At 48.7% G+C, this 57,671-nt stretch carries 45 protein-coding genes, 3 tRNA genes and 2 pseudogenes (2 of these 50 only partly in view); 37 read left to right on the top strand and 13 right to left on the bottom strand.

Features of this window, described 5'->3' with window-relative positions:
- The 12 genes and pseudogenes from JI735_RS00580 to JI735_RS00520 all read left to right on the top strand — a co-directional run.
- On the top strand, positions 1–361 hold the 3' portion of the coding sequence (locus tag JI735_RS00580) for an RluA family pseudouridine synthase (RefSeq protein ID WP_039837056.1). Its footprint begins 614 nt before the window's first position; only the last 361 of its 975 coding nucleotides appear in the window; the start codon falls outside the window, past its left edge; the stop codon is at positions 359–361.
- 196 nt (positions 362–557) lie between these two features.
- A complete protein-coding gene (locus JI735_RS00575) occupies positions 558–1,811 on the top strand; it encodes an LL-diaminopimelate aminotransferase (protein ID WP_025707720.1) in 1,254 nt (417 codons plus the stop codon).
- Between the two features lie 1,425 nt (positions 1,812–3,236).
- On the top strand, positions 3,237–3,818 hold the full coding sequence (gene pyrR, locus JI735_RS00565; RefSeq protein WP_039837068.1) for a bifunctional pyr operon transcriptional regulator/uracil phosphoribosyltransferase PyrR: 582 nt from the start codon (positions 3,237–3,239) through the stop codon (positions 3,816–3,818).
- A gap of 2 nt (positions 3,819–3,820) precedes the next feature.
- Positions 3,821–4,728 (top strand): annotated as a pseudogene (locus JI735_RS00560) (aspartate carbamoyltransferase catalytic subunit).
- A gap of 103 nt (positions 4,729–4,831) precedes the next feature.
- On the top strand, positions 4,832–6,112 hold the full coding sequence (locus JI735_RS00555; RefSeq protein WP_039837070.1) for a dihydroorotase: 1,281 nt from the start codon (positions 4,832–4,834) through the stop codon (positions 6,110–6,112).
- Positions 6,113–6,247: 135 nt separating this feature from the next.
- Positions 6,248–7,425, top strand: a pseudogene (carA, locus tag JI735_RS00550) (glutamine-hydrolyzing carbamoyl-phosphate synthase small subunit).
- 1 nt (position 7,426) lies between these two features.
- Positions 7,427–10,648, top strand: coding sequence for a carbamoyl-phosphate synthase large subunit (gene carB / locus JI735_RS00545; protein ID WP_202676929.1), 3,222 nt, complete (start codon positions 7,427–7,429; stop codon positions 10,646–10,648).
- Between the two features lie 182 nt (positions 10,649–10,830).
- Positions 10,831–11,610 carry an orotidine-5'-phosphate decarboxylase gene (gene pyrF, locus JI735_RS00540; RefSeq protein ID WP_202677600.1) on the top strand — a complete coding sequence of 260 codons (780 nt, stop codon included), beginning with the start codon at positions 10,831–10,833 and terminating at the stop codon, positions 11,608–11,610.
- Positions 11,607–12,254 (top strand): orotate phosphoribosyltransferase, encoded by a 648-nt coding sequence (gene pyrE, locus JI735_RS00535; protein ID WP_039837083.1) that lies wholly within the window; start codon positions 11,607–11,609, stop codon positions 12,252–12,254. Before pyrF ends, pyrE begins: the two co-directional genes overlap by 4 nt.
- Positions 12,255–12,444: 190 nt before the next feature.
- Entirely contained in the window at positions 12,445–12,609 is a 165-nt protein-coding gene (locus tag JI735_RS00530; RefSeq protein WP_019909365.1) for a hypothetical protein, read from the top strand.
- A gap of 83 nt (positions 12,610–12,692) precedes the next feature.
- Positions 12,693–12,769, top strand: a tRNA-Met gene (locus tag JI735_RS00525).
- Positions 12,770–12,816: 47 nt separating this feature from the next.
- Positions 12,817–12,890, top strand: a tRNA-Ile gene (locus JI735_RS00520).
- Between the two features lie 204 nt (positions 12,891–13,094).
- Here JI735_RS00520 and JI735_RS00515 read toward each other — a convergent pair.
- From JI735_RS00515 to JI735_RS00485, 6 genes are all read right to left on the bottom strand, one after another.
- Complete coding sequence (locus tag JI735_RS00515) at positions 13,095–13,484, bottom strand: hypothetical protein (RefSeq protein WP_039837084.1); 390 nt, start codon at positions 13,482–13,484, stop codon at positions 13,095–13,097.
- Between the two features lie 326 nt (positions 13,485–13,810).
- Positions 13,811–13,972 carry a hypothetical protein gene (locus tag JI735_RS00510; RefSeq protein ID WP_155990357.1) on the bottom strand — a complete coding sequence of 54 codons (162 nt, stop codon included), beginning with the start codon at positions 13,970–13,972 and terminating at the stop codon, positions 13,811–13,813.
- Between the two features lie 83 nt (positions 13,973–14,055).
- The gene (locus JI735_RS00505) at positions 14,056–14,598 is read right to left on the bottom strand and encodes an ImmA/IrrE family metallo-endopeptidase (protein WP_039837085.1); all 543 of its coding nucleotides are present in this window, start codon (positions 14,596–14,598) and stop codon (positions 14,056–14,058) included.
- Positions 14,599–14,711: 113 nt separating this feature from the next.
- Positions 14,712–14,888 (bottom strand): YjfB family protein, encoded by a 177-nt coding sequence (locus tag JI735_RS00500; protein ID WP_020427803.1) that lies wholly within the window; start codon positions 14,886–14,888, stop codon positions 14,712–14,714.
- A 422-nt stretch (positions 14,889–15,310) separates the two neighbouring features.
- The gene (locus JI735_RS00490; RefSeq protein ID WP_202676928.1) at positions 15,311–15,448 is read right to left on the bottom strand and encodes a hypothetical protein; all 138 of its coding nucleotides are present in this window, start codon (positions 15,446–15,448) and stop codon (positions 15,311–15,313) included.
- Positions 15,449–15,687: 239 nt separating this feature from the next.
- On the bottom strand, positions 15,688–16,128 hold the full coding sequence (locus JI735_RS00485) for a NucA/NucB deoxyribonuclease domain-containing protein (RefSeq protein WP_039837087.1): 441 nt from the start codon (positions 16,126–16,128) through the stop codon (positions 15,688–15,690).
- A gap of 264 nt (positions 16,129–16,392) precedes the next feature.
- Here JI735_RS00485 and JI735_RS00480 point away from each other — a divergent pair, with 264 nt between their 5' ends.
- Positions 16,393–17,868, top strand: a complete 1,476-nt coding sequence (locus JI735_RS00480; protein ID WP_039837095.1) for a glycosyl hydrolase — start codon at positions 16,393–16,395, stop codon at positions 17,866–17,868.
- Positions 17,869–17,885: 17 nt separating this feature from the next.
- Here the strand turns inward: JI735_RS00480 and JI735_RS00475 are convergent, their stop codons facing one another.
- The gene (locus JI735_RS00475) at positions 17,886–18,386 is read right to left on the bottom strand and encodes a PH domain-containing protein (protein ID WP_051052017.1); all 501 of its coding nucleotides are present in this window, start codon (positions 18,384–18,386) and stop codon (positions 17,886–17,888) included.
- A 204-nt stretch (positions 18,387–18,590) separates the two neighbouring features.
- Between JI735_RS00475 and JI735_RS00470 the strand changes: the two genes are divergently transcribed.
- Both JI735_RS00470 and JI735_RS00465 read left to right on the top strand, forming a co-directional pair.
- Positions 18,591–19,253: a hypothetical protein gene (locus JI735_RS00470; RefSeq protein ID WP_039837088.1), complete on the top strand. Its 663-nt coding sequence runs from the start codon at positions 18,591–18,593 to the stop codon at positions 19,251–19,253.
- A 218-nt stretch (positions 19,254–19,471) separates the two neighbouring features.
- Complete coding sequence (locus JI735_RS00465) at positions 19,472–19,807, top strand: YolD-like family protein (protein WP_039837089.1); 336 nt, start codon at positions 19,472–19,474, stop codon at positions 19,805–19,807.
- A 270-nt stretch (positions 19,808–20,077) separates the two neighbouring features.
- Here the strand turns inward: JI735_RS00465 and JI735_RS00460 are convergent, their stop codons facing one another.
- The gene (locus JI735_RS00460) at positions 20,078–20,239 is read right to left on the bottom strand and encodes a hypothetical protein (RefSeq protein ID WP_157771424.1); all 162 of its coding nucleotides are present in this window, start codon (positions 20,237–20,239) and stop codon (positions 20,078–20,080) included.
- 178 nt (positions 20,240–20,417) lie between these two features.
- Here JI735_RS00460 and JI735_RS00455 point away from each other — a divergent pair, with 178 nt between their 5' ends.
- From JI735_RS00455 to JI735_RS00445, 3 genes are all read left to right on the top strand, one after another.
- The gene (locus JI735_RS00455; RefSeq protein WP_039837090.1) at positions 20,418–21,104 is read left to right on the top strand and encodes a M15 family metallopeptidase; all 687 of its coding nucleotides are present in this window, start codon (positions 20,418–20,420) and stop codon (positions 21,102–21,104) included.
- A 71-nt stretch (positions 21,105–21,175) separates the two neighbouring features.
- Positions 21,176–21,553 (top strand): WGxxGxxG family protein, encoded by a 378-nt coding sequence (locus JI735_RS00450; protein WP_051052019.1) that lies wholly within the window; start codon positions 21,176–21,178, stop codon positions 21,551–21,553.
- A 146-nt stretch (positions 21,554–21,699) separates the two neighbouring features.
- Positions 21,700–21,785: transfer RNA gene (locus JI735_RS00445), tRNA-Leu, on the top strand.
- 168 nt (positions 21,786–21,953) lie between these two features.
- Here JI735_RS00445 and JI735_RS00440 read toward each other — a convergent pair.
- The 5 genes from JI735_RS00440 to JI735_RS00420 form a co-directional block, all read right to left on the bottom strand.
- Positions 21,954–23,165 carry a tyrosine-type recombinase/integrase gene (locus JI735_RS00440; protein WP_039837091.1) on the bottom strand — a complete coding sequence of 404 codons (1,212 nt, stop codon included), beginning with the start codon at positions 23,163–23,165 and terminating at the stop codon, positions 21,954–21,956.
- A 77-nt stretch (positions 23,166–23,242) separates the two neighbouring features.
- On the bottom strand, positions 23,243–23,512 hold the full coding sequence (locus JI735_RS00435; RefSeq protein ID WP_083886814.1) for a helix-turn-helix domain-containing protein: 270 nt from the start codon (positions 23,510–23,512) through the stop codon (positions 23,243–23,245).
- Between the two features lie 617 nt (positions 23,513–24,129).
- Positions 24,130–24,330: a helix-turn-helix domain-containing protein gene (locus tag JI735_RS00430; RefSeq protein WP_039837092.1), complete on the bottom strand. Its 201-nt coding sequence runs from the start codon at positions 24,328–24,330 to the stop codon at positions 24,130–24,132.
- 73 nt (positions 24,331–24,403) lie between these two features.
- Entirely contained in the window at positions 24,404–24,790 is a 387-nt protein-coding gene (locus JI735_RS00425; RefSeq protein ID WP_039837093.1) for a sigma factor-like helix-turn-helix DNA-binding protein, read from the bottom strand.
- A 227-nt stretch (positions 24,791–25,017) separates the two neighbouring features.
- Positions 25,018–28,437 (bottom strand): glycoside hydrolase family 9 protein, encoded by a 3,420-nt coding sequence (locus JI735_RS00420; RefSeq protein WP_202676927.1) that lies wholly within the window; start codon positions 28,435–28,437, stop codon positions 25,018–25,020.
- A 628-nt stretch (positions 28,438–29,065) separates the two neighbouring features.
- Here JI735_RS00420 and JI735_RS00415 point away from each other — a divergent pair.
- The 19 genes from JI735_RS00415 to JI735_RS00330 all read left to right on the top strand — a co-directional run.
- On the top strand, positions 29,066–30,712 hold the full coding sequence (locus JI735_RS00415; RefSeq protein WP_039837101.1) for a response regulator transcription factor: 1,647 nt from the start codon (positions 29,066–29,068) through the stop codon (positions 30,710–30,712).
- On the top strand, positions 30,690–32,432 hold the full coding sequence (locus tag JI735_RS00410; protein ID WP_039837102.1) for a sensor histidine kinase: 1,743 nt from the start codon (positions 30,690–30,692) through the stop codon (positions 32,430–32,432). Before JI735_RS00415 ends, JI735_RS00410 begins: the two co-directional genes overlap by 23 nt.
- Before the next feature lie 105 nt (positions 32,433–32,537).
- Positions 32,538–33,473 (top strand): ABC transporter permease, encoded by a 936-nt coding sequence (locus tag JI735_RS00405; RefSeq protein WP_202676926.1) that lies wholly within the window; start codon positions 32,538–32,540, stop codon positions 33,471–33,473.
- Positions 33,474–33,489: 16 nt separating this feature from the next.
- Entirely contained in the window at positions 33,490–34,401 is a 912-nt protein-coding gene (locus JI735_RS00400) for a carbohydrate ABC transporter permease (RefSeq protein ID WP_039837103.1), read from the top strand.
- A gap of 77 nt (positions 34,402–34,478) precedes the next feature.
- A complete protein-coding gene (locus JI735_RS00395) occupies positions 34,479–36,050 on the top strand; it encodes an ABC transporter substrate-binding protein (protein ID WP_039837104.1) in 1,572 nt (523 codons plus the stop codon).
- Between the two features lie 84 nt (positions 36,051–36,134).
- Positions 36,135–37,238 (top strand): glycoside hydrolase family 88 protein, encoded by a 1,104-nt coding sequence (locus tag JI735_RS00390; protein ID WP_039837106.1) that lies wholly within the window; start codon positions 36,135–36,137, stop codon positions 37,236–37,238.
- A gap of 35 nt (positions 37,239–37,273) precedes the next feature.
- A complete protein-coding gene (locus tag JI735_RS36760) occupies positions 37,274–37,579 on the top strand; it encodes a hypothetical protein (RefSeq protein WP_202676925.1) in 306 nt (101 codons plus the stop codon).
- Positions 37,525–39,435 carry a GH92 family glycosyl hydrolase gene (locus JI735_RS00380; protein WP_267919094.1) on the top strand — a complete coding sequence of 637 codons (1,911 nt, stop codon included), beginning with the start codon at positions 37,525–37,527 and terminating at the stop codon, positions 39,433–39,435. The genes JI735_RS36760 and JI735_RS00380 overlap by 55 nt, the downstream gene beginning before the upstream one ends.
- A 195-nt stretch (positions 39,436–39,630) precedes the next feature.
- Positions 39,631–40,557 carry an ABC transporter permease gene (locus JI735_RS00375; RefSeq protein WP_039837109.1) on the top strand — a complete coding sequence of 309 codons (927 nt, stop codon included), beginning with the start codon at positions 39,631–39,633 and terminating at the stop codon, positions 40,555–40,557.
- 15 nt (positions 40,558–40,572) lie between these two features.
- The gene (locus tag JI735_RS00370) at positions 40,573–41,463 is read left to right on the top strand and encodes a carbohydrate ABC transporter permease (protein WP_039837110.1); all 891 of its coding nucleotides are present in this window, start codon (positions 40,573–40,575) and stop codon (positions 41,461–41,463) included.
- Between the two features lie 123 nt (positions 41,464–41,586).
- Complete coding sequence (locus JI735_RS00365) at positions 41,587–43,122, top strand: ABC transporter substrate-binding protein (RefSeq protein WP_039837112.1); 1,536 nt, start codon at positions 41,587–41,589, stop codon at positions 43,120–43,122.
- 118 nt (positions 43,123–43,240) lie between these two features.
- A complete protein-coding gene (locus JI735_RS00360; RefSeq protein WP_167330830.1) occupies positions 43,241–44,983 on the top strand; it encodes a sensor histidine kinase in 1,743 nt (580 codons plus the stop codon).
- Complete coding sequence (locus tag JI735_RS35115) at positions 44,976–45,524, top strand: response regulator (protein ID WP_233476197.1); 549 nt, start codon at positions 44,976–44,978, stop codon at positions 45,522–45,524. The genes JI735_RS00360 and JI735_RS35115 overlap by 8 nt, the downstream gene beginning before the upstream one ends.
- On the top strand, positions 45,521–46,609 hold the full coding sequence (locus tag JI735_RS37150) for a helix-turn-helix domain-containing protein (protein ID WP_325175649.1): 1,089 nt from the start codon (positions 45,521–45,523) through the stop codon (positions 46,607–46,609). Before JI735_RS35115 ends, JI735_RS37150 begins: the two co-directional genes overlap by 4 nt.
- On the top strand, positions 46,599–47,720 hold the full coding sequence (locus JI735_RS00350; RefSeq protein ID WP_051052023.1) for a glycoside hydrolase family 88 protein: 1,122 nt from the start codon (positions 46,599–46,601) through the stop codon (positions 47,718–47,720). Before JI735_RS37150 ends, JI735_RS00350 begins: the two co-directional genes overlap by 11 nt.
- 134 nt (positions 47,721–47,854) lie before the next feature.
- Positions 47,855–50,101: a polysaccharide lyase 8 family protein gene (locus tag JI735_RS00345; RefSeq protein ID WP_039837115.1), complete on the top strand. Its 2,247-nt coding sequence runs from the start codon at positions 47,855–47,857 to the stop codon at positions 50,099–50,101.
- Between the two features lie 27 nt (positions 50,102–50,128).
- Positions 50,129–53,284 (top strand): alpha-mannosidase, encoded by a 3,156-nt coding sequence (locus JI735_RS00340; RefSeq protein WP_039837116.1) that lies wholly within the window; start codon positions 50,129–50,131, stop codon positions 53,282–53,284.
- 183 nt (positions 53,285–53,467) lie between these two features.
- Entirely contained in the window at positions 53,468–56,260 is a 2,793-nt protein-coding gene (locus tag JI735_RS00335; RefSeq protein WP_051052025.1) for a polysaccharide lyase family 8 super-sandwich domain-containing protein, read from the top strand.
- Between the two features lie 58 nt (positions 56,261–56,318).
- A protein-coding gene (locus tag JI735_RS00330) for a sensor histidine kinase (protein WP_202676922.1) crosses the window boundary here: on the top strand, positions 56,319–57,671 show its 5' portion. Its footprint extends 414 nt past the window's final position; the window shows 1,353 of its 1,767 coding nt (coding positions 1–1,353); the start codon lies at positions 56,319–56,321; its stop codon lies beyond the right edge, outside the window.

Below are 57,671 nucleotides of genomic sequence, written 5' to 3'. Positions count from 1 at the left end.
GGTAGATGCGCCTATTGGCCGTGATCCGCATGACCGCAAGCTCTATACCGTAACAGAGAAGAACAGCAAACGGTCTGTGACCCATTTTACCGTGCTGGAGCGGTTTGGGGATTGTACCCTGCTGGAGCTGCAGCTGGAGACCGGACGCACGCACCAGATTCGTGTGCATATGAAGTTTATCGGTCATCCGCTGGTCGGAGATCCCATCTACGGACGCAGCAAAGGGACGACTATGAACGGACAGGCCCTGCATGCCGCTGTTCTGGGGTTTGTGCATCCCTCCACCGGTGAATATATGGAGTACAGTGCGCCCATTCCGGCCGATATGGAAGAAGTGCTGTTTGCTCTGCGGAGCAGATAAGTACAAATCAAGTGATTATAAATCCATGGTTTTGAAGGCGGCTTTGCGGCATATTTAGAACATATACAAATTGAACTTGAGATATTAAGAATAAGAGGGAAAGTGGCATTCTCTGGAGTCACGCCCATCCTGAAATACAAAAATCATAAGTTCAGTTTATGTAGGAACAAAAAAAGCAGGAGATGAGGCAAAGATTATGAGTATTGAACAATATCAGGAGACCTTCATTCAGACTAATTTTGCGGACCGCATCGGCGGTGCGAATTATGGCAAAGATACAGCCATCTACAAATTTGAGAAAATCAAACGCGCCAAAGCGTCGGCGAAACAGGATTTTCCGAATATTGAGCTGATTGATATGGGTGTGGGCGAGCCTGATGAAATGGCGGACGAAGGGATCGTCGCCAAACTCGCGGTAGAAGCCGCCAAAGAAGAAAACCGCGGATATTCCGACAACGGAATCCCGGAGTTCAAAGCCGCCGCCGCCGCTTACCTGAAGGAAGTTTTCAGAGTGGACGGCATTGACCCTGTAACTGAGGTCGTGCACTCCATTGGTTCGAAGCCTGCGCTGGCGATGCTGCCATCCTGCTTCATTAACCCGGGGGACATTACGATTATGACAGTTCCGGGTTATCCGGTGCTGGGCACACACACGAAATATCTGGGTGGACAAGTGTTCACTGTGGAGCTGAAGAAAGAAAACAACTTCCTGCCTGACCTGAATTCCATTCCGGAAGAGGTTGCCCGCAAAGCGAAGCTGATCTATCTGAACTATCCGAACAACCCGACGGGCGCCAGCGCAACTCCTGAATTTTTCAGTGAAGTGGTAGCCTGGGCGAAAAAATATGATGTAGTTGTCATTCACGATGCGCCATACGCCGCCTTGACCTATGACGGTATGAAGCCGCTCAGCTTCCTGTCCGTACCGGGTGCGAAGGATGTCGGCGTTGAGCTGCACTCCTTGTCCAAGTCCTATAACATGACCGGCTGGAGAATCGGGTTCGTAGCCGGCAACCCGCTGGTAGTCAAGGCGTTCAGCGATGTGAAGGACAACAATGATTCCGGTCAATTTATCGCTATTCAAAAGGCAGCGGCTTATGGCCTGGAGCATCCTGAAATCACCGAAGCGATTGCCGCCAAGTATTCCCGCCGCCACAACATGCTGGTGGATGCGCTGAACAGCCTGGGCTTCTCTGCCGAGAAACCAAAAGGCTCATTTTTCCTTTATGTGGCTGCTCCAAAAGGCATTAAGGGCGGACGCCGTTTTGAATCCGGCGAAGACTTCTCGCAGTTCCTGATCCGCGAGAAGCTGATTTCCACCGTGCCATGGGATGATGCCGGCCCGTTCGTCCGTTTCTCTGTAACCTTCATCGCCAAGGGCGAGGAAGAAGAGAAACGCGTCATCTCGGAAATTCAGAGACGCCTTAGCGACGTTGAATTTGAATTTTAATTTTAATTAAGCTTAGCGATGTAGTTTTTAAGGCTGCTGCGGAGAAATCTGCGGCGGCTTTTTTTACAAGATAAGAATTTATATACTGAAGCGGACTGAGGAGCCCTTATTTTGCCGAAAATCTTGTTTTTTCAGTAGTTACGGACTGAGGAGCCGTTATATCGTTCGATGGAGCCTGGAAAAAAAGGGGAAAGGACAAATAGAGGCATCTCAGTCCGTTGTCCTGCGGAATGGACGAATCTTCCTTCAATAACGGCTTTCCTGTCCGCAACGGCTGCGGATAGATCGCGAAGGGAGCTCATCGTGTCCGCAGAAAGACCCACACCATAATCATACGGTCCCCAATGCATGTCTTAATGGACTTTTGGGCAAGGTTGTGTATGTGGTTTAACAACACTCTGGGCGAGCGTTGTGCATGTAGTATAACTATGAGCTCTAAGCAAGTCAAAGAACGCTAAGCCTTCCTATCATACAACGATCCGTCTTCAGTATGCCCCCGTTGATTTTGGAGCGGTGGGGAGATCCCTGCGGCGGTAAGCTCCGTGTTGTTATTCACCTGCCTGGGTGATTTTGTTCAAATATAATTTATATGCTTCACGCAATAAATTATCCTTCTCATTTCTCGGCGGTTGTGCGCTTATCGGGGGGACGGGAGGAAAAGATTAAATTCTCTATTTCCAGCTTCGAAGTGAATTTTTTGTAAAGATTACAACTTTTCTTCACTATGAGCGCCTCATCTGCTCAAATCCTGCATGTAGTGCAACATTCTCAATATTTTTGCGCTCAATCCGCTGGTAATCCTGCATTTCTTGCAACAACTTTTGCTTTTAGCTTACTTATGGGGGCTATATTATGCTTTCTGTACAACATTTCTACCCAGCCACCCTTCCTTCTTCAGCCGCTAATTACCCACCAGCTTCGTGATAAAGAAGCTGGCTTTTTTGCTTTAAGCTATTGAACTAAAAGCCTGATTTTATGGTGCGAAGTAACGGAGGGGAAGTTTGGAACTGTAGGAGCGGTAGCGTCCGCCTTTGTCTCCGGATGTTGTCCGCTACCAGCGACTATATTCAGAACATCTGGAGACAACAGCGGCCGGAAGTCCAAACATTCACCGGAGTTACGCCTTTCACCATAACAACAGTTTTTTTGTTCACTCCCCTATTTGACACCCGCCGCAACATCTGTCATAATCCTTGTAGTTGAATATGCGCCTTTAATTCAGTCCCGTGAGGCTGGCAAGGTAACGTGAATCGAGGTTCGCGTCATGAAGAGAGGAATCCGTATGTCTACGGAGGGTTCTTTTATGCGCGCGGGCACGCCATCTTTTTGAATCTGCGGATTTCACTCCTTGCCTGCTTCGGGCAAGGAGTTTTTTGTTATCCGGGGAACTTGAACAGGCGATCAAGCAGGAGGATGGCAGGGATGATGGTTACTGAAAAAAATGTGATTATGGACGAAACGGCAATCCGCCGGGCGCTGTCGCGCATTGCCCATGAGATTTTGGAGAAGAACAAAGGTATTGAGAATTGCCTGCTGGTGGGCATCCGCACACGGGGAGTGTATCTGGCGCAGCGGATTGCCGAACGCATTAAGGAGATTGAAGGCGTCGATATTCCATACGGCGAGCTGGACATCACGCACTACCGCGATGACCGTGAGGGGGGCGGCGATAACCGCGAAGCCATGGACCGTACGGTGGTGAACAGCAATCTGACCCTGCCGGCTGGCTGCAACGGCATCCAGGACAAGAAAGTGATTTTGTTCGATGATGTCCTGTACACCGGACGCACGATTCGCGCTGCCATGGACGCATTGATGGATTGCGGACGGCCCCGGATGATCCAGTTGGCTGTGCTTGCAGACCGTGGTCACCGTGAGCTTCCGATCCGGCCGGACTACATCGGCAAGAACGTACCTACCTCCAGACATGAGCAGATCGAAGTGGCGCTGACCGAGTTCGACGGCAAGGATGAGGTTTACATTATTTCCAACCGGGAGGAACGATGACAATGATGGCAGCAACCAAGGTGAAGGAACGCAGTCTGCTGGGGATTAAGGAATTGGACCGGACGGAAATCCTCCAGCTTTTGAACAGAACGGCCTACTGGGACAATCAAGCCGAGAAGCTGACACCGGTGCTGAGATCACATTTTGTAGCGAACATGTTTTTTGAGAACAGCACGCGGACCCGGTTTTCCTTCGAAATGGCTGAGAAACGCCTGGGTGTTCAGGTCCTGAACTTTACGGCTGCGGCTTCCAGTGTAGAAAAAGGCGAATCGATCTACGACACCGTGCGTACGCTGGAATCGATGGGGATCGACGCTGGAGTTGTGCGTTTGAAGCCTGCCGGGGTGCTGCAGCTGCTGGCGGAGAAGGTGTCCATCCCGCTGATCAATGCGGGGACGGCAATAACGAGCATCCGACACAGGCGCTGCTGGATCTATACACCATGAGCAAAAATTTTGGTGAACTTAAGGGCCTCAAAGTGTCGATTATCGGAGATATTATGCATAGCCGGGTGGCCCGCTCGAACCTCTGGGGACTGACGAAGATGGGCGCCAAGGTTCAGTTCTGCGCTCCCGATAATATGAAAGCTCCCGAGCTGGCCGAGTTCGCGCCTTATGTAACTATGGAGGAAGCGCTGAAAGCGGATGTGGTCATGATGCTGCGTGTGCAGCTGGAGCGCCATGCAACGGGTATCCTCCAATCCGCAGACGAGTACCGGAAGCAGTTCGGGCTCACGGAAGAACGTGCCGCGAAACTGGACAAGAATACCATTATCATGCACCCTGCACCGGTGAACCGGAATGTCGAAATTGATGATGCCGTGGTGGAAAGCGACAAATCGCGGATCTTCCCTCAGATGGCTAACGGCGTGCCTGTGCGCATGGCCGTAATTGAAAGAGCGATACACTAAAAAACCTGACACAATCTGTTTAATAATTATACACAAAGATGAATTTTTATTATATAATAACTACAGAGCTCGCGGCCGAACGCCTGCGGGTAAAAGGAGAATCATAACCGTGATCATCAAGAACGCCAGTGTACTGAATAGGGAAGGTGTGCTAGAGCGCAAACATATCGTGGTGCAGGATGGAATTATCTCCGCAATCAAGGACGGCAGCGAGGCTGTGGATGAAGCCGGAGAGATGATTGAAGCGGAAGGCAGACTGCTGATTCCGGGGCTGATCGATATGCATGTGCATCTGCGCGAGCCGGGTTTTGAGCATAAGGAAACCATCGAAACTGGAGCACGTTCAGCAGCAAAAGGCGGATTCACTACAATCGCCTGTATGCCGAATACCCGCCCTGTAACGGACAGTCCGGAAATTGTACAGTTCGTGAAGGATAAAGCCGCTGAAGCCGGACTGGTGAAGGTGCTGCCATACGCAGCCATTACGAAGAATGAGCTTGGACGTGAGCTGACTGATTTTGCCGCCTTGAAAGAGGCTGGAGCGATTGGCTTCACGGATGACGGCGTGGGTGTACAGAGCGCCCAGATGATGAAGGATGCGATGAAGATCGCGGCAGGGCTGGATATGCCGGTGATTGCCCACTGTGAAGACAACTCGCTGGTGGAAGGCTGCGCGGTAGCCGAAGGCACTTTTGCCGCCAAGCATGGATTGAAGGGGATACCGAATGAATCGGAGGCCATTCATGTCGGACGTGATATTCTGCTCGCTGAGGCAACCGGGGTACACTACCATGTCTGCCATGTCAGCACAGAACAATCTGTTCGGCTGATCCGCCAGGCGAAGGAGATCGGCATTAAGGTGACCGCAGAGGTATGCCCGCATCATCTGCTGCTCTCGGAAGAAGACATTCCGGGGCTGGACGCCAATTGGAAAATGAACCCGCCGCTGCGCTCGCGCCGCGATGTGGAGGCCTGCATCGCCGGGCTCCTGGACGGTACAATCGATATTATCGTTACCGATCATGCACCGCACAGCGAAGAAGAAAAAGCCAAAGGCATGCAGCTTGCGCCATTCGGCATCGTGGGCTTTGAGACAGCGTTCCCGCTGCTGTATACCGCTTTTGTCGCAACCGGCAAATGGGACCTGTCGCTGCTGGTACAGCGCATGACGGCTGATCCGGCCCGGGTATTCCGGCTGAATACAGGCAGCCTCACGGTTGGGCTGCCTGCGGACCTGACACTGATTGATCTTACGGAAGAAAAGGAAGTTGATCCCGCTTCGTTTGCCAGCAAAGGACGCAATACACCTTTTGGCGGATGGAAGCTTAAAGGCTGGCCGGTCAAAACATGGGTAAACGGCACAGCCGTATGGACTGAAGAATAACGGACGGACGGGTAGGACGAAGCTGCCGGCTGTATGGGGCAGGTTGACATACGGCGGCATTTTCGTGCGCCTGCTCCGGTTAATTGAGGCCAGACATAAGAACCAGACTACAGAAACCAGAAGGAGTGGAAGGAAATGCAGGCGAGATTGCTGCTTCAGGACGGAACGCTGTTCACCGGCACCGCATTTGGTGCGGAAGGCGAGAAGACGGGGGAGGTTGTTTTTAACACAGGGATTACGGGTTATCAGGAGGTGCTGTCGGACCCTTCCTACTGCGGCCAGATCGTGACCATGACTTACCCCTGATCGGAAACTACGGCATCACCCGCGATGATTTTGAATCTGTGCGCCCATTCGTGCACGGCTTTGTCGTGCGCCGCCATGAGGCGGTGCCGAGCAACTGGCGCGCGGAATACAGCGTAGACGATTTGCTGAAGGAATATGGCATTCCCGGAATCAGCGAAATTGATACCCGGATGCTCACCCGCATTATCCGCCATTACGGCACCATGAAGGCGATCCTTACCACCTCCAATAAGCGTGTGGAAGAGCTCATGGAAATGATGGGTGACACGACCATTGAAGAGCTGCGCAACCAGGTAGCCCGCACCTCTACTACGGCAGCCTATAACAGCCCTGGCAACAAGGAGCGGATTGTGCTTGTCGATTACGGCGCCAAAACCGGTATCCTGCGTGAACTGAACAACCGCGGCTGCGATGTGGTTGTTGTGCCGCATGATGTGACCGCAGATGAGATCCGCCGCCTGAATCCCGACGGCATTCAGCTCTCCAACGGCCCCGGGGACCCGAAGGATGTGCCTTACGCCGTGAAGACGATCTCCGAGCTGCTCGGCGAATATCCGATCTTCGGCATCTGCCTGGGGCATCAATTGTTCGCACTGGCTTGCGGTGCGGATACGGAGAAGCTTAAATTCGGCCACCGCGGCGGCAACCATCCGGTAAAAGAACTCGAAAGCGGACGCTGCTTCATCACCTCCCAGAACCATGGCTACACGGTTAACGAGGAGTCTGTGCGGAAGACCGACCTGGAAGTGACACATATCAACAACAATGATAAGACCGTTGAAGGACTGAAGCATACCCGTTACCCCGCATTTTCGGTGCAATACCATCCGGAAGCGGCGCCGGGACCGCATGACAGCAGCTATTTGTTCGACCGTTTCCTGCAAATGATTGCCGATCATAAGGCCAAGACGCCGGCAGGCTCGCGCCAGGCGCAGCTTGCGGCCAACGCCAGAATCACGGCACCAACTATTACACCGCAGCTCGAAGCCGTGAAAGGAGCGCTATAACATGCCCAAGAACGATAAGCTTAAGAAAATCCTCGTCATCGGCTCCGGCCCGATCGTCATCGGCCAGGCTGCCGAGTTCGACTATGCCGGAACCCAGGCCTGCCAGGCGCTGAAAGAAGAAGGCGTGGAGGTTGTGCTGATTAACAGCAACCCGGCTACCATCATGACCGATACCAATATGGCGGATAAGGTATACATCGAGCCGATCACCCTTGAATTTGTGACCGGGATTATCCGCCAGGAGCGTCCCGATGGACTGCTGCCAACACTGGGGGGACAGACCGGACTGAACATGGCTGTGGAGCTGGCCCGCGCAGGCGTACTGGAGCAGGAGAACGTGAAGCTGCTGGGTACACAGCTGGAATCCATCGAGAAGGCGGAGGACCGCGATTTGTTCCGCGAGCTGATGCGCGAGCTGGAGCAGCCGGTACCGGAGAGTACGATCATCACCAGTGTGGAGGAAGCCATGGGCTTCGCAGCCGGAATCGGCTACCCGCTGATCGTCCGCCCTGCGTACACGCTGGGTGGAACGGGCGGCGGGATTTGCGACAACGAGGAAGAGCTGCGCGAGACTGTCAAAGCAGGTATCCGGTACAGCCCGATCGGCCAATGCTTAGTGGAGAAGAGCATCGCCGGCATGAAGGAAGTCGAATATGAGGTGATGCGCGACGCGAACGACAACTGTATCGTGGTCTGCAACATGGAGAACTTTGACCCGGTTGGCGTACACACAGGCGACAGTATTGTCGTAGCGCCAAGCCAGACCCTGTCGGACCGTGAGTACCAGATGCTGCGCAGCGCCTCCTTGAAGATCATCCGTGCGCTGAACATCGAAGGCGGCTGCAATGTGCAGTTCGCGCTCGACCCGCAGAGCTACCAGTATTATGTGATTGAAGTGAACCCGCGTGTCAGCCGTTCCTCGGCGCTGGCATCGAAGGCTACCGGTTATCCGATTGCCAAGATGGCAGCCAAAATCGCCCTGGGCTACACGCTGGATGAAATCGTCAATCCGGTTACCGGCCAGACGTATGCTTGCTTCGAGCCGACACTGGACTATATCGTCAGCAAAATTCCGCGCTGGCCGTTTGACAAGTTCATCTATGCGAACCGCAAGCTGGGCACGCAGATGAAAGCAACCGGTGAGGTTATGGCGATTGGCCGTACCTTCGAAGAGTCGATTCACAAGGCGATCCGTTCCCTGGAAATCGGCCTCCACCGTTTCAGGCTTCCTGGCGCAGAGCAGCTGGAAGACAGTGTGCTGCGCACAAGACTTGCCAAGGCAGATGATGAGCGCCTGTTCCTGATTGCTGAAGCGTTCCGCCGTGGTTACGGCCTGCAGGAGATTCAGGATATTACCAGCGTGGACTGGTGGTTCCTCTCCAAGATCGAAGGCCTGGTGAACTTTGAAGAGGTGATCCGCAGCGAAGCAGCACTGTCGCCGGAAACACTCTATCAAGCGAAGCGCAAGGGTTTCACTGACCGAGCGATTGCCGAGATCCGCGCCGAAGGACGTCCTGGCCTTGAGCAGACGAAGGAATCCGAGGTGCGCGTGCTGCGTCTGCAGCAGGGGCTGGTTCCGGTATTCAAAATGGTGGATACCTGCGCCGCTGAATTCGAAGCCTCTACGCCATACTATTACTCGACCTACGAAACTGAGAATGAGGTTATTCATTCCAATAAGCAGAAAGTAATCGTGCTGGGCTCCGGTCCGATCCGCATCGGCCAGGGCATCGAATTCGACTATTCTACGGTTCATGCGGTTTGGGCGATTCAAAAAGCCGGCTATGAAGCTGTAATTATCAATAACAATCCGGAGACAGTTTCTACGGACTTCAATACCTCGGACCGGTTGTACTTTGAACCGCTGTTCTTTGAGGATGTCATGAATGTTATTGCCCAGGAAAATCCAATCGGGGTCATCGTCCAATTCGGCGGCCAGACGGCAATTAACCTGGCTGCACCGCTGGCTGCGGCCGGTGTGAATATTCTGGGCACCAGCCTGGACAGCATCGATGAAGCCGAGGACCGCAAGAAGTTCGAAGCGCTGCTGGCCCGTCTGGATATCGCCCAACCGAAGGGCAAAACGGTCATCAACATCGATGAAGCGGTAGAGACTGCTCAATCGCTTGGCTATCCGGTGCTGGTCCGTCCTTCTTATGTACTGGGCGGCCGTGCCATGGAGATCGTATACAATGATACGGAGCTGCTGAACTACATGGCTGAAGCAGTGAAGGTCAATCCGGAGCATCCGGTGCTGATCGACCGTTACATGCTGGGCAAAGAGGTTGAAGTCGATGCCATCTGCGACGGCGAGACGGTAGTCATCCCGGGCATCATGGAGCATGTTGAGCGCGCAGGGGTTCACTCCGGCGACTCCATCGCCGTATATCCTCCGCAGTATCTGGATGAAGGCCTGAAGCAGAAGATCGCTGACATCACGATCAAGATCGCCAAAGAATTGAAAACGGTCGGGCTGGTGAATATCCAGTTTGTCATTTATCAAAATGAAGTGTATGTCATCGAGGTCAACCCGCGCTCCTCGCGTACGGTTCCTTTCCTCAGCAAGGTGACCGGCATTCCGATGGCCCATCTGGCCACCAAAACCATTCTCGGCGGCAAGCTGAAAGAGGAGGGTTACACTGAAGGCCTGTGGCCGGAGAGCGACTATGTTTCGGTCAAAGTGCCGGTGTTCTCTTTTGCCAAGCTGCGCAGAGTAGAGCCTACACTCGGACCGGAAATGAAATCGACCGGCGAGGTTATGGGCCGCGATAAACTGTATGCCAAAGCCCTCTACAAAGGGCTGATCGGGGCAGGCATGAAAATTCCAGCCACCGGAGCCATCATCGTAACGGTTGCGGACAAAGACAAGGCCGAAGCCGTAGAGCTGATGAAGGGCTTCCACGCCATGGGCTACAAAATCATTGCCACCGGCGGCACGGCCCTTGCGCTTGAACAAGCGGGCCTGAACGTGATGAACGTCAATAAGCTGGATGAGGGAGAGCCGACCATCCTCGATCTGATTCGCAGCGGTCAAGCCAACTTCGTCTTCAATACCCTGACCAAAGGTAAAACACCGGAGCGCGACGGCTTCCGCATCCGCCGTGAAGCGGTAGAGAACGGCGTCGTATGTATGACTTCGCTCGATACCGTAACTGCACTGCTGAGAATGCTTCAGACGATCAACTTCTCGTCGCAGTCGATGCCTGCTTTTGTCGGACAATAATGGATGAAATGAACCAGGCCGCCTTTTGGGCGGCTACAGGGACGGTTTGCGTTAGCGCAGACCGTTCCGCTGTGCCCGGGGACAAAATCCCTGACAGAACATACCCTTATGCGTAAATAAAACATGCGGTGTACCGCATGGCAAGGAGCGTTGGATCGATGACAAAGGGAGAGGATCGGCAAATGGAGCAGGCTGCCACGCAGCATGGGCTTGAGACGGTTGCACAAGTTGAAAAGCGGGAGGAAATGGCCGGGCGGCTGATGGTTGCCCTCGATGTTCCGGATGTGGAACAGGCGAGTCTGTTAATCGATAAGCTGGAAGGCATTCCATGTTATATGAAGGTGGGCATGCAGCTGTTTTATGCAGCAGGCCCCGGCTTCATCAGAGAGCTGAAGGCGCGCGGTTATTCCGTCTTTCTGGATGTCAAAATGCATGATATCCCCAACACCGTTCGCGGCGGGGCAGAGAGCCTGACCCTGCTGGGCGTGGATATGTTCAACGTGCACGCAGCCGGGGGAACGGCGATGATGGCTGCTGCGCTCGAAGGTGCGGCCAAGGCCGTCAGCCTGCACCCGTCGCTGCATATTCCGCTCATTATCGCAGTCACACAGCTTACAAGCACCAGCCAGGAGATGATGAACCGTGAGATCGGCATATCCGGGACGGTAAAGGACACCGTTGTGCGGTATGCCAGGCTAGCGGCTGAGGCGGGCCTGCACGGCGTTGTGGCCTCCCCGCAGGAAGCGGCAGTCATTGCTGCTGCCTGCGGCCCGGACTTCCGTACAGTGACGCCTGGGATACGTCCTGCCGGAGCTTCCCTGGATGACCAGTCCCGTGTCATGACACCTGGTCAAGCGATCCGCCAGGGCAGCCACTTCCTGGTCGTCGGACGACCGATTACGGCGGCAGCAGATCCGCGCCAGGCCGCACTTACCATTATTGAGGAGATGACCCAAGCATGAGCCCATTATTGAATAAAAGTGAACAAATTGCCCGTTACCTGCTGAAGATCGGTGCGGTAGCGCTGCGTCCGCAGGACCCTTTTACCTGGACCTCCGGCATTAAATCACCTATCTACTGTGATAACCGTCTGACACTGTCCTTCCCGGAAGTCCGGGGCTACATCGCCGACGCCTTCGTCGAGACAATTGCCAGCACCTACCCGGATGCTGAAGTTATTGCAGGCACAGCTACTGCGGGCATCCCGCATGCGGCCTGGGTAGCAGACAAGCTGAACCTGCCGATGGCTTACATCCGCGACAAGGCCAAAGGCCACGGCAAGCAGAACCAGATCGAGGGCCTGATCTCCCCGGGACAGAAGGTCATTGTAATCGAGGACCTGATCTCCACCGGCGGCAGCTCTATCAAGGCCGCTCAGGCTGTACAGGAAGCGGGAGGCGTTCCGCTGGTCGTGCTGGCTATTTTCAGCTACGAGCTGGACCGCGCCACCGAAGCGTTCGCGGCAGCAGGTGTGCCGCTGCAGACCCTGTCCAACTACACCACTCTAATTGATGTAGCCCTGGGGCAGGGAACCATCGCCGACACGGATGTGGAGCTGCTGCAATCCTGGCGTAAAGATCCGGCATCGTTTGGTGTGCAGAAGTAAAAACCCAGGATACAGACATATAAGTATACGAATCCCTCACTTTAGCAGTGAGGGGTTTTCAGTCTGAAGCAAACCCACACAGAATTTGGCAGCCCCTCTTCCCGGTTCGGCCTAAGATTTTCGTCTGAAACGGGGTATAATAACTTCACAGCGGAAGGCCATCACTTGGTGAAAAGGAGAAGAGGGGACGATGAATTGGATCTACTTTGCGAAGCTGTTCAGGACAAGATTTCAAGCAGGCTGCCTGGCCAAGAGGCTGGAGCAGGACGGCTGGATCTACGGCTACCATGACCCGCGTTTTGTGGAAATATACCGTTCGCGCAAGGGCCGCTATGGGGTACGGTTCCTGCCCTGAACCCATTAACCAAAATCATCCTTGACTTTTGACCCGGATATGATGTATATTATCTATTGTCGCTGTTTGAATATGATTACTGACGCGGGGTGGAGCAGCCCGGTAGCTCGTCGGGCTCATAACCCGAAGGCCGCAGGTTCAAATCCTGCCCCCGCAACCAATTTTTATTTTCTCAGACAGCCATTGTATATACGGAATCCTAGATCCGGGCCCTTAGCTCAGTTGGTTAGAGCGGTCGGCTCATAACCGATTGGTCACAGGTTCGAGTCCTGTAGGGCCCACTTCTCGAAACCCCTTGCGTAGCAAGGGGTTTTTGCTATGTTTATGTCTATACAGGAGTTAGAAGTAGGAGGCTAGAACAAGGGAGAAAATCAGGAATGGTATATTGCAGCCTAAGCCAGAATGGCAGCACCCAGCAGGAATGTGGCGCTCATGCTGCTTCTTTTTCGGATATGACGTTTGGCGTTATTGTTCTTCGCATATAACTACACTTCAATCCCTATATCCAGCAGCTGCAACTTTACAGGCATCACCTGCTTGAGATGATCCAGTTCAGCACGGAGGCTGTGATCAAGCTTTTCGGTTTCGAGGACTAATTCAGGCTGCCGGGATAAGGTGTGCAAGAGCTCGAGAAGGATAACAAGTCCTTTTTCACCGAAATTTCTAACCTGTCTCAGTTCTCCAATCGTGGCATTCTGCACTTTATCAATGGAAGAATAGCTGTTTTCGTTCAATGAGTTGAGGATTCTGGAGATGCTCTTTTCATAGGGGACGGGAGCGGCCAGGCGCAGGAAATAAATAGGGAAAGGGTAAAACACTTTGGCTACCGGAATATAAAGGTGCAGGGGGACATCGTGCGGAAGGGTTATTTTCAAAAGCTGTCATCTCCTAGTCTGGCTGTTTGCGGTATATATAATCACACCGAATGCATAATTATGTAAAAAATATTTAGGGTTTGGCGATTATAGTATTATTTACACGGATTTAAGCTAACAAAAACATAATTATGTTATAAAATATGACAAACTCTTGACGGAGGGATAGATAGCTTTTATTGATCTACTGGATCAATCCGACTGGCAACAAGGGGAAATCGCCCGGTATGCAGCGTTATCCCCTGATTCAAATATATAGGCCCTGCCGGATTACGGCAGGGCCACTTTTGGTTCGCCGGCCAGATTGTATGGCTTATGTTAAGACATCAATCATCTTGCGGCTCCTGCAATAGAATGGAGAAGGTCTGGGTTTCATGATCTACTTCAATGGCTTCGATGCCGACAAAATCCGGGATTTCGGGGTGTACTGCGTCCACGCTGTAATCCGGGTGGGTTAATAATAGCTGGATAACTTGGATGGCTTCCATACTGCTCCCCCTTATCGGATTAATTTTGCCTTTTAGTCTGGAGGCTCTGCTCTGTATAATGTGTATTATTATCCCCGCTGCGTTCACCGAATATGTCTGTGGATTAATTTTCTGTCCTCGTTCCGCTCCATCACGGCAATCAGCTGTCCCTGGAATACCCGGCGCTGAATCTGGTCAATCCGCTGCAGAGCCAGCTCGCAAGGGACCTGAAAAGCTGCGGCAAGCTCCTGAATCGCATCTTCCCGCAGCTCGGGCAGTGTCATCTTCGAGATCATAGAGTAAGGCATGGCTGCATACAGAATAAACCGCTCCGATTCATCCTTCTCTGCTTGCGTGAATTGCTCAGGCATCAGTGTGTGGCTGCCGGCATGACGGAGCAGGTGGCAAAGCTCGTGCAGGAATTCCAGGCGCTGCAGTTCTTCAGGAAGCCGATTGTCGATGAACATGCTGTACATCCCGGCAGAGGCCTCGATCCCTTTACTCCTCACATCCAGATAATGAACCCAGATATTCAGGCGCTCGGCAATATAGGCAATCGATATTTGTGCCGGCTTCACGATCTCCAGCCGTTCATACAAATCCTCCGTCCACTTCTCCAGAGCAGTCATTTGATAATAGGAATGCATGTGCTTCACCTCGAAAATAAGATCGTATGTTCGTATTTGTGGCCAAAAGAAAAGCCCGGAGGGCTTAGTGGGTTCTGCGAACCTGTGTTCTTATGTATCTTAGCATAAAGCAATCAAACCTTAATATCAAGTGTTTTTCCTAAGTTTGGGTCCAAGCTCTGTGAAAGCATTTGCGCTAAATTCTGACCCTGGATTTCAGCCTGATTCTTGGCAATGCTGAGCACCTGCAGGCCTACAGCCTGTTTCAGACCGGCCTGGTTCATCGATACCGATAGAGCGGCAATATCCATTTTCGCACCTCCTAAACAAAGTTAGTGAGCGTTATGCCCTGAATACCGTAAAACCTGCTCCGAAAGCAAAACTTAGGTTTATTGGCTTCCCTTAGTATATCGACTGCACGGGCACAATTGATTAGGTGAATGGTATTTCTTTGCCGATTGGCCCATACGGCCTGTTTCCCTTCTACATATTCTGTGCTGTAGTCAATATTTGTGAGGAGGAATGAATGATGGGAGCAGATTATGGTTGCGGTTGTAATAATGTTGGTGGTGTGAATCAGGGTCCAGTAGTGCCGGTTTGCAGTCCTTTTACTTCCACAGGTGCAATTCTGGTATTGTTCATTTTGCTGGTTATTATCACTAAAGCCTGTATATTCTAAACATTTCATCAGCCAGTGCCGCCCTGTCTGGCAAAGTGCCGGATAGGGCTATTTCTATTTCTTTTTCCTGCGGGCAGAAGGTCCGATCTGGCGTTTGATTTTTCCTGTGGCCTCATCCGTTTCAATGATATACAGTTCCCTGACCGTTCCTGCAAGCGCAAACCATTCTTTTAAGGCCTCCTCTTCAGACATAGGGCCATACAGTTTTTTCCCCCGATAACAGATATAGAACACCCTAGCTCTCCGCGTGTGAAATAATACCCCACCTATTTTACGCCTTTTATCTGCATAGTTGCATAAGGAACGTTTGTTCGCATGTGTTGCATACAACTATTCCTGTTTCTTTAGAGGAAGGGGTTAATGTGAGCACATAGGATATGGTATGGAAAAGCTGACCGGGCAGGCAATCGGGATTATTGACATCATCCCCGCTATTTAAACATGAATTCTACCCGCGTACCGTCGGGCAGTCCCTCCAGCTGGTTGCCAACCCAGCTTCCGGCGCCCCGGTTGTCGCTAGGCGTTATGTATTCAATGTCGGCTCCGCTGCCGCCTTCCTCGCACATGGCCATCGGCCATTCGTCACGGTCATAGCCTTTTTTGGTGGGCACCCCCTTTAGAGATTCCTTGCGGTTTTCGTCTGCTTCCTGCCGGTCAATCGTGCAGATACTAGACTCCCCGCTGCGGATAGCTTCCTGAATGTGGCGGGCCGTCTCCGGGAAACGGTCGCTCGGGAACATCAACTGGACAACGTCTGTATCTTCTGCAGCCGGCCGGCTGCCAGGCAGATCACCGTTCTGTTCGAACCAGTAAGCGGCAATCAAGAGCAGCACTGTGATGATGAGACTTGGGATGAATTTCTTGGACTTCACGTTGCTGCCTCCTAAATTTTTGATAGCTAAGCTGAAAGCATGGCTCAAGAGGGTGAGACACTGCTTCCATAAGCGTAGACTTAATCAGTATAGCTTAATTATAGCTTCCTTTAGAATACTGAAATTAGCAAAAGAAGGGAGAACGGATATAACAGATTTTTTAATGCGTGCTGCATATTTATGCCGGTTTTATGTCAATTCGCCGTGCACTTGTCCGACAGTTTCCCATAAGATGTAGAAAAAAGGGATAGGATGGTGGAAAAGATGGAATCGCGTATCCTTCGGGATTTGCTGGAATCTGCATCACGGCTGGTCGGGGATGTACAATGGCAGGCGGCATTCCGGAATGTGCAGATGGCCCCTGCAGATGCTGCGCTTGCGTCTCCGGCCCGGAAGCTGCTGCAAACATTATACCGCTTGCAGGGACAAGGAATGATCAGCGGGCAGCATGATTATCTGGAGAGCCCGGATGAATTCAGCGCCAGGCTGAAGACGACCAGCGGACAATATGCCGCGCTCCACGGCTATGAGCTGGGGGCGATTGAGAATCAGACGGAGCAACAGATCAGCAGCCAGCGGCAGGCAGTGGTAGACAGCGCAATCCGGTGGCATCAGGCGGGCGGAATCGTCACCATGAGCTATCATCAGAATTTGCCGGGGACCGCTCCGGCTTGGTCGAATGTCTCGATGAGCCTTAGCGAGGCGGATTTTGCCAAATATATTACTCCGGGTACTGTTAAGTACAAAGCGCTGATCGCGGAGCTGGACAAGACAGCACAGTCTTTGAAAAAGCTTGCTAATGCGGGCGTGCCGGTGCTCTGGCGTCCCTACCATGAGATGAACGGCGGCTGGTTCTGGTGGGGCCAAAAAAGCTCGTTCAGCAAGTTGTGGAACCTCATGTTCGACCGGTACACAGTCTATCACAAGCTGCATAATCTGCTGTGGGTGTGGAGTCCCAATGCCAAAAACCAGTGGTCCGATGAACCGGCCGACTATTACCCTGGTGCCGGCAAGGTGGATGTGTTGGCGCTGGATATCTATGAAGCGGATTTCAAGCAGAGCCACCATGATGCCATGTGGAATCTGGGACGCGGCAAGCTGATCGCCATAGGCGAGAACGGGGAGCTTCCGTCCCCGGCGGTGCTGGCCAAAACCCAGCGTAAATGGTCCTACCAGATGAGCTGGGGAAAGCTGCTGTATGAGAAGAACAGCGATGCGGTCATCAAGGCTTTTATGAACGATTCCTTTGTGCTCACCAGGAAGGAATACGCGGCGAAGGCGGCGCAGTATGCCTCTATGTCTGAAGCTGGCCCCATGCCGGGCCTGTACGGGCAATATTACAGCAATGCATCGCTCAGCGGCACGCCGGCGATCACCCGGACCGATTCCGGCATTAACTATAACTGGCGGCAGGCGGCTCCCGATCCGGCACTCCCTGCTGATTCCTTCTCGGTGCGCTGGAGCGGCAGGCTGAGTGCCGCATACACGGAGAGCTACACGATTTATTCGTCCTCGGACGACGGCATCCGCGTGTGGATTGACGGGGTGCTGGTGATTGACAGCTGGATGAAGCAGAGCGGACAGGAGCGGCAGGGACAGGTGAATCTGATTGCCGGGAAGCTGCATGAGCTGAAGGTGGAGTATTATGAGAACCAGGGGGATGCGCGGGTGGTACTGATGTGGGAAAGCCCCAGCCAGGTGAAAAGCGTCATTCCGGCCGGGGCATTCTATCTTCCTTAAACAGGTTGGCCAGCGGGTCAGATTTGTTCCCGGTAGCTGATATTGTTGGCGATTTTCTCATTGCGTACGGCTTGGCGCAGCACATCCTTCACCGTTTGGGGCTGGCGGATCCGGTGGAAAAGCAGCTGTGGCGATGAAGCATCATCCGAGAATACTGTAAGTGTTCCGATACCCAGTATTCGCTGGGGTATGGACTGGGCCACAGAAAAATCATTGACCCGCAGCAGCTCGATTTCTTCCACGTCCTTCCCGATCAGCCCGGTTTTGACCATAATGCGCTGGCTGGTGATGGTGTATGTGGTTGTATTCAGGCGCACGATGCCTTTGATGCGGTCGGAGATGCCGGCCGGCTTGCCCTGCCACAACTTTGTTTCAGGTCCGGAGCCGGAACCTGGTGCTGCTCCGGATGCCTCCCGGCGTTCAGGTGCAGCTGCGCCTCCGGTAGTGCTTGCGCCGCATTCTCCGCAAAATTTGGCCCCTTGCTTGTATTCTGCGCCACAGCTTGTGCAGTAAGGCATAAGCTATCTTCCTCTCTATCATTCATGTTGAAATCATTATAGTATAACAAGGATTTCCAGTCACTACTGGGGATCTTTGTTGTTTGTATCTGCCCAAAATACGCTTCAATTCTGCAAAAAGTTTCATCTCTGCTACTTTTACATTATTTTCAGTTGCACTTTACAAAACTCGCTATTATTCTGTTAAGTGGAGGGATACTTAATATGAGACAAGCCTTACTGGCGGCGTTGCTGATGATGGTTGGAATTCTAAGCGCCTGCAGCAATAATAACTTAGCGCCTGCTTCCCATGAAGAGGTGCAGGAGAACGTGCAAAATTTTTATAATGAAATGTCAAAGTTCGATGAAATGGGCAAGTCCTCATTGGAGGCATTCAACACAGCCTTAACTTCGTATTCAACAGGAAAAGCCAGTGACAGTGAGATGGAGAAAGCAGTGGATGATTTTCAGGACACCGCTTCGGATATCGCCGATGAAGTCAAGGATGTGAAGATCTCCAAAAGCCTGCCGGAGAACATCCGGAAGCTGCTTAAAGAATCGGTAATTGCGTTCCAGAGTGCGTATTCCATCAAGGAGAAAGCCTCGAAAAGTGCGGTTTCCCCGGATGTTACTGCCGAGGAATTCCAGGACATGAACCAGCAGGCGGATGTGGCGATGCTGTATGGCATCTCCAAGCTGAATGAGGCCAGAGTGGCGGCAGGGCTGATTGAACCGGGAAGTGCGGCCACGGACACGCTGGCTGGTGCAGGGACCGGGACTGCTGCGGATTCTCAGCCGGATACAGACAGCCAAGCCAACACTGGCACAACAGATATCCAGGTGAATCCGCAGACCGGTAAGGGAACTTCCGTAACAGAGATTAAATAAAGCGAAACCCTGCTAAGGTAGAATCAAGGCTTCCCTGTCATTGGACAGCAAAAGGCGCTGCACAGCGAATACTGTGGGCGCCTTTTGCTTGCGGTTCTGTCATTTTTTTCTGATTGCTTAACAAGCGGAAATGCGCATATAATACAAACATACGTTCGCTTTGTGTGGAGCGCAATGACTGAAATGAATCAGGTCATCCTTGGAGGAGGAATAGCACAATGGGCAAGAAGCTGGAAGAGTACGGCCTGTGGGAGAGCAGCAGAGTGCTGCTGCCAGAGCACAAAAGCCGGATACCGAAGGATGAACGGGAGATGCTGGACCGGGGAAAGCCCGTTCTGGATGAGCAGAAGCTGGAGGAGATTGAATGCACGCTGGCGCTGTCGCTGCGGAGCCATGTCCGGGTAACAGTAGTGCTGCATGATCCTTGCGGGAACAAGCAGCTGAACGGCTTTGTGACTTCCATTCACACCCACTCGCGTGAGATCAAGCTGCAGTGGGCGGAGGAATGGAAGTGGATTCAGGTCGATGATATTGTCGAAGCGTACATCGTCTGAGCGGCAGACCTTTCTCCAAACTGCTGCTTGCGATGAAGCAGGTGAGCAGTGCTAGTTGGAAAAAGGGAACTTATTTCTCCCCAAAATGAACAATTGTGAGCTTGAAGTGGAAAAAGGATACTTAATTGTGCCATATTCCTTTGTCAGAAGCGAAATGGCCTGAATTAGTTGCCCTTTTTCCACTTCATCTGCGGAGAATAGGATGCTTGAGCAAAATTAGTGCCCCTTTTTCCACTTGAAATTGCCGAAGGGTTCATCAAAATCCTGGTTTTATTTGTTGGAGCTGGGCTCAGTTCTCTCATAAGCGATTAGGGTCACCGGTTTGTTCCCGTTGATTTGGGCTATGGCCGCTTCAGCCTGGCGGATAATCTCCACCGCGTCCCCCTGATCGCTCAAGGCTGCTACCTTGTAGCTGTCACTGTGAATTTCCATGAGGTCTTCCCACCTTTCGCTTTTATATTGGCCTGTTTGGGCGGGAACCATCCAGGAAAACGGTAATCCATAAAGATGCAAATGCCCCGGATGCCCGGGGTTTTTTCTTTTACAATCAGGGAAAAGCGTACAAGCAACGGCGGAGCAGAAGGCATCTACTATACCAGGGGGTGATCTAATGCTGACTTTGGATCAGGTGAACAGCAAATCGGCAGCCCGGCTCGGCGGTCTCCATCCCGTCCTGCTGGCAGCTGCCCATGTTTTGATACAGCGTTGTTATGCCCGGGGCATCCCGATTGTCATCACCCAGGGCCTGCGGACCATAGCTGAACAGAATGCCCTGTACGCGCAGGGCCGAACCAGGAAGGGACCGATTGTAACCAACGCGCGGGGCGGCAGCAGCTTTCATAATTACGGACTGGCGATGGACTTTGCACTGCTGCTGCCGGATGGACAGAACATCTCCTGGGACATGAGGCGGGATGGGGACGAAGACAAGCTCGCAGACTGGCAAGAGGTCGTACAGGAAGCCAAAAAGCTGGGACTTGAATGGGGCGGAGACTGGACTTCTTTTAAGGATTATTCCCATTTGCAGATGGCTTTTGGACTGACTATTCAAGACCTGAAGGCAGGCCGCCGCCCGGCCGCAGATCAGGTGAAGGAGGCCCTGGAACGGATCAACGGGGGTGAGGATGAAGTGAATAAAGATGTGGAGATTTCGATCACCCTGAACGGAGTGAAGCTTACAGTCGGAGTATTGGATAACGGGACTACTTACGTCCCCATACGGGCATTGGCTGAAGCGCTTGGCGCCAAGGTGACTTATGATCCTGCCAGCAAGACAGTGAATGTGGTGACCATATAAAATTTCTTGCATAGATTCGACGCCGCAGGGGGAAATTATCAGGGACAAACCACACAAGGGGGTACAACATCTTGAAGAAGCTGATAACAACCTTTGCCTGCGGCACCGTTTTGTCCATGAGTCTGCTTGGCGTAGGATATGCATCCACCGCTACCGGTACAACTGGGTTTGACGGAAACGGCACCCGTATGATGAATGAGCAGGGCAGCACCATGATGAACAACACCACTGGCACAACAGGCACAACGGGTACTATGCATAACCGCGCCGGAGATAACAACACCGTTTCTCCACTAACAAATACTACGCAGACCGGCAGATACCGGGCTACCAACACCACGACTAATACGAATAACAACAGGGGTTCCAATTGGGGCTGGCTGGGATTGGTCGGTCTGCTTGGTCTGGCCGGTATGAGAAACAGAAGCGGCGAACGCGATCGCCATTAGTCGATCTGTTCAAGCTGCACATGGCCCATCGGCTCCGGCTGACCGGGCCTTTTTTGTTAACCTCAAACGTTATGAAAAATATAGATTGCGTATCCCCCGGATACGTGATATCATATTTCTTGTCGCGTTATCAACGCTTCTACCATGCCGGGGTGGCGGAATAGGCAGACGCACAGGACTTAAAATCCTGCGGTACGTGAGTACCGTACGGGTTCGACCCCCGTCCTCGGCATCCTTGATTTATAAGGGTTTTTTCCGAAAAACCTTGGTTTTTGAAACAGTTTAGGAGAGAACTTTTTAACGAGTTCTCTCCTGTAGTTCTCTCCTTTTTCCGAAGGAGAGAACGAGGAGAAGATCGTATGACTCTCATGAAATGATGAGGGGATTACGATCTTTTTTATTAAAAGACCAAAATATTGCTCATCGCCGATGCTGAAGATACTTTTGAACTGTATTCCAAATGAGAGTAAATATCGGCTGTTGTAGAATAGTTGCTGTGTCCCAGCCATTCCTGAATTTCTTTCATACTTACTCCATTGGCGAGTAAGAGGCTTGCACAACTATGACGCAGGTCATGATAGCGAATATGGCGTAAACCATTTTTTTTAAGAGTTCTAGTAAAGTTTTGTGTGATATAGCCGGGTTTAACTCGTTGTCCCAACTTGTCCAGATAGATATACTCCTCGTAATCAGTGCAGTAGGATTTACCACATATGGCTTTATTAAGCGCTTGAAGTTCACGAATACACAGCAGTAACTCCTCAAAGGCTGGCACAAGAGGTAAGGTGCGGCGACTCGGTTTGTTTTTAGTTCGGTCCTTTTCAATGATGTGTTCTTTTCCCTCAAAATAAACCGGTGTTACAGTATGACGAATACTAATCGTTTTATTAACGAAATTGATGGCAGTCCACTTAAGTCCAATCACTTCACTTCTTCGCAATCCATAAAAGGCAGCAAGAATGACAGCTAGTTCAATTAGTTCACCTTTTACTATGCCAAAAAGTAAATTAATTTCTTGATGGTTATAAAAACTGCCGACAAAATCATTCTTCTTTGGTCGTTCGATCTTATCCGCCGGATTGGTATTAATTAAATCATTTTTAAGCGCATGTTTTAGCGCTTTGCGAATATTAGCATGGTAATGGAGAACCGTATTGGTTGTCACTCCATTTTCATCTAGCTCGTACTGATAATATTCTTGAATGTGACTTGGTAATAATTCTTTGAGAAAGAGGCCTTTTTCTTCAAAGTAAGGTACGATATGATTAGTTATGACGTTGTGGTAAGATGCGTAAGTGATAAATTCAACCTTGTGCTTCATCATTGCTAGCCACTGAAGCATGTAGACAGAAAAAAGTGGTCCCTGTTCGACTGGCTCTTCGGCTGACATTTCTTCGACAATTTCTTCAACTATCGGTTCTTCCTCAGTAGCATTTAAAAGAAGAGTAAATTCCCTTCTTGTCTCTAATAGCAATGCTTCTGCTCTTTTTTTGTTTCCTTTTACTGTAAGGCCAGTAGGAATCCATTTTGGCTTTCTCTTACCTTCTTCATCCTTGCAATTCAAGACCATATAAAAAAGACCTTTTTTTTCTTGTAGGTGGCCTGCTACCATGAATATCCCTCCTTCATAGCAGCCCGCACTGATCCTACCATTGACGTATTAAGTATAACACGTATGGGAAAAATAATTCAATGCGGTAAAGCGACATAGTGAAGCGGTGGGTTATTATTCATAATGCGATGAAGATAAACGATTATATTTACTTTGGGGATTTTATAAGATCTGCCGATTTTGAAATAATCAATCTGGTTGGATTGAAGCAGTTTGTAAGCGGATTTTGTACTGATCCCTCCTAGCATGTCGCACATCTGCATAACATTAACAACATCCGGAAATTTTAAGAACATTAAGGTGTAAATGTCTTGTGGACTTGAAGCTACAAGGCAATCTTTCAGCATTCGGTAGTCTCCTTTGTATTCTTAGAATTAAAGCTCATATCAAGCTGTCAGTGGTAAGCTGACATCATAACTTCGTAATTTACGAAGTTCCCCTCATCCGAGCGGGCTGCCCCCAGTACCGTAACGTTGGCCAGGCAGAAGTATCATTATCACTCTTGCAGATCATGGCGATTCATCCCACCATAGAATGATTTTAGCCAGAAGTAAATCGCTCGGGTCTCTAGTAAGGCATAAATACCAACAAGAGACTGTCTTGGCGTTTCCGCTTCGTCGCTTCTGAAATTACAGAGGCAGGAGTAATGTACTTGATACAAGGTATATAGGGTTGTCAAAGAACGTAAAGGCAGTTTAGTTTAATCAATATACAGAGGATTTCATAATATATATTTTAAAAATATCCTCTATGATAAAGTGGGTACAAGTAACAAAAATCACAACTGAAATCGAAAAAAAAGGGATAATTAACTGCTAATTAGTATATTAATTTTTTGGATTTGTATTTTCCTGGCTAGAAACCTAATGCCGGAATTTTAATGGTTTATGCTTACCCATAGGCCAGTCTAAATTAACTTTGGCAATTGAAATGCCAAGACTGAACACAAGGGGATAAATAACGTTTACGAAAGGTAGCGTTTTAAATCAAATCGACGAACAGCTAAAATAAATGCAATGACTAATTGTTGTTTACAGTCTTCGCTATATTGATTGTTATGCCAAGCATACTTATGGATAAGGCGTTCATACCGAAAAATTAATTCTTCCTCAGCATCACTATCCCCATTTTGGGCTAACAGAATCAATTCAATTACTTCCCGCATTCGTTTTCCCCTTTCCTCAAAGGTTTCTAATTCGAGGAAGAGGGGGGGACGGATGCGGTGAATTCGCCGAACTTTACACCTCCAATTGATTTTTAAGCTTGTCCAGCAGTAGTTTTTTTGATTTACTGATGGCTTGTTGAGTCAATCCAAATGAATGAGCTATTTCGGCATCGGTTTTTTCGTCATAAAATTTTAGAAACAATAGCTTTTTTTCCATTGGATTCAATGTCTGAATAGCGGAACGCAGATATTCGTGAGCTTCCACATATAAAGTAGAAGAAAAGAAATTGATAGTGACATTAAGGGCATCGGTGTCGAAATCTTCATTTAGTGGCTCGGTACGATGATACTCACGATCAATTTTCATGAAAAAATCCCGGCTGGTATGAAAAAGACATGTTTGAATATAACGACTAAATCCTTTCTCAACAGCCAATATTTCTTTTTGTCCGTTTTTCAACTTCTAACATCTCCTTTCGTACTTAAATGGGGAATTTTTTTGAAAAAACAACTTTAGACAAAATATTGTTAAATTATCCAAAATGATTTCGAATTTAAATGAAATTATTATATTTTCTTACATAGCATTTAATAATAAAACGACGAACGTTATTATCGTTCGTCGTCTGAGCTAAAGAGTGTACTTTATAATAAATATTGCCAAACATTTGCTTAACCACAAATACACTATTCAAGGCTGACTTCAGGAGCACTCTGAACTTCTGTACTTACGGCATCGGTGAAAGTATCGGTGGTGTTGAAGTAGTATGAATGCTGACCAGGAGGTAGCTTTGTACTGTATTGATAGATTCTGCCGTCTGAATAATTAGTGTCACCCGGAACAGCAGGCTGCATTTTTCGAACGACGCCGTCTAAGACAAGCTCCATTGTAAATGGGGCCTGATTGTCTGCATCTGTATAAGTGACAGTAAAAGTAAACTCCGTTTGTGGAGTGCCTTGGGGTTGATCTACTCCTCCTGAAGTTAACGTTGGCGCACTTCCGCTGACTTTATTCGTAGCCTTAATTTCATCAATTAGCATTTCTCCTGGAGTGACTGTATTTTGTTTGAGCCAAATAGACAACTTTAGTGCCTTTTTGTCAATGGCCGGGGTAAGTGCATTGAGATCAAATTGCAGATCGCTCCAATTGGCTGGAACTTCTACCCATCCTCCAGTTAGATTATATGTTCTTTTGCCGTCATAGATTTCAATCCGGGTCCTGAGGTCAGGAGATGCAGGATTCTTAAGCGTGATATTCAAATATTGGTAGCCGCTCAGATCGACCACATCGTTCCATGCCTGAAATTTAGCCGCTGAATTCACATTTGCCGGAACCTGAGTGAATTTGCCGACAGAACGTCCGTCTGCTGTAAGCTTGGTGAACGTTCCCGTTCCGCCATTTTGGTTATACCAGTTGACCCATGTCGTGTTGGCAGCAGAGCCACCCCAGAAGCCAGCTCCTCCAAAATCATCATATAACAGCGGAGTGGAGGGGTCCGGCAACGGTGGAGCAACGGTGTAATGAGTCGAGCTGTAGGTGTATGCGCCGGAAGGATCTTTGGCACGGACATCCACTCTCCGGTTCGTATAAGGCAAGGATTGGCTCTCATCGATGACCGCAGCGTAGACCGCACCGTAGACCGCACCGCTTACAGTCGAATACACATTCCCTGAGACGGTCATGGGTTGATAAGGCAATCCGGTTGCTGCATATTCAACATCGCTCAGCTGATCTCCCGCCTGGGCAAAAACAGTTACATTTCCGCGGATCCATTCTCCGATCACTGGAGAAAGTAACGGCAAGGCGGGCGGCTTGGCTGCATTGTCCACACCTGTTCCCGGAGTTGCACTGAGTCCCATGACTGTATATAGGAGTCCTGCTTGAATGCTAATGCTGAACTCGTTATAGCGCCACTGATTCGTATCATCCAGATAGAGGGAACGGTCCTCATACCAGGGACTTACACTGCTCTTATTTTTGGGATCTTTCATATTGGGTCCGCTGACCATGGCACCGGGAAGGATAATCCCGGTATCACCCGCAGTATTGGATTCCTCATTATAGCGGGTGTGTGGGAACATCACATGATGGGTACCAATGCCTGATACCCAGCTGATATTCCAGGGATTCTCTCCGAACAGCCAGTACATTCCCTTCACGACCGCCTGCAGTGCCGCAGGATCACCAAATAATTCATAGTACCGCAGCATGTCCCCTAGATAAGAAGCATGAGGTTCGTTTACACCGAAATTTTTGAACTGGTTCAGTACACCATACGGTATATCATCGGACATGGAGAGGAAGAAATCTGCTTGCCCTTTTAAGAGGCTATGAATATGGGATTGTGTTTCAGCATCGGCAACCGGATAGAATTCGGCCATGGACATAGGGCTCATATCCCAGTAGTTGGTGGAGGAGATGTCACTCAAGGTCAATGCGCTTATTGTAGCCGTAGCTGCATTCCGATACTGGATATCGCCGGTCAGCAAGTACAACTCAACATCAGCCAGCAGCTTGGAATTGGGGATGCCTCCTCTGGTGGAATAAGATCCGATGGGACCGTCAGGATTGGCGACCACATAATTATAAAAGGTAACCGCGGCAGTCTCGCATTGGTTGGCAAAATCCGTAAGCTCTGCAATCTGAGATGACGCGATGTCACCTTCGTTAATCGCCGTGCGGATCGCGCGCGCTGTGGCGGCAAGAGTGCCCGCTGACTTGGCGGAGCCGCCGACACTTAGATCCGTCAGCTTCCGGTCATCGGCTGTGCCGGAGATATTGTCGGTAGATTTCTCGGGATGAACGAAAGAAGCGTTATTTCTGAGATTATACATTTCCCCGCCCAATTGGTCGGCGAACTTAATCAGATATTCACTGCCGAAGACCGCTTCGTCAACCAGATCCGGAATACCATTGCTGTCGTTATCGTACTTTACGCTGTCTTTGTCTGCATACCGCGTATAAGCCAAAGCAATCTCCGCACCTACCCATTGGTTGCCGCCGTATTTGCCGTAATCGCCGGCATCGTACCAGCTGCCCGTCAGATCATAATGGGTGAGGCCGTCAGCAGACTGGGCGTCATCCAGGTGGCCTGCGGCATGGTAGAGCTTAGCTGAGGGAGCTACACTGCTGTAACCCTCAGGATAAGCATCACTTGTGGCTACTGAGGCACGTTGAAGACGGTAGAAAGCAGTCATTTCATCCTTGTATTGATCCCATAGGTTCGGTGTGATTTCAAACGAGTAGGAATAAACCTGATTACTCCGCACCCTGTAGCTGTTCCCGGAAGCAGTGACGTCTGAGAAGCCGATAGAGTAGACATGTTTGTTCCAATAAAGGCCTTCATAGGTCATGGTTCCTGAGGCGATAACAGTAGTTCCATCCAATATTTCATAAGTAGCGTCTGTGACTGTTGTGGTTGATATCAATTTTGCGTTCTTTACATCGTCTGCACTGTAGCCGGCTTGGCTTACAACAATATCAATCACAGAAGAGGATTGAACTACATTCAAATTTTGAATTCCAGTATTGACTTCATTCGAAGTCGTATCTGAGGTGCGGAAATAGTAGGAATGGGCCCCCGCCGGAAGCTTCGTCATGAACCTGTAGTGTTTACCGTCTGTGTAGGTTACATCGGCTTGATCCGTTTCACGCATGTTATAGGCAATGTCATCAATGATCACCTGAACTGCAAATGGAGCCTCATTATCTGGGTCGATATAGGTGGCTTCGAAGGTAAAATTAGTGTTCTGGTTATAGCTGCTATCTGTATTCGCGCTCATCCCTGCCGGGCTTAACTGGGGAGCGGTACCACTGGATGCCGTTGTAAACACAATGTCATCGATTAGCATCTCCCCGTAAGTTCCTCCGGCTTGTCTAAGCCAAATTTCCAGTTTGACTTTCTTCTTCTGAATCTTAGGCATCAATGCATCCAGATCAAACTGCAGGTCAGTCCAGGTATTCGATGCGGGAACATAACCTCCGGTCAGATTGTAATTTGTAGTGCCATCGCCGATAACAACACGAATTAGTGACTGGGCATACCCTGCATTCTGCAGAGAAAGGTTCATATAACGATAGCCTGACAGGTCAAAGGTCTCGTTCATAGGTTGAAACTTGGCCCAAGAAGAGGAGGAACTTGGGGTTTGTGTGAACTTTCCAATGGAACGAGTGCCTTCTGTCGTTTTTATGAAAGTACCACTACCACCGTCCTGATTGTACCAGTTCATCCAATTTTGTTTGAATAGTCCCCCACCGGCAAAATCATCATACAGGAGAGGGTGTTCGGGTCCTGGCAATGGTGTAACCGCAGCCATGGTGGGTTTGGGTGATAGAGTAAGAGTACATATAATTAACAACAGACTAAGGCTTACAGAAAATAATTTTCTGAGTTTCAAGGTGAATTGGCTTCTTCTGAACATCTTTTTAACCTCCTCATTGTTGAATATCGCGTAACATAATCTCCTCTCTTCAAATATGAAAACGCTTGCAAATAGAGCATAAAAGAGTTACTATCACTAATCGATGATGAATTACATGAAATATGTGATCTATACTATGACTGTAACTAGGCCGCCCAGAGCCTTGCGATAAAAAATCCTGATATAGATCACAAAAAAGATAAAATAGATCATCTACGCTTATTTATAGCGAGTGTACTGTGAGACAAAGGGTATTCTTGATACCGTCTGGCGTTGACATACGGTGAATTTTCAATGAAAAATGGGGGGCATCATGTATAAAATTCTCGTTGTAGATGATGAGCCGAGAGTGAGTGCGGGGATCCGGAATTTCCTGCTCGCTTCGGATATGAACATCACTGATGTTGAAACGGCAATCAATGGATTCGAAGCGATAGATTATTTACGGATGGACAGCTTTGATCTGGTGCTTACCGATATACAGATGGGCAGGATGAGCGGAATTGAATTAATGGAAAACATCTATATGGAGCAGTGGAATGTCCCGGTGATTGTCATTTCTGCCCATGAGAAGTTTGATTTTGCCAAAAAATCGCTACGGCTCGGTGCTAAGGATTATCTGGTGAAGCCGGTAGAGCGGACAGAACTGCTCCGTGTAGTACGCAAAGCGCTGACCCAAAAGGAGCTTCCTGGAACAAACTCACCGGAGGACAGCAGGCAGATTCAGGAGCAATCCAGGCGCAACGAGTGGCTGATGGAGCTGGTTACGCAGCGCAATCTGACGCAGAAGGATATCGAAGATGTGACCGGTGAGCTGGGGGAGCTGTTGACAGGGCAATTCTTTGGCGTGATCTCCAGCCGCATTGATTATAGCCAGGCCGGCTTCAGCCATAAGAAGGTGACCCTGCATGACCGCAAATTATTGAAATATGCCGCGATCAATATTATGAACGAAACGCTATCGGAATGGAACAGCTTGACCTTCAACGGCTTCGGCCATTCCATCATCAGCATTATCCAGCTGTCTGCCGAGGAAATGGAGGACCCACAGGTTAGAGTACACTCCCGGATTCATATGATCGGGCAGATGATCGCTATGAATCTGAAGCAGTATCTGAATGTAGAGGCGACGGTCGGCCTCAGCACACTAGCCGGGGATGTACTGAGGCTCCCTGAGCTGATGGATGAAGCGGATACGGCCGCGGAGTGGAACAAAGTCCATCCTGGACAGAGAGTCTTCTATTATCACGACCTCGCCGTGCAGGATAATCTGAGTATGGTGGTGTGGATGGGCAAGGTTAGTGAGTTCATGGAGCAGATGAAATCAGCGGTAGAATCAATAGGGTACGTGAATCCGCAAATAATACTTAGTCAGCTGCTGGTGTCTGATCAGTCACAGGAGGTTATGAACAGCTATTGCGGCATGCTGATCTACCGGATTTACGGACTGCTGGTAGAATACGGACAGGGTAACGGGGTTTCCCTCTATGATTTCAACCCGGATATGGTGTTCCAGGGGCTTACCGGACAGCAGAAGCTGGAGCGGTTGCATCGTTATATTGAGGATTCGGTTCTATTTTTGCAGGAGCTCTCCCAAGCCAGAGATCAGAACGTAATCTCACGGATTACCAGCTACATCCAGAAAAATTACCGTAATCCGGCGCTGAAAATTCAGGATATTTCCGAAGAGGTCCATTTCAGTGCAGCACATCTTGGTTATATTTTCAAACGCGACATGAAAACCAACCTCTGGGATTATGTTACGGCACTGCGGATGGAAGAAGCCAAGCGTCTGATGAGTACTACGGACAAGAAACGATATGAAATCGCCTACGCGGTAGGTTATGAATCGCCTGAGCACTTCAGCCGGATGTTCAAAAGAGTGTTGGGTCTTACACCGGCAGAATTTCGGAAAAAGACCAGAGGAGGGAAGCGGGATGAAGCTGAAACTGAAACATAAAGTCACGCTGGCCTTCCTTGTGTTTATTGTCCTCCCCTTTATAGTGGTGGGATGGATTTCAGCTTATGTGGCTGTAGACACCATAAAGGAGGAAGTCGGCAGTACAACACTGCAACTGGTTAAACAAAATCATACGACAATAGATAAAACCATATCGGCGATCAATGACAGGACGATAACGCTGCTGGATAGTCAGTTTTTCAGCAATCCGGCAGGGTACAGCTTTTGGACAGGAATTGACACACTGAATGAAATCCAGCAGGCCGATAACATTCTGGAGAGCTGGTCTACCGGCAGCACGGAATACGCGATTTATTTGAAAAATATAGAGCGGCGGGATACGCCTTTTGATCTTTCCCATAAAACAAAAGGATTCAAATATTTAGATAAAGATAATAGCGGATTGCCTGACGCTATGGTAAGCGGCATGGATCTCAGTGGAGGCGGGGCACTGCGCATCACGCATTCAGATTCAGGAGAGAAAACGCTCTCCTTCATGCGCAGTATTCTCAATCCCAGAAATTATGATGAGGCTATCGGCCTACTGGTTGTCAATAAGGTAGAGGTTCTTTTAACCCGGGATATGGTATCTGTGGAGCTGCCCTCTACTGCTGGTGTTTTTTTATTCAATGATAATGAGGAGCTGTTAATGTCAGCCGGTTCAGGCAGCATTTCTCCGGCGGAGCTTCACAAGAATATAGAACCTGAGGCCTCTTATGGATACACCTTCGCAGAAGAAGGCGGGGAAGAGTGGCTTTACGCCTATTCGGACAGCTCTAAATTTCACACTAGATTATTGTACAAGATCCCGTTAGCGTCCATTACCGGTAAACAAATCTGGGTGCAAAAGATGCTTGTGTTCATCTCCATCATTTTTTTAGCTTTTGTCCTCACGTTTGTTCTCTATTTGGTAAGACTTGTTGTTAAGCCCGTAGTGAAGCTTGTTTCTGTTATGAAAGTATATGAACCCGGCAAAACGCTGTCATGGTCTGAAGAGCCGCTCAGGAATGATGAATTCGGCATTCTGCATGGATCATTTGTGAAAATGACCAAAAGACTGGATTATTCGATTGAAGAAAATTATGTGATGCAGCTGAAACAGAAGGAGTATGAGCTGCTGATGCTCCAATCCCAGATCACCCCTCATTATCTGTACAATACCTTGGACTCGATATACTGGTATGCGCTAGACAGCGGCAATGCCGAGGTAGGCGAAATGGTCAGGGACTTGTCCATGCTGCTGCGTATTGGTCTAAGCAGAGGCCGGAAAATGATTACTATTGGTGAAGAGATAGAGCATGCGAAGGCCTATACACGGTTGCAAGAAAAACGCTACCCGGACACCTTTGAAGTCTGGTGGCAGATTGATGAAACGCTAAGAGACTATGAAACTCCCAAGGTAATTATTCAGCCTCTGATTGAAAATGCCATTATTCATGGCGTGCGCGGAATGGATGGAGAAGGAGAGTTACGGGTATCTGCCGTTAAAAGTGAAGATACACTCCGCTTCATCGTAGAGGACAATGGGCACCTGCCTGTAAATCTAGAGGAGCTCTCTGCCATTATGCAGGGAGAGCATAGTGCGAAGGGATACGGAATTCGAAATGTGCATCAGCGTATTCAGCTCCATTACGGGGAGGCGTTCGGGTTAACCTATGAACGAAGCGAGGAAGGGGGGACCCGGGCGATTATCACCCTGCCCCTGCGCCGGCCCGAATGACGTGTAGCGGCAAACGGACGTTTAAAGATCACGTTTTTACAGGAATACATCATCGTAGCCGTATAGAGATGGTTCTATAATAAGTCCATGAAAGGAGTAATGGACATGACTAGAGCCACCGGTTTTACAAGATTTATCCATGCCATGTGGAAGTACAAGGCGCTGACACTGATGATGCTGCCGGCTGTTCTTGTCCTTCTGGCGCACAGTTATTTGCCGATGTTCGGTATATTTATTGCGTTCAAGAATGTGAATTACATTGACGGAATTTGGGGGAGTCCATGGGTAGGAATTGATAATTTCAAATTCTTATTCTCTTCGGGGGATATGTGGAGAATTGTAAGAAACACGCTCCTGTACAGCCTGACCTTTATGATTATGAACCTGGTGCTGTCGGTATCGATCGCGGTTGCCATCAATGAGATCCGGCGGCGGTTTTTGGCTAAAGCTTACCAGAGCTTTATTATCCTGCCACACTTTCTGTCTATGGTAGTGGTGAGTTATCTCGTATACGCTTTCCTGCAGCCGGATCACGGATTCATCAATGCAACCGTACTCAAAGCCTTTGGGCATGATCCGGTATTCTGGTATTCGGAGAAGGGCTACTGGCCTTATATCCTGGTGTTTGTCAACGCATGGAAGCATGCAGGCTTCGGTGCTGTGATCTACATCGCGGCTATCGCCGGAATAGATCCGGAATACTATGAGGCTGCGCTCATCGACGGGGCTTCCAAGTGGAAGCAGATTACGAACATTACGATTCCTTTTATCCGACCAGTCATTATTATTATGACCATTCTGTCGATGGGAAGTATTTTTAGTTCTGACTTTGGACTGTTCTTCCAGGTTCCAATGAATTCAGGGGCGCTGTATCCGGTAACGGATACCGTGGATACGTATGTATACCGCGCTTTGATGCAATTAAACGATATCGGGATGTCTTCGGCCACGGCGCTGGTACAATCGGTGGTTGGATTCATTATGGTTATTGCAACCAACAGCATGGTCAGAAAAATCGACCCGGAACAGGCTCTATTCTAAATAAAGGAGAACCATCATGGCTAATGACACCGGCAACCGTATAGGCGGAATTTCCGCAATGTCCAATTTGATTCTAAACACAGCTTTTGTGATTCTCTCACTCCTTTGCTTTTTGCCTGTTCTGCTTGTAATTATTGTATCTTTCACAGATGGGCAATCTATTCTGACTCAGGGGTACAGCTTTTTTCCGAATAAGTGGTCGTTCATTGCCTACGAATCCATCTTTAAAGATTTTCAGACTATTTTGTCGGGATATCGGGTGAGTCTTACCATAACCATTCTTGGCACAGCGCTTAGCGTGTTGTTGATGGCACTGTATGCGTATCCCATTTCACGTGCGGATTATCCGTTCCGTAACGCATTTACGTTCTTTTTGTTCTTCACGATGTTGTTTAATGGCGGGATGGTCAGCAGATATCTAATTTACACTCAAGTGCTGGATATCAAGGATTCTTATATGGCGCTGATTCTGCCCATGCTGATCGTGCCGTTCAACGTCATTATTATGCGGACCTTCTTCCAGACGACCATTCATCCTGCGGTCATCGAATCGGCTAGAATAGACGGTGCGGGTGAGCTTAGAATCTTCCTGCGGATCGTTCTGCCGCTCTCGTTGCCTGTTCTGGCGACCATGGCCTTGTTCAGTACGATCGGTTATTGGAATGACTGGTTCAATGCCCTGCTGTATATCAGTAGTGAGAACAAATATCCGCTGCAGTATTTGATGATGCGTGTTCTCAACGACGTGCAGTACCTGCGCAATAATGTGGAATTGGCCGCCCAGAATCCAACGATGATGAAGAACCTTCCGAACGAATCCCTGCAGATGGCAATGGCTGTCATAGGGATGGGGCCGATCCTGATCGCGTATCCTTTTTTTCAGAAATATTTCGTCAAAGGCCTGACAGTGGGGGCAGTAAAAGGCTAAAGCTGCGGTGGAACCGGCAAACAGCACATTCTGTCTGCCGTTCTATATAAAAGCATTATCATACAGGGAGGGTTAATATGAAAAAGTTAAAAGGGCGCAAATCGCTATTTACGGCGATCGTTCTGGTTCTCGCGTTATCCTTGCAAGCATGCTCTGGCAGTAATAACGGGGGTTCTTCCGAATCGGCAGTTTCTAATGGCGCGGCCAGCACGAGTAGTCCGGAGCCTGCCGGTAGTACGGAATCACTGAAGCCTTACGAGGTTTCGATCATCTACTTCGGTGCGCCGCAGCGGGATGATGCGCTGGTGGAAGCCAAGCTCAGTGAATATTTCAAAGAGAAATTTAATGCAACTGTTGATCTTCAACCGATTGCATCCAGCGAATACAAGCAGAAGACCGAGCTGATGCTCAATGCCGGAGAGCCGATGGATCTTGTGTTTACAGCATCATGGCTTAATTTCTTCGGAAACGTTGCCAAAGGCGCCTTCCTGGATCTGGATGACCTGCTGGCCAAATACGGGCAGGGCATCTCGGAGAACCTGAATCCGATCTATCTTGAGGCTCCGCGCTACAAAGGGAAATTGTATGGAATTCCAACAAATAAAGAGATTACCCAGGGCAAGGCCTACACGTACCGGAAGGATATCATCGACAAATACAATATCCCTATTGAGGATATTAAGACGATGTCAGACTTTGAACCCTGGTTCAAGCTGCTTAAGGAGAAAGAGCCGGAACTAATTCTGGATTTCATTAAGGAATCGGGTGAAGGGATGATGTATGAAACCCGCTCCAACTTCCGCGCCATCGGGCCGACGCCTAACAAGATTCCTTTGTTCTTATATGACTACACAAATACAGATAACATCCAGATAAAGTCGGTGGTTGATCCGGAAATTTCATCAATCGCCAAAGCGGAGTATGAGCTGAACCGCAGCTATTATGAGAAGGGCTACATCAACAGCGATGCCGCTACAACAACGACTGAGATCGGCGATTTAAGAAAGCAGGGTAAAATCTGGATGCAGCAGGCGGTCTGGAAGCCGGGTGCAGACATTGAACTGAAAATTGCCTCGGACAATAAATATGACTTCGTCTCCAAGGTGATCGAAGAGCCTATCGTGACCACTGATCTCGCTGCCGGATCGATGTTCTCCATCTCCCGCACCTCCAAAGATCCGGAACGGGCTATGATGGTATTAAATGCGCTGCATACCGATCCTTATGCCGTGAACCTGTTCGTTAACGGGATTGAAGAAACCCACTATAAGAAGATTAGCGAGAACCGGATTGAGCCGATTGCCGATTCCGGGTATGGCGGGACTGCCCTGTTCTGGGTGATCGGCAACCAGCTGATCAATTATCTGAAGCCGGGTCAGCCGGATGATTTGTATTCCAGCTGGAAGGAATTCAATGATGCAGCCAAACGCTCTCCGCTGTTAGGCTTCGTATTCGACGAGTCGCCGGTTAAAAACGAGATCACCCAGCTTACCTCGGTCATCGGTGAATACCGGGCCGCAAGCACGGGGGCGATTCCTGATCCTGCCAAAATGCTTGAGGAACGCAATGAAAAATTAAAAAAGGCCGGCATTGAGAAGGTCAAGGCAGAATTGCAGACCCAGATTGATGCCTGGAAAGCAGAACAGTAATTGATGGGTTGAATCATGGCAGGATGCCTGTTGTTTCAGGGCATCTTGCTTTTCACCTGTACAAGGGAAAGGGAGACGATAGAAATGGAGACTTGGATCAACGAAGCCTGGGACTATGCCCAGAACAAATTAAGCCGCACACGGGGCCGAATCGGAGCCACCTTCCCCAATGCCACTTACGGCGGACAATATGATGCGCGTGACCCGGATTGCTGGACCAACGGATTCTGGCCGGGCATTCTGTGGCTGGCTTACCGGGCCACAGGCGATGAGGAATACCGGCGCATTGCCGAGAGCTGCGAGGAGCAATTAGACGCGCCTCTTCAGGAATATGAACAGCTCCATCACGATAACGGCTTCCTCTGGAGTCTGTCAGCGGTTGCCGATTACAAGCTCACCGGTAACAGGCTGTCCCGGAGAAGAGGGCTGATTGCTGCCAGTCATCTAGCCAGCCGGTTCAATCTCAAGGGGAGTTTCATCCGTGCCTGGCTGCATGAAGGCAGTGAAGGTCTGGCGATCATCGACTGCATGATGAATCTTGGACTGCTGTATTGGGCCAGCGGGGAACTACAGGACCCGCGATACCGTCACATCGCCGTCGCCCATTCGGAAATGGCGCTGCGGGAATTCATCCGGGAGGACGGCTCGGTGCATCATATCGTCCGGTTCGATCCCGAGACGGGAGAGCGGATCGAAGCGCTGGGCGGACAAGGGTATAGTCCGGATTCCGCCTGGTCGCGCGGATCGGCCTGGGCGATCTACGGATTTGCGATCGGATACCGGTATACGGGTGACATCCGGTTCATGAATGCCGCCAGAGCAGCAGCGGATTACTTCGCTGCACAACTGCCGGAGGATCTTGTGCCACCCTGGGATTTCCGGGCGCCTGCCGATCAGTTATGGGCCAAAGATTCAACCGCTGCTGCCTGCGCGGCCAGCGGAATGCTGGAGATGGCCTATCTGCTGGAGGGTGAAGAAGCCGAACGGTACCGGAAGCTCGGAGCAGCCATCACAGAATCGCTGTTCCGCCATTACGCGCCGGAAGACCCGGCGGAAGAAGCGCTCATAACCAAGGGAACCGGCAGCTTCCCGGCCAATGCCGAAGTCGAGGTGCCGATCATTTACGGCGACTATTTCTTTCTGGAAGCTTTGCTGAAGCTCAAGGGAGAGAGCGAAATCTTTTGGTAGAGGAAACGGCTCTTGGTAATGAAGGAGGATCAAAGTTGAGGAGAAGAGTGGATGATGTAGATCCGTTCATCGGCGTGGACGGGGAGAATAACTGCCTGTGCGGGCCATATCTGCCAAACAGCATCGTAAGGCTGGGACCGGATACCTTGCCGCCGCAGCTATCCCACGGGTACGACAGCTCGCGGCCGATTATCCGGTTCAGTCATACGCATGTCAGCGGAACCGGGGGCGGCGGGCGTTATGGCAATGTCGGCTTCACCCCTATACCGGAATGCCGCGGTTTCAGTTGGACCCCTATGAGAAGGGGAATGAACATGCCGAAGCAGGCTATTACAGCGTGAAGCTGCTGCCTGCCGCCATCCAGGCTGAATTGACCAGCACGATGCGGACCGGGGTCCACCGTTACACCTTCAGTGCAGCGGACTCAGCGGGCCTGCTGATTGATGCCGGGGCGGTGATTCAGGTTGGCGGAGATGAACCCGGCAAGACCACCGGAGTTTCGACCGGGGGATATATTGAAGTTCTGTCTGAATATGAGCTGGCTGGCCGCTGCGACCTGCGCGGGGGCTGGGGGCATGAATTCCCTTATTCCGTCTACTTCTATATCCGCTTCGATCAGCCGATACAGAGCCATATGCTGATGGATGCGGGCGGAGTACGCCAAGGGTCGTCTGTGGGTGGCGCGAATTGTAAGGCTTCCCTTAGCTTCGGCGACTGTGGAGTCCTGGTGGCAAAGACTGGTATATCTTATGTAAGTGTCAGCAAGGCCAGAGCCAGTGTGGACCGGGAAGCATCCGCCGGATTCGATGACATACAACAGGCGGCCAGTAACATCTGGGAGGATAAACTCAGCAGAGTCACGGTGGAAGGGGGAAGCGGGGAGCATACCCGGCTGTTCTATACCCTGATGACCCGTCTGTTCTGTATGCCGAGTGACTTGGGAGTAGACGACGAGAACTTCGCCTGGGAATCAGGGGTACGGCATTACACCGATCTGTATGCGCTGTGGGACAGCGTGCGGAATGCCAATTCGTTGATTACACTGCTCGACCCGCAGCTTGAAGTGGATATCCTGAATTGTCTGCTGGATATCGCAGATCATACGGGCTGGCTGCCGGATGCCTGGATTATGGGACATAGCGCCATGATTCAAGGGGGGAGCTCCGCAGATGTGCTGTTCTGTGAAGCGGCGCTGAAGAAGCTTGAGGGAATCGACTATGCGAAAGCCCTGAAGCAGATGCGCAAGAATAATGAGGTTCCGTCGCCGGATACCTGGCTCTACGGCCGTCATCTTAAGGATTACCATACTCTGGGGTACTTGTCCACGGATGTGAAGAAGAACTGTGTGTCTCGTCATATGGAATATGCCTATCAGGACTGGTGTATCGGCCGATTGGCCGAGACTCTAGATCAGGAAGAGACGGCCGAGGAGTATTATCAAAGCTCGGAGAAGCTATGGAATTTATGGCGGGAGGATCTTAAATGCTTTGCGCCCCGACTTCCAGGCGGGGATTGGGCAGGGTCATTTGACCCCTTATACTGCCTGCCGGATTCTTGGAATGATCCTTATTTCTACGAGGGAACCAGTCTGCAATGGTCGTTCAGCACACATCATGACTTTCATGGACTGGTCGAACGGCATGGAGGGAAAGAAGCTTTTATCAGGCATTTAGACCATTTTTTTGACTGTGGATTCTATAACTCGAAAGAAACCATGCTGCATATTCCTTATTTATATATTTATGCGGGAAGACCCGACCGGGCGGCTGACCGGGTCCGGGAATGTCTGGAGAAATACTTCCGGGCTGAACGTGATGGATTAGGGGATAACGAGGATATGGGCTGCCAGAGTGCCTTCTTCATCTGTTCAGCTATGGGGTTGTACCCTTTGATGGGTCAAGACCTCTATTTCCTAGTTCCTCCATTGTTCAATAGGACGACCTTGCTCTTGGGAGCGCAGGAGAACCCGGTTCCTCTGACGATTGAAACACAAGGAGAAGGTAGCGGGTCCGGTAAAAAGTATATTCTGTCTGCTTCCTTCAACGGTCAGGCATTGAACCGGGCCTGGGTGCGTCATGAAGAAATCGCCGGAGGAGGCACACTTCTCCTGGAGCTTGGTTCTGAACCCGGGGAGTGGGGGAGCTTTATTCCACCTTCACCGCTCAAAGAATGGAGAAATCGTAAAAATCCATACTAAACAATTTATGATGTGAAAACAATTAGTCAAGCAGCGATTCTGCCATTATTGGAGAATCGCTGCTTGGCGTTCGCGCGGAATAATACGGCTTGCTATATGTCACGAAAGTACAAAATCAGGTCATCTGAGCGGTGTGTCTCCGATGTTTCTATAACGTATGATTAGTTCATAGAAAAGAAAAAGGTGGGACAAACTATGAAGCCACATAAGCCTATCCGGAAGTTTCTCGAAAAAAACAAAGTGTTGTTGTTAATGATGCTTCCTGGCTTTCTGTACTTGATTCTGAATAATTATATACCTATGTTTGGGGTCATCATTGCCTTCAAAAATATCAATTATGCACAGGGCATATTGGGTAGTGACTGGGTGGGATTCAAAAACTTTGAGTTTCTCTTTAATACTAACGATGCTTATATCATCATTAGAAATACTCTATTGTACAATTCAGGATTCATTATCATTAATTTGATCTTCTCGGTCGGTCTTGCTGTGTTATTAAATGAGCTGCGGAATAAACTGGCCGCACGTTTTTATCAAAGCGTCGTTTTATTGCCGCATTTATTTTCTGCCGTGATTCTTGGGTATCTGGTCTTTGCTTTTTTGAGCGCGGATTACGGATACCTTAACCATAAAGTTCTGCCATGGCTTGGATTAGAGCCTATGAATTGGTATAACGAAGCCAAAGCGTGGCCATACATTCTAATGATTGTGAATACATGGAAGAGCGCCGGCTATTTGAGTATTATTTATCTTGCTGCGATCATCGGTCTGGACAAAGAATATTATGAAGCTGCTTTAATTGATGGAGCGAACAAATGGAAGCAGTTCTCCAGAATAACGCTTCCCTTAATTGCCCCTGTTATCATCACAATGACCCTCATGCAAGTGGGGAGAATTTTCTTCTCGGATTTTGGTTTATTCTATCAAGTCCCAATGAATTCAGGTTCTCTTCTCCAAACGACGAATGTTATTGATACCTATGTATATCGGGCCCTGATTAATATGGGGGATTTAGGGATGTCTTCTGCTGCGGGACTGTTTCAATCTATAGTTGGTTTCGTTCTGATCCTGAGTGTCAATCTAATCGTAAGAAAAGTAAGCAAAGAGAATGCTTTATTCTAAGTGGAGGGGAAACACATGCGGGTAAATAAGAAATCATCTCTATCTCAAATCATGCTTCATATTGTATTCATCTTAGGAGTTATTATCATTCTGATGCCGGTTATACTCGTTCTGTCGGTCTCCTTATCGGATGAAAGTTCAATCTTTGTTTCCGGATATTCGTTCATCCCTGAGAAATTCAGTCTCGCAGCCTATTCATTTCTGTGGCAAGACCGGGTTAATATCCTTCATGCTTATGGGGTAACGTTGTCAGTTACGATCATCGGGACGGTAATCAGCTTATTGATCACAGCATTATATGCTTATCCGATTTCCCGGCACGAATTTCCGCTTCGCAACTTTTTTTCTTTTTTCGTTTTTTTTACAATTCTTTTTGGGGGCGGTCTAGTACCCTGGTATATGGTCTATACCAATCTAGTGAATGTTAAAGACAGTCTTTTGGCGCTTATTCTGCCCGGCCTTCTTATGAGTGGATTCAATGTTCTGATTATGAGGACCTTCTTTCAGAATCTTCCCTCTGCTCTGAATGAATCAGCAACTATTGATGGTGCGGGGGAGTTCCGGATTTGGTGGCAAATTATTCTGCCCCTTTCACTTCCGGTTTTAGCTACCATAGGATTGTTCAATACTTTGGCTTTTTGGAATGACTGGTTTAATTCACTGATCTTCATCTCCGATTCCAAGTTTTATAGTTTACAGTATGTCATGCAAAAGACGCTGATGGATATTCAGTTTATCTCGCAGCAGAGTGGGACTGGAAATGCCTCGAGTCTCCTGGCCTCGATTCCAACAGAGACTGTAAGAATGGCAATGGCTGTTGTAGGGATAGGTCCAATCGTGCTTGCATATCCGTTCTTTCAACGTTATCTGGTGCAAGGTTTAACAGTGGGAGCTGTAAAAGGCTGACCTTATTCCATACAGTTAGTAAAGGGGGTGGTTCTCAAAATATTGAATAAAGGCAGTTTATGATTTGGAAACAAAATGAGGGTCCGTAAGAGCAAGCGCCAAACTATAATGGGGGTTTGAAGTATGAAAAAACAACTTGGAACGCTATTAACTTTGATATCATTGATGGCAGTATTAATCTCCGCTTGCGGAGGAGCAGGGAATAATACGAATAATAAAGTGGGAAATAACGAAAACGCTTCCTCTTTTACTAATACCCAAGATAAAGCATTGGATCCTTACAAATTGGTAATGTATTATCCCAGCACTACGCCAGCAGATTTGAATTTGGTTCAGGAAGAGATGAATAAATATTTGACGGAGAAAATAAATGCTACCATTGAGCTGAAGCCGATTGACTGGGGGGCGTGGAATGACAAAGCTAATTTGATGTTTGCCTCCAATGAAAAGTTTGATCTGATTTTCACGGCATCATACTTGTCTTATAATTCTAATGCAATTAAAGGCCAATATATACAGATGGATGATTTATTGGCGAAATATGGTCAAGGAATTACAGAAACGCTAGGCTCAGACTGGATTAAAGGCAGTCAAATTGATGGCCGTAGCTTTGCAGTACCGACGTTGAAAGAATTTGCCGGTTCTGCTGGAATGCTATTCAGAAAAGATTTAATTGAGAAGTATAAGATTGATCTGGATTCTATCAATAATCTGGACGACTTGACTCCAGTATTTCAACAAATTAAGGAGAACGAACCCGGTGTAACACCTTTGCTTGCAGCTGGATCATTCAACCTGACAGGTATGATTGGTGGATATACGCTTGACAACCTTGGAGATTCCTATGGTGTACTTGATCCAGAGAACAAGGATATGAAGGTTGTTAATCTTCTGGAGACCGATAAGATTAAAAGCACCATTGATCTGATGCGGAAATGGAATTTGGCAGGGTATGTTAATAAAGATGCGCCGACCATTAAAGATGACCAACTGTATAACCTTATGAAGGCAGGCAAGGGATTTGCCTTTGCGGCTGCGACTAAACCAGGGAAAGATGCAGAAATGAGTTCAACACTTGGTGTAGAATTAGTACAAAAAGATTTCACAAAACCGCAAACCACCACTGGTGAAGCGACAGGGGCTATGATGGCAATCTCACGGACCTCGGCGAATCCTGAAAGAGCAATGATGTTTCTGAATTTGCTGTACACCGATAAATATCTGATCAACCTGCTTGATTTTGGCATTGAAGGGAAGCATTATGTTAAGAACGCGGAGGGCATATTAAGCTATCCGGAAGGAGTAACCGCCCAGAGCAGCGGCTATAATCCGGGTACAGCCTGGATGTTCGGCAATCAGATGAACACCGCTCTGTGGAGCAATGAAGATCCGCAGAAGTGGGATAAGTTCAAAGCGTTCAATGAAAGTTCGGTCAAATCTCCAGCACTTGGGTTCGTGTGGGACCCGGCTAATGTCAAGAATGAGGTGGCTGCTTGCGTTAACGTTAAATCTCAATTTGGCGCGCCTCTATTTACAGGTTCTATAGATCCTGAAGAATTTTTGCCAGAATATATTCAGAAGTTAAAGGAAGCCGGGCTTGATAAAGTTATCGCAGAGAAACAAAAACAATTGGATGAATGGGTTGCAGCAAATAAGTAAACAGATTCGAATGTGGTTTCGGAAAGAATGGACCCTCGGTAGAGGGTTCATTCTTTCCCCTTGTTACAGGGTTGGAAACGATGAGGAGAAAAGCGAAGCAGAAGGGGGAGACAGGCAAGTGACTTTACGGGTGAAGGTAATTCTCTTATTTAGTGTCATTACGATCCCCCTTGTTTGCTTTTTGTTGTACACCAATCACTATTCCAGCCAGGTCGTCAGGAAGCAAGTGGCTAATTACAACTCAGCCCTTCTAACCTTGTACGGTGACCAAATCGATCAGACCTTAGAAAATGGGAGCAGCTATTTGTATAAATTGGCGAATCAGGAGCCTCTTATACGTTCTTTGGTGTACACCCTTGACAATAAGGACAGATACACAATAACCCTATCACAGGTTGTCAACAAGCTGTACTCGGATTCTACTTACAATACAAGCTTTTACCTGAATTTTGTATACAATCCATTTAATCAAGATTTGATCATGGTGCAGACCTCTCAAAAGTCTTTCCAAGAATCCAGCCAAAGCGAGCAGTATATCAAAAGACTATTTTCTCCAAACGAAGCATCGAATTTGCAAGCCTTTGTTGAAGGCTGGAGACATTGCCGGATTGGAAATGAACAATATCTGTTACGCATTGTTGAGACGGATACCAATACTTATGTCGGTGCGCTCATCCGAAACGATGACTTGCTATTACCTCTTCAGTCCGTCTCTGAAGAACGGCATATGGAAGCATTTTTCCTGGACCGCAAGGGGGAATGGCTCACAACGGCTCCTCCGGATACAGCTGACGCGGTGAGCGCGGTAATTCATGCTAAGACTAAGTCCTATCAAACTGTAAGGGGAGAAGAACGGTATTTGCTCGTCCAGCATACCTTACGGCTTGCGGATTTAGAGATTATAACTCTAATACCGGAAAATGTGATTCTGCAACAGGTTCCATTATTTCAACGAATAAGTTACGCCGTTCCTTTTGCTGCTGCGCTCGTACTATTCTTCTTGCTGGTAAACCTGCAAAAACTAGTGCTTCGGCCTATTCATTATCTGATCAAAGGCATGCGACAAATCAGTAAAGGGAATCTTGATACCAGGTTATCAACGAATTTGTCTCATGAATTTTCTTTGATCAGCGCTACCTTTAACTCCATGGCCTCTCAGATTCAGGATTTGAAAATTAGTATGTATGAGGAAGAGATACGCTCACATAAAGCAGAACTGAAGCAGCTGCAGCTGCAGATGAATCCCCATTTTTTATATAATTCACTTAATATTATTTATAATTTGGCGGAAGCGCGAAAATATGACTTGATTCAGCGCATGTCTTCCCACATGGTTAATTATTTGCGTTTCTTTGCCCGTCTGAGAGAACATTCGATACACATATGGGAAGAGATGGACAATATTGAACACTATATTGAAATCCAAAAGCTGAGGTTTCCCAAGCATTTAGAATATGACTTTGACATTGAAGACTCACTAAAAAATGTCCGAATTCCGCCTCTAACGATTCATCCATTTGTGGAAAATGCGTTGAAGCATGGATTTACGACAGGAAAGAGCGTATTTCAAGTTAAGGTACGGATTCATCGCATCACTGACGGCATAACAGATTTCTGTGAGATTACAATCGAGAACAATGGAAAGAAATTTCCGGCTCAGCTTGTTGAATCATTATCTGGATTAATGGAGACCAGCTCATTTACAAGAGAACACACTGGAATCTGGAGCGTATACAATCAGTTGAAAATATTCTATCGGGGTCAGGCTGGGATGAGTTTCTCAAATCTGGACTCCCATGGGGTGGCTGTCACCGTGAGGATTCCTATGCAAAGTGATGGAGGCGAATTTCCGGATGTTTAACCTGTTAATCGTAGATGACGAAATTTATGCGGTTGAAGGGCTGAGATTAGGGGTGAAATGGTCGTCTTTAGGCTTCTCGGGTGTTTATGAGGCTTACAATATTCAGAGTGCCAAAGAGATTATCCGTGAGGCTCAGATTCATGTTGTGATTTGCGATATTGAAATGCCTGAAGGTGACGGTTTTGAACTCATTGCGTGGATTCGTGAGAATTATCCTGATATAGCTACGCTTTTTTTGACCTGCCATGCCGATTTTAAGTATGCGCAACGGGCGATCCAGCTTGGAACTCAAGATTATTTACTCAAACCTGTAGATTATGACACATTGCAACATGTTGTAGGCAGGATTATTGTTTCAATCAAAGAGGAGAGAGAGTGGAAACAGACACAACAAATCGCCCAGGCCTTCTGGGAGTCGAAAAAAATGTTCTTGTTGAGCGTTTTTGGCAAGATTTACTGTCTGCAAGACTGTCTACTACTGCTGAACGACTGGAACAAACGCTACATGAATTCAAAGTCTCTTTTGACCCAGGGCAGATGAATGTATTGCCTATACTCATTAGTATTGAACAATGGACTCAGGTCTTCACCGAACGGGACGAAGAGTTAATGGAATATGCCATGCGTAAAGTAGCGGAGGAAATGATTCTGGATGGATTCCCCGGTTGTACCGTGCAGGACCGGAACGGAGTGAATCTTGTCATTGTGTACTGTGAAATGCTGCAGCCAGTAGCTATCGAAGTGCTCTTGGGACGTTGTGAGAATTTCATCACCTATTGTGAACGGCATTTCTACTGTAGAGCCTCCTGTTATATTGGGGAGAAATTACCTATTGAGCAGACCAAACAAGGGTATGAACATTTGCTCAAAATGGAATATGACAATATTGCAAAGTCACATTCTGTACATTTATTCATCTCGGCTAACGAGAAGTTTGCTCGACTTCCATCTGTAAATCTATCGGATTGGCCGGCTCTAATTGAACAAGATGAAGGAGTAATCCTTCGTCAGCAAATTCATAAGACACTTTCTCGACTCAAAGATGAAGGAGGCAATGCGGAGGCGCTTCTGATCTATTATCATAATGTGCTGCAATGTATCTATTTGGTACTGCAAAAACAAGGAAAGTCTATACAAGAAGTTTTCGGAGAAGCTGGGGTTCTTGAACCGACGTCATTCCCTAAGACGATTAACCAGATGGAGGAATGGGCGATAAAAGTGACCGGTATGGCTATCCATGCGATAAAGATGAACGAAGACTCTATTGTAAGACAGGTAAAGGAATATATTGAGGCTCATTTAGATGAAAGAATTGAACGTATGGAACTATCAGAACTGGTACATTTGAATCCAGCTTATTTATCCAGGTTATTCAAGAAAGAGACACAGGAATCACTGACAGAATATATTTTATCCCGGAAGATGCAGCTCAGTAAAAAACTACTTCGGGGCAGCAACAAACCCATAAGTGAAATTGCTCTGATTGCCGGGTTCAGCAATTTATCATATTTCTCCAAAGCATTCAAAAAGCTATTTCAGGTTAGTCCGATGGCCTATAGGAAACAAAGTAATTCCGACAAACCCAATGGGATAATACAAAATTCTGGAGGTAAATATGAATCTTAACCCGATAGAACAATTCGTTTTGGAACGAATTGACGGTAACCTGCTGCAATTCACAGATAGCTTTCCAGCTGCTTCCAGCCACAATTTGATCTACTCAGGCACCGGAAATGTGGATTGGACGACAGGATTCTGGAATGGAATACTCTGGCTTGCCTATGAAGCAACGAATGAAGAGAAATATAGGAAGGCTGCGGAGCATCAGCTAGCCAGCTTTAGACACAGAGTGGAAGGGAAAATCGAAACCGATACGCATGATTTGGGATTCTTGTATAGTCTATCTGCGGTTGCGGCTTACCGGATTACAGGAAATGCCGAAGCGAAGGAAATGGCCCTGAAGGCTGCCGACTTGCTGACAGAGCGTTACTTTGATACGGCGGGAATCATTCAGGCTTGGGGAAACTTGCAGAATCCTGTTGAGCGTGGACGGATGATTATTGATTGTCTAATGAATTTGCCCCTGTTGTATTGGGCGGCGTCTGAGACAGGAAATGTCCGGTATGCTGAGATGGCTCATAGACATGCAAAGCAATCGGCTGCTTATCTTGTGCGGCCTGATCATTCCACCTACCATACTTTTTATATGGACCCGATTTCAGGCGCACCTAAATATGGAAATACCCATCAAGGTTATGCTGATGATTCTTGCTGGGCCCGCGGACAAGCATGGGGGATTTATGGATTCACGCTTAGTTATGTATATACGGGTGATATTTCGTTGCTACAGACAGCCAAAGCGGTAACAGATTATTTTGTATCACATCTACCTGTAGATAAAGTTGTATTTTGGGATCTGGTGTTCAAGGATGGAGATAATCAGGAGCGGGACAGTTCGGCTGCTGCCATTGCTATTTGCGGGATGCTGGAGATGGTCAAGCACTTGCCGGCAGACGATACGGACAAACTCAAGTATACAAGTATTGCCCATGAGATGCTTGAGTCGTTATCCGAATTATATACTACAGTGGATCATCCGAAATCAAACGGTCTATTAAAACATGGGGTATATAACAAGCCTAGAGGCTGGGGAATCGACGAGTGTACGATTTGGGGAGATTATTTCTTCTTAGAGGCATTACTTCGTATCCGTCAAAATTTACGTATGTTCTGGTAGGAGGAATAACGGGTATTCATGTTTCTTCAAGAAGCATGGATTTGATCACGATTTCCTGTGTATTCTGCATAGATATGCAGGCACGCTCATTCTATGCTTAAGGGGAGAAAATTTGGCTCAAGGAGAGAATGCCCATGCTGAACTTAAAAAACAAATGGTTGCAATATATCTCTGGAGATACGCTTCGTCATGAATCACTGCAGAAGGTCAGCAATGCTCAGCAAACGATGCTCTTTCATCAGGAGCTGCTGTGGGCTGATATTCCGTATCAGGAGAATGCTTCTGATTTATTTATGATCATCGGCCGCTTGAGAGAGATGTCGATCGCTCTGAAGTCTTCCAAGTGTCCCTATTATATGGACTATACATTAAGGCTAAAGATCATTTATGGATTAGAATGGCTGTCTGAGCATAGATACAACGAAATGTGTCAGCCCTATGGAAACTGGTGGTATTGGGAGATTGGTGTGCCGATCGCTCTGCTCGAGACCCTATTTCTCATGGAAGAGTTGCTGGATAAAGAGCTTATAGAGCGTTTGCTCCTCCCTGTAGACAAATATGTGGGCAATCCGGCGTTTCATGCGCAGTGGTTCACAGCTAAGGCCCCGCCTTCAACAGGAGCGAATCTGGTCTGGAAATCTTCTGCGGTTGCCTTGGTGGCCGTTATTCAGGACGATAGGCAGAAGATGGTCGCCGCTCGAAGCGCGTTGCTTCCGCTGTTCAGGAATGCCAGTGAAGGGGATGGATTCTACGAGGATGGCTCCTTTATACAGCATGACAAGTATGCCTACACTGGCGGATATGGGGTTTCACTGCTGCATGATGTGGTTCGCCTGATGGTGTGGCTTCACGCTACCCCTTGGGAAATGCCTGGTGAGGCAAGGGATTTAACGGCCAAGTGGATTGACCGTTCCTTTGTACCGCTTGTGTTCAGGGGATCTATGCTGGATATGGTGAGCGGCAGGGAAGTCTCTCGGGAGGATTCGCAGAATCATGAAAGCGGACATTCGGTCATCACCTCCTGCTTACGCTTCTCGCGCATACTGGATGAGGCGGATCAGGCACGGCTGCTCTCCAGAGTGAAAGGGTGGATTGTTGCGGACACATATAAATCCTATATAGCCGGATCACCGCCGGATACTGCAGAACAAGCTAGAGCATTGCTGGACAATGAACAAATACAGCCTGCCTGGGAAGAGGCTTTCTGCAAGATGTTTGCACATATGGATCGGGCGGTGCTGCAGGGTCCTGGATTTGCTTTCTCCATCAGTATGTTCTCCAGCCGGATATATAGTTATGAATCTATCAACAGAGAAAATCTGAAGGGCTGGTATACTTCGTATGGAATGAGCCATCTGTACAATAATGACTTGGGACATTATGCGGATTGCTACTGGCCGACGGTTGATCCATACCGCCTGCCTGGAACTACAGTAACAGACGCACGGCAGAAGGATGGAGCCGGGCAAGGCCGCTTAAGCAACCGGACTTTTGTTGGCGGGGCTGTGCTTCATAACCGATACGGCGCCATTGCCATGGAGCTTAAGGATGTAGTTAATGAAGCCGATGGACTAACAGCGCTCAAAAGCTGGTTTTTGTTCGGAAACCGTATCGTTGCCTTAGGTTCGGATATTAAGGGCTGTAATTCGGCTAAAGTGGAAACGATAATCGAAAACCGGAAATTAAATCACTGTGGTGATAATAGCATTCGAGCGGACGGGAAAAAGATATGCCGGAATCTTGGCAATGTGGATACAATTCACCCCAAATGGATTCATATGACCGGCAGTGTGGACGAAGCGGATGTAGGTATCTTCTTTCCTCAACAATGCAGTGTACATGCCTTGTGCGAGCAGCGGCAAGGCAGTTGGAAGGAAATTAACGATTTCGGTTCCCCTGAGAGAATCGAAAGGTTCTACCAAACGTTGTGGTTTGATCATGGTGAAGCCCCTCAGGGCGACCACTACGTATATGTGCTCCTGCCTGGTTTTAACGAAGAGGAAACGGCTAGTTTCGCTGAGCATTCAAGTCTGAGAATCTTGGAATTAAATGATCAGGTGCATGCGGTAGAAGATTCGGAATTGGGAATAGCAGCAGTGCATTTCTGGAAGTCAGGCTGGTATAGAAGCGGGATTATTGCTTGTAGTAGTCAAGCATCCCTTATCCTGCAGAAGAATTCGACAAGCTTGACCTTGGCAATAGCCGATCCGACTCAAATGCAGAGCCGTCCGATCGAAATCGAAATTAATATGCCTGTTACCCGTGTGATTAACAAGTCAGACCGAATAGCTGTTGAGCATAGTGAAATCGGCAAGGTGAAGCTTTGGTTTGATCCTGACGGTGCAGGAGGAGAGTCGTTCCAAGTTGAGTTTGGAATATAAACATGACTATGAATAGGAGGTTGAAGTATGTTTTGGACGGAAGAAAAACTGTCTGCGCGCATTACCGAGTTGGAGACTTATAGACATAGGGAAAGTATAGTTCTTGAGGAGTGGCTGGCGATGGAAGATGAAGAGGGGGAGAACGGTACATATCCTCCGGTTCTGGAAAGCACTAAGACTTACCGCCTGGGGGACTGCTGGACTGGCCGCGATATGTATCTGTGGCTGCACAAGAGGGTGGTTATCCCTCGGGAATGGGAAGGCAGAAGGATTGTTGCACGCTTCGACTTCGGCAGAACCGGAGCGGGTAACAATAGCGGCTTCGAGTCTCTATTGTTCCTGAACGGCAAACCGTATCAGGGGGTGGATAGCAACCATCAGGAAGTATTTCTGGAGAGCGATACGGCAGGCTGCACCCTGGAATTAACTTTCCGGCTGTGGTCAGGACTTGAGGGCGGCGGAAAACCGGCTTCCCAAGAGCACCGCTTCCATCGGGCGGAACTGACTTATCTGGATGAAGCGGCGGACAATTTGTATTATACCGGCCGGGCGGCGCTGGCGGTTTGCAGACAGCTTGCAGACAATCAGACGGAGAAGCACGAGCTGTTAATGCTTCTAAACAGAGCGTTTAACATACTGGATTGGTCGAAGCCCGGTAGTGAAGCTTTCTATTCCTCCATTCTGGAAGCAGACGTACTATTGCGAACACAGATGGCCGAACTGAAGAAGGAGCATCCGGTAACGGTGACTGCCGTCGGACATACGCATATTGATGTTGCCTGGCTGTGGCGGCTAACCCATACACGGGAGAAAGCAGCCCGCTCCTTCTCCACCGTGCTTCGGCTGATGAAGCAATTCCCTGAATATATCTTCCTGCAGACACAACCGCAGCTCTATGAATATATCAAGCAGGATTACCCCGAATTGTTCGCGGAAATCGTCGAGCGGGTTAGTGAGAGACGCTGGGAAGCTGGCGGAGCGATGTGGCTGGAAGCAGATTGCAACCTGACTAGCGGAGAGTCACTTGTTCGCCAGATTCTGTACGGGACGAAGTTCTTCAGGGAAGAGTTGGGCGTGGAATGCAAATACCTGTGGCTGCCGGATGTCTTCGGATACAGTTGGGCCTTGCCACAGATTCTGCGCAAATCGGGCATCGACACTTTCATGACAACAAAGATAAGCTGGAACCAGTACAACCGCATGCCGCATGATACGTTCCAGTGGAGAGGGATTGACGGCAGCGAGGTATTGACCCATTTCATTACCACTCCGGAAGGGCCAGAATCAAGTGCCTCTTATTACACTTACAATGGTACGATCGAGCCATACTCCATCCAGGGAATCTGGGATAAATACCGTGACAAAAACCTGAATCGTGAGTTGCTGCTCTCTTATGGGTACGGCGACGGTGGTGGTGGAGTGAACCGGGAAATGCTTGAAATGCGCCGTCGTCTGGAATATATTCCTGGAATCCCAAATGTAAAAACAGGCCGGGCCGACGAGTATTTTGAAAGGTTAAATGAAACAATCAAGCACACTGACCAGTATGTCCATACTTGGGATGGAGAGCTGTATCTGGAATACCACAGAGGTACCTATACCAGCCAGGCCTACAACAAAAGAATGAATCGGAAGCTGGAATTGTTGTTCCGTGAAGCGGAATGGCTGCAGGTGATGATGGCGGCTGAATCAGGTACTTTCACCAAGTATCCGGCACAGGAACTGTTTGAAGGATGGAAGATTATCTTGCGCAACCAGTTTCACGATATTATTCCCGGCTCTTCCATCCGGGAGGTGTATGAGGATAGCCGAATCGAGTATGCGGAAGCAGAGCGGATAGGCAGAAGTGCTGCTAATGAGGCGTTGAAGGGACTTATAGCTTTGTCCGGCGAACCTTGTGATACAGAGTATACAGTCTGTAATAGTGCCTTTTTTGATCGGACTGATCTGGTAACTGTAGTCTGTGCGGATACAGAGAATAAGCAATGGAGGGACGAAGCGGGCCGCGTCTTGCGCTCCCAGCGCCTAGGAAATGAATGGTTAATCGAGGTTCCTGCGGTGCCAATGATGGGGACAACTTTAATTAAGGCAAATGCAATGGATGTCTGTGAAGAGGATATTCCATTTGTTTGGAAGGATTCTGTTCTGACCACACCGCTGTATATTCTGGAATGGAATGCAGCTGGCCAATTGGTTCGGATCTATGACCGCAAGGCAGAGCGGGAAGTGCTCGCGGCAGGCGAATATGGGAATGTGCTGCAGGTATTCGAAGATAAGCCGAAAATGTACGACGCATGGGATATTGATTTATATTACCTTGAGAAGAAACAGGAGATAACGGACCTTTGTTCAGTTCAATTCGTCGAATGCGGACCAGTAGCTGCGGTTCTACAATTTACATGGCGATATATGGACTCAAGCATTGTTCAGAAGGTCAAGGTCTATTCCATGAGCGGACGGATTGATTTCGAGACGCTGGTCGATTGGCATGAGCAACACCAATTGTTGAAAACGGCATTTCCGATTGCCGTACGGGCTACAGAGGCGACCTATGATATTCAATTCGGTAATGTGAAGCGCCCGACTCACTGGAATACAAGCTGGGATTATGCCCGATTCGAAAGTGTAGGCCATCAATGGGCTGACTTGTCAGAACGTTATTATGGAGTAAGCTTGCTTAACGATTGTAAATATGGTTACGACATCAAGGATCATGTCATGCGGCTTTCACTTATCAAGTCAGCAACAGAGCCTGACTGGTCGGCTGATCAAGGTGAGCATCGCTTTACTTATGCATTGTTGCCGCATATGGGGGATTGGGCAACTGGAAGGACGGTTGAGGAAGCATGGTCACTGAACAACCCATTAATTGCGGTGGAAGGTGCATATTCCAGTGGAACCGGGAAATCATTAATCCGGACGGAGGCAACTGGCATTGCCATTGATGCCATCAAAATGTCCGAACTGGGAGATGGTTTTATTGTTAGGATGCACGAATATATGGGCAGCCGCAGCATGATAACCCTTAGAAGCGATTATAAAATTGGGTCATGGCAATTATGTGATCTAATGGAGCGTCCGCTGGAAGATGCGATTCAGAGTATTGAGATTAAATATGAAATGAAACCTTATGAAATTAGCACTTTTTTCGTAAAACTCTCGTCAAGTGCAGCCTTTCGATAGGCGAAATTAGGGTTTACACTTCTCATATATCCGTTTCCGGAGAGTGACGTTCTCCGGAAACGAATGTCTTCAGAAAAGCTCAAAATATCATACCTTTTCTCGAATGCCCGGAGTTTCTTTTGCTACCCTCCTATATCTATACTTAATGATGAAAGCGCTTCACCAAAAAAGGAGGAGTAATTTATGAGAAGAATGATGATGAAATGCTGCATGATAGGGTTAACTCTGCTGCTGTGCTTCAGTGGCTTGGAAATGGGAGGAATAACGGAGCGTGCCCGCGCTGCGGATGAATACGATGGGATGAGGGAGAATCGAAAGATTATGCTGACAGGAGGAGCCTCCCTGAATACTGCGGATGTAGATATTGCCGCAGCAATCACCAAGCTGACGAACGAAGCGAACGGCTATTGGCAGACGATGAACACCTCGCCCAACCGTACCTATCTTTGGAGCGATAACCCTGGTATCGGGAATTCGATTCACATCCGGGTGACCTATGAAAGGTTGAAGACCATGGCGCTTGCTTATGCAACCGCCGGTTCGATGTTGTACGAAGATAGTCTGCTTGGGAGCGATATCGTTGCTGCACTCGATTATATGTACACAACCAGATACCATGAGACGGTAACGACGACCGCCAGCGGAACCAGCAATTGGTGGGATTGGCAAATCGGCATTCCGATGCAGCTGAACGATACGGCAGTGTTGGTGTATGACTCCTTAAGCCCGGCTCAACTTACGAATTATATGAAAGCCGTTGAACGCTTCTCGCCAACAGTCACCTTAACAGGAGCCAACCGCTCCTGGAAAGCGATGGTTGTCGGAGTTCGGGGCATCCTCGTCAAAGACGGTGCCAAGATTGCCGCTGCCTGCAATGGACTTTCCTCCATCTTTAATTACACGCTCAGCGGAGACGGCTTCTATCGTGATGGTTCATTTATTCAGCATGGCAATATCCCCTATACCGGAGGTTATGGACTCGACCTGCTGCTTGCTGTAAGTGATTTGATGGTAATGCTTCACGGCTCTTCATGGCAGATCACCGATCCGAACAAGTCCAATGTCTGGGAATGGGTGTACAACACCTATCAGCCGCTTATGTATAAAGGTGCGATGATGGATATGGTGCGCGGCAGAGAAATCTCCAGAAATTATAATCAGGATCATGACGCGGGACATAGAGCGATGCAGGGCATCCTTCTGTTGTCCGAGATCGCGCCGCCCACGCAAGCGGCCGACTTTAAGCGGATGCTTAAGGGCTGGATGTTGTCAGATACCTTTAAGTCCTTCTATGCCAGTGCACCCGTTCCATCTATCGTTCTGGCCAAGACCATAAGCGGGGACCCGTTGATTGAGCCGGCGGAAGAGCTTATGGTCTATAAACAATTCTCGGCGATGGATCGGGCGGTCCAGCACCGGCCGGGCTACAGTTTCGGACTTGCTATGTATTCCAACCGTATCAGCAGTTTTGAAGCGATCAACAGCGAGAACGCCAAAGCCTGGTATACCTCGGCCGGTATGACCAGCTTGTATAACAGTGACCTTGGACAATACAGCAATGATTTCTGGCCAACCGTCGATAATTACCGCCTGCCGGGAACAACCGTGCTGTCCCAGACCTCCTCAAGCAGCCAAACCAGTGCAAATACGTGGACAGGCGGCACCGACATCCATAATTTATACGGAATCTCAGGTATGGATTTGCAATATGCGGATCATACGCTCGGAGCAAAAAAATCATGGTTCATGTTTGATGATGAAATGGTTTCCCTGGGTGCAGGCATCACCAGCACGGACAATATTGCAGTTGAAACCATCATGGAGAACCGGAAGCTGAACACGGCGGGCAGCAATACGCTCACTGTAAATGGTGAAGTGCAGCCTTCCTCTTTGGGATGGTCAGACACTATAGACCTGGTAGACTGGGCTCACCTGTCCGGCAGCACTGCCGGTGCAGATACCGGATATTATTTTCCGCAGAATGTATCGCTTGCAGCAATGAGAGAGGCCAGAACGGGCAACTGGAAGCAAATCAACCCCCGCCCGGTGACACCCTCCACGCCTATAACCCGCAATTATATGACCTTATGGCTGAATCATGGTATGAATCCGAGTAGCGGGGAATATCAATATGTCCTGCTGCCGGGCAAGACAGCTGCTCAAGTGGCCGCTTATGCCGCTGCTCCTGACATTGAAGTGCTTGCGAACTCATCCAGTGTTCAAGCGGTAAAAGAAACGGAACTGGGCATCATTGGGGCAAATTTCTGGGAAGATGGAGCAAGCTCCGTCGATCTGATAACAGTCAGCAAGAAAGCGTCGGTTATGACCAGAGAAGCTGATGAGAGAACTTTGGAACTATCAATCAGCGATCCGACACAGGCCAACACCGGTGTTATTGAGGTTGAACTTGACCGTTCGGCAAGCGGATATACCGCTGATTCCGGAATTACTGTGACACAGCTCAGCCCGACAATCAAATTAATGGTGAATGTCAGCGCAGCCAAAGGCAAGACATTCAAGGCCTCCTTTGAACTGGGCAGCGGCACGCCCCCAACCGTCCCTGGGGAAGAAGTTATTGTGGACAATAACGACACCACAGGAGTGTTAAAGACGGGAAGCTGGAAGACCTCTGCGGTACAGACGGACCGGTACGGTATCAACTATTTGCATGATGACAACAGCGGCAAAGGCAGCAAAAGTATTGCTTTTACACCCGTCTTGCCCGTCACCGCCACATATAGTGTATATATGATGTGGCCGGAACATTTTAACCGGGCCACTGCGATTCCCCTTGAAGTCGTTCATGCCGGCGGGACGGCAACGCTCAGCATCGACCAGACCTCAAACGGTGGGGTATGGAATTTAATCGGAACTTACACTTTCACCGCCGGCACTTCCGGCAGTGTGACGATTCGCAATAGTGGCACAAGCGGATATGTTGCCGCCGATGCGGTCAAATTTGTGCGTATCCCGTAATGGGCGGCACTTCCGTGCTCCGGCTCCGGATACGGGTCAGAAAGGGAATATGGGATCAATGTATATACCGCTCCGCAGGAAGTTAATCATCATATTCTGCCTGCTTATTACCATTCCGTTTCTTGTCATCGGTACGATTACTTATATTAAATATACGGCGGGCGTGGAGCGGAACACCGCAGAGCTGTCTTATCAGATTGTGAACCAGATCAATATAAACCTTGAACGTTATGTAAAGGAGCTGGACCGGCTTACGCTCATGCCCCTGTACGATGAAGAAGTTATGAGTATTCTGAAGAGTCACAGCCATGCAGATCAACGGGCTGCTTATGTCACAACGGACGAGACGAACAAGATGAATCTGTTCATTTCCTCTTTGGCGTTCGACAAAGCCGAAATCGAGAGCATTCTGATCTTTACAAATGACGGCGGCATTTTCAGCAATCTGGACCAAAGCGTAAGGAAAAAGTGGGATTGGAGCATGGCGCAATGGATGAAGGCGGTGAAGGAGAAGGATGGGGGATTAACGATTCTTCCTCCGCATGATGCAAGCTATTACGCCCAGACCAAACCGCAAATCGTCTCGCTTTCCAGGGTGATTCGAGAGCCTTATACGAATAAAATGCTGGGACTTGTCAAGCTCGACCTTACTCCGGAGGGATTTGGAGCGATGCTCTCTTCGGTCCATATGGGCAGCAGCAGCGAGCTGCGCATTACCGATTCCAAGGATGAAGTACTATACGTTGCTTCTGGTGGCACTTCCCGTGCGCAGGGTTCCTTCATACGCGCTTCCGCACACTCCAAGTACACGGGACTGAAGGTAACTGCGCTCATTTCGCGCGGAGAACTTCGTGAGGAAGCCCATGAATTAACCAGCTACACACTTATGGTTTCTTTAATTGCCCTAATGACCGCCTATGCAGCCGCCTTGGTGCTGTCAAATCGCCTGACAAGACCGATTGCCCATTTGCAGTCCAAGATGAGGCAGGTTCAACAGGGCCAGCTGCAGGAAAGAGCCATTGTTGCATCCCATGATGAGATTGGACAACTGACGGAGGGCTTCAACATGATGGTTGGCGAAATCGACCGTTTGGTCAAAGAAGTCTATGAGACCAGGTTAAAAGAGAAGGAAGCGGAGCTCTCGGCGCTGCAGAACCAAATTCAGCCCCATTTCCTCTACAATACGCTGGAGATGGTGAACATGCTGGCACTTCAGGGCAATAGCCTGAAGATGTCACGCATTGTAAGCAGTCTTGCGAAGCTGCTGCGGTATACGGCCGAGAGGCAGGAACGTTTGGTATATATCCAGGATGAGGTGAGATTCGTCGAAGCGTATTTGGAGATTCAGGAGCTGCGGCTGGGTGACAGGCTGCAATCGGCCATTCATATTGATGCCTCCTATGACTATTGT

Source organism: Paenibacillus sonchi, from assembly GCF_016772475.1.
In the GTDB taxonomy this organism is placed as follows: Bacteria; Bacillota; Bacilli; order Paenibacillales; family Paenibacillaceae; genus Paenibacillus_AQ; species Paenibacillus_AQ sonchi.
The sequence above is the reverse complement of the archived record's forward strand: the minus strand, read 5'-3'. Positions and strand labels throughout refer to the sequence as shown.

Excerpts from the sequence above, each read along its gene's own strand:
- carB (WP_202676929.1), top strand. The coding sequence starts at position 7,427 with ATGCCCAAGAACGATAAGCTTAAGAAAATCCTCGTCATCGGCTCCGGC.
- JI735_RS00530 (WP_019909365.1), top strand. The coding sequence starts at position 12,445 with ATGAATTGGATCTACTTTGCGAAGCTGTTCAGGACAAGATTTCAAGCA.
- JI735_RS00455 (WP_039837090.1), top strand. The coding sequence starts at position 20,418 with ATGCTGACTTTGGATCAGGTGAACAGCAAATCGGCAGCCCGGCTCGGC.
- JI735_RS00470 (WP_039837088.1), top strand. The coding sequence starts at position 18,591 with ATGAGACAAGCCTTACTGGCGGCGTTGCTGATGATGGTTGGAATTCTA.
- JI735_RS00500 (WP_020427803.1), bottom strand. The coding sequence starts at position 14,888 with ATGGATATTGCCGCTCTATCGGTATCGATGAACCAGGCCGGTCTGAAA.
- JI735_RS00490 (WP_202676928.1), bottom strand. The coding sequence starts at position 15,448 with ATGTCTGAAGAGGAGGCCTTAAAAGAATGGTTTGCGCTTGCAGGAACG.
- JI735_RS00400 (WP_039837103.1), top strand. The coding sequence starts at position 33,490 with ATGGCTAATGACACCGGCAACCGTATAGGCGGAATTTCCGCAATGTCC.
- JI735_RS00370 (WP_039837110.1), top strand. The coding sequence starts at position 40,573 with ATGCGGGTAAATAAGAAATCATCTCTATCTCAAATCATGCTTCATATT.
- JI735_RS00440 (WP_039837091.1), bottom strand. The coding sequence starts at position 23,165 with ATGGTAGCAGGCCACCTACAAGAAAAAAAAGGTCTTTTTTATATGGTC.
- JI735_RS00575 (WP_025707720.1), top strand. The coding sequence starts at position 558 with ATGAGTATTGAACAATATCAGGAGACCTTCATTCAGACTAATTTTGCG.
- JI735_RS35115 (WP_233476197.1), top strand. The coding sequence starts at position 44,976 with ATGTTTAACCTGTTAATCGTAGATGACGAAATTTATGCGGTTGAAGGG.
- JI735_RS00435 (WP_083886814.1), bottom strand. The coding sequence starts at position 23,512 with ATGCTGAAAGATTGCCTTGTAGCTTCAAGTCCACAAGACATTTACACC.
- JI735_RS00410 (WP_039837102.1), top strand. The coding sequence starts at position 30,690 with ATGAAGCTGAAACTGAAACATAAAGTCACGCTGGCCTTCCTTGTGTTT.
- JI735_RS00475 (WP_051052017.1), bottom strand. The coding sequence starts at position 18,386 with ATGCCTTACTGCACAAGCTGTGGCGCAGAATACAAGCAAGGGGCCAAA.
- JI735_RS00510 (WP_155990357.1), bottom strand. The coding sequence starts at position 13,972 with ATGGAAGCCATCCAAGTTATCCAGCTATTATTAACCCACCCGGATTAC.
- JI735_RS00345 (WP_039837115.1), top strand. The coding sequence starts at position 47,855 with ATGCTGAACTTAAAAAACAAATGGTTGCAATATATCTCTGGAGATACG.
- JI735_RS00465 (WP_039837089.1), top strand. The coding sequence starts at position 19,472 with ATGGGCAAGAAGCTGGAAGAGTACGGCCTGTGGGAGAGCAGCAGAGTG.
- pyrE (WP_039837083.1), top strand. The coding sequence starts at position 11,607 with ATGAGCCCATTATTGAATAAAAGTGAACAAATTGCCCGTTACCTGCTG.
- JI735_RS00335 (WP_051052025.1), top strand. The coding sequence starts at position 53,468 with ATGAGAAGAATGATGATGAAATGCTGCATGATAGGGTTAACTCTGCTG.
- JI735_RS00395 (WP_039837104.1), top strand. The coding sequence starts at position 34,479 with ATGAAAAAGTTAAAAGGGCGCAAATCGCTATTTACGGCGATCGTTCTG.
- JI735_RS00405 (WP_202676926.1), top strand. The coding sequence starts at position 32,538 with ATGACTAGAGCCACCGGTTTTACAAGATTTATCCATGCCATGTGGAAG.
- JI735_RS00420 (WP_202676927.1), bottom strand. The coding sequence starts at position 28,437 with ATGAACGAGACCTTTGACCTGTCAGGCTATCGTTATATGAACCTTTCT.
- pyrF (WP_202677600.1), top strand. The coding sequence starts at position 10,831 with ATGGAGCAGGCTGCCACGCAGCATGGGCTTGAGACGGTTGCACAAGTT.
- JI735_RS00340 (WP_039837116.1), top strand. The coding sequence starts at position 50,129 with ATGTTTTGGACGGAAGAAAAACTGTCTGCGCGCATTACCGAGTTGGAG.
- JI735_RS00350 (WP_051052023.1), top strand. The coding sequence starts at position 46,599 with ATGAATCTTAACCCGATAGAACAATTCGTTTTGGAACGAATTGACGGT.
- JI735_RS37150 (WP_325175649.1), top strand. The coding sequence starts at position 45,521 with ATGAATGTATTGCCTATACTCATTAGTATTGAACAATGGACTCAGGTC.
- JI735_RS00480 (WP_039837095.1), top strand. The coding sequence starts at position 16,393 with ATGGAATCGCGTATCCTTCGGGATTTGCTGGAATCTGCATCACGGCTG.
- JI735_RS00415 (WP_039837101.1), top strand. The coding sequence starts at position 29,066 with ATGTATAAAATTCTCGTTGTAGATGATGAGCCGAGAGTGAGTGCGGGG.
- JI735_RS00505 (WP_039837085.1), bottom strand. The coding sequence starts at position 14,598 with ATGCATTCCTATTATCAAATGACTGCTCTGGAGAAGTGGACGGAGGAT.
- JI735_RS00375 (WP_039837109.1), top strand. The coding sequence starts at position 39,631 with ATGAAGCCACATAAGCCTATCCGGAAGTTTCTCGAAAAAAACAAAGTG.
- JI735_RS00430 (WP_039837092.1), bottom strand. The coding sequence starts at position 24,330 with ATGCGGGAAGTAATTGAATTGATTCTGTTAGCCCAAAATGGGGATAGT.
- JI735_RS00460 (WP_157771424.1), bottom strand. The coding sequence starts at position 20,239 with ATGGAAATTCACAGTGACAGCTACAAGGTAGCAGCCTTGAGCGATCAG.
- pyrR (WP_039837068.1), top strand. The coding sequence starts at position 3,237 with ATGGTTACTGAAAAAAATGTGATTATGGACGAAACGGCAATCCGCCGG.
- JI735_RS00390 (WP_039837106.1), top strand. The coding sequence starts at position 36,135 with ATGGAGACTTGGATCAACGAAGCCTGGGACTATGCCCAGAACAAATTA.
- JI735_RS00365 (WP_039837112.1), top strand. The coding sequence starts at position 41,587 with ATGAAAAAACAACTTGGAACGCTATTAACTTTGATATCATTGATGGCA.